Consider the following 41,543-nt stretch of genomic DNA (forward strand, 5'->3'; position numbering starts at 1 on the left):
TGCGGGGCACCATAGAATCTCCCACAGTGGCCTTGTGACGCGATTGGCGGAACCTGATCTGGCGTCAGCGCAGAATGATCAGACCCGGCAGCCGGTACTGATGGATCGACAGGCTGGCGGCGAGCGCGGTGAGCATGGCCTCCGGGTCTCCGGTGTCGAAGACACCGCTGACCCGCCGATGGCGGGCGTCGCCGAGTACCCAGATCGGGGTGTCCTGGTAGCGCTCCAGACGGCGGGCCACCTCCTCCAGGGGGAGATCGCGCACGATCAGACGCCCGCGTGTCCAGGCCTCGGCTCGCGCCGCGTCGACGCTGACCGGATCCTGCAGCCCGCCGTCTTTCCAGCGTACCGCCTGACCGGGGTTGAGGGTTTCCCGGTGCCGTCGATCGCTGGCCAGTACCTGTCCCTCGATGACGGTGAGCAGGACGTCACCACCCTCGCGGGCGACATTGAAGCGGGTCCCGGTGACGCGAATACGGGCATCCCCGGCCTGGACGGTGAATGGCCGCTGGCGATCCGCGGCCACCTGGAACAAGGCCTCGCCGCGCAGCAGCTCTATGCGGCGGTTGGCGTCATCCAGGTGCCAATTGGCGGCGCTGTTGCCATTAAGAACCAGGCGGCTGCCGTCGGCCAGTTCGCGGGAAAGCTGCTCGCCGGCGGCGGTGCGCAGGTCCGCCTGCCACAGCCGCCATGGGGACTGCCCGAGGAGCACCAGGGCCAGCACCACGGCGGCGGCCAGCGCCAGCGGCAGGAGCCGGCGCTGACGCCTTGGCGCGGCCATTTCCGCCCCGTTATCGAGGGACGCGCCGTCGGAGGAGAGGGCGCCCAGGTGCCTCCATAAGGTTTGCGCGCGCTGGTAGGCCGCCTCGTGGGCCGGGCTGCGCCGGCGCCAGCAGTCCAGGTCCTGGTGGTCCTGCTCCCGGGCACGACCGGAATGCAGGTGCGCGAGCCGGCGGTTGGCTTCCTGATCCAACGGTGGAGGGTGATGTTCCGGCATCGGGCTCATCCTTGCGCTTGCCAGGCCAGGCGCGCCTGACAATGGTTGAGGGCGCGCAGAATATACTTGCCGACCATCCGTTCGGATACCCCGAGCCGGCCGGCGATCTCCTTTTGCGTGAGCCCTTCCAGGCGGTTCCACAGCAGGGCCTGGCGCACATGATGGGGCAATTCGCCGAGCGCTTCACGCAGGCTGTCGAGCACCTGGGCGTCGCTGGCGGCGGTTTCCGGATTCGGGGCGGGGCTTTCCAGGTCCTCGGCGGCCTCCTGCAGGGTGATGGCGGTGGGTTGGCCGTTTTGCTGGCGCAGGTGATCGATGAGCAGGTTGCGGGCGATGCGAAACAGGAAGGCGCGAGGGTTGTCCAGCGCTTGATGGCGCGGCACCCGGCGCAGGCGCAGATACACTTCCTGGCATAACTCGGCGGCCAGCTCCGGTGACTGCAGACGCCGGTTCAGATAGCCGGTGAGTTCCGCCGCATGTTGCTGGAACAGATGGTCGCGGGGATCCGCTTGCATGAAGGTCCGCCCGGAGCGTATTAAATGATAATGATTCCGAATCAGGGCGCAATTATGCCGATATCCCAGCCCGGGCGCCAGCGGCACCCGAGCAGAGAAGAGCGCAGAGCGGAGAGCATCAACGAGGGGCGTGATAGGTGCGGGAGCGCTGGCCGGGCTTGCTGAACACCCATTGCCACAGCTGAATGTGACGGGCACGGAAACCGCCGGCGCAGACATTCAGGTAGTAGTGCCACATGCGGAAGAAGCGATCGTCGTAGCGGTCCTTGAGCTGCTCCCAGTTGGCCTGGAAGTTGGCGTCCCAGGCTTTCAGGGTCTTGGCGTAGTCGGGGCCGAAGTTCTGCATATCCTCCACTACATAGAAGGGCTCGGCGGCGCGGGCGATCTGTTTGATCGAGGGCAGTTCGCCATTGGGGAAAATATACTTGTCGATCCAGGCATCATGGGCGGCGCTGCTGAGGTTGTTGCCAATGGTGTGCAGTAGCATCAGGCCGCGCTCCTTGAGCAGGTTGGCGGCGGTTTTCATGAAGGTGTGATAGTTGCGGCGCCCGACGTGCTCGAACATACCCACCGACACTACCCGATCGTAGTGCCCGGTGACGGTGCGGTAATCCTTGAGCATGATCTCAACCGGCAGTGCCTTGCAGCGCTCGCGGGCCAGGTCCGCCTGTTCGCTGGAGACGGTAACGCCATGGGCGCGCACGCCGTAATGGCGGGTGGCATGCTCCACCAGTGAACCCCAGCCGCAACCGATGTCGAGCAGGGTCATGCCCGGTTCCAGTTCCAGTTTGCGGCAGATCAGATCAAGCTTGGCCTGCTGGGCTTCGTGCAGGGTGGCTGCGTCCTTCCAGTAGCCGCAACTGTAGGCCATGGTCGGATCCAGCATCAGCTGAAACAGGTGGTTGTCCAGGTCGTAGTGTTTCTCCGCCACCTGCCGGGAGCGGCGCAGGCTTTGCCGGTTGCGTAGCGCATAGCCCGCCAGCTGTACCGCCACCATCCAGCGCGGCTGGCTGATGCCGTCGGCGCCGGCGCGCAGGATGCGGGTAATGAATTCATCGATGGCGTCACAGTCCCACCAGCCGTCCATGTAGGACTCGCCGAGCCCGAGGGAACGTTGCGCGGCGAATCGGGACAAAGTATCGGGATGGTGAAGATGCAGATCCCAGGGACGCCGGCCATTGATCTGAATGTCGGCGTTGGCGAGGATCTCGGAAATGATCGCGTCGATGGAGCGGGAACCGGTGTGGGTGGTGTCGTCCCGGCTGCGTGAACCTAACATACAGTGCCTCCCTTCGGGTGATGAACTGCATGGGTCACGGGCTACAGCTTGGCTGCCCATTGCCCTGACTATTGTGCGACGATGAAGCGTGTTTCCCTGTCGGATGTCACCGTCATCCGGGAACGGCGGATGCAGTACTACACGGCTCCGGCCGCCCCGGGGTCGTGCCAATCGTCGATTGGCGGTGGCCTCTCCCTGTGCCATGGCGCAATAATCCGGTTCTTCGCACGGGCGGATTAAACGCGCGCTCCCCATTCTTTGACGGTCTGATCACGGGTGCAAGCCCTTCGTTACCGCTTCGCTGTTTGAGTGCCTGATTTTTATTATGGCCGCCGTCCATGGCGGCCACCCTTCGGGCCGTCGCAGGAGCAACGTTAAAAATCGTTCCTGACGATTTTTTCAAATTAATTCATGGGGTTATCGCCGTTATGTATCAAAACTATGGGATTCATAGGCGTGGCCGTCCGAGCCGGAAAAGGCAATGGCGGAGGGAAAAGCAATGGATTCTCTGACTCAGGCGGTCCTGGGGGGAGCCCTGGGTGGCACCGTTTTGGGACGCCGTTTTCCGCGTGGCGCGATCCTCGGCGGGGCGCTGCTGGCGACCTTGCCGGATCTGGATGTGTTGATCGATTACGGCAGCGCGGTGGCGAATTTTTCCGAGCATCGCGGCTTCAGTCATTCCTTGCTGGTGCTGACGCCTTTTTCGCTGCTGCTGGCGATCCTGTTGTCTCGCCGTTGGCGTGATGTGTCGCCGGCACGCTGGTGGGCGTTCACCGCTCTGGTGTTGCTTACCCACCCCTTACTGGATGCCTTCACCACCTACGGTACCCAATTGTGGTGGCCCCTTGGTGAACCGGTGGCGTTGAGCAGTGTGTTCATCATCGACCCGTTATACACCCTGCCATTGCTATTGGCGGTGCTGGTGGCGCTGTGGCGGCCGCCGTCGCGGCGGGCATTGGTATTGGGGTTGACCTTGTCCAGCGCCTATCTGATCTGGAGTCTGGCCGCCCAGCAGTGGATGACGCAGCGGGTGCGTGCCGAACTGGCCGGTATCGGCGTCACGCCGCAACGGTTGCTGGTGCAGCCCATGCCATTCTCGACACTGCTTTGGCGGGCCACCGCGCTGACCGATGATCAGCGCCTGGAAATGGTCACCGGTGTATTGGATCACCCAGGCAGCATGACGCTGGAACGGTTTCCGCGTCATCGGGAGCTTGAGGCGGTCGCCGCCGGGCTGCCGGAAGCGCGGCGGCTGGCCTGGTTTACCGGTGGTCTGCTGGATTATCAGCGCGAGCAGGAGCAACTGGTGGTGACGGACGTCCGCCTTGGGGTTCCGGGCGCGCATCCGTTCCGTTTTGTGCTGGCGGCATTCGACGGTCATGACTGGCAGCCTTTGCCAAGCACTCGTCTGAGCGATGTCAGAATCCGTGATGGAATGTGGTCGATGTTGTGGCGGCGCACATTCGCCATAAAACCGGTGCTTTGTCTGCGTACCCTGCAACTGGGGGAGGCGCCGACGGATTGCCTGGATACGGCACTATAGCGGTTTCAGCGTGGTCATGGCGCGGTCCACCAGCTGTTGACAGGCACGTGGGGTGAGGCCGGTCCAGCGTTTGAACGAGCGGCGGAAATTGGTGTTGTCGTTGAAGCGCAAATAGCGCGCAACCTGTTCACCGCTGTAGCCATAAAACTGCAAAAGATGCAGAGCGGTATGCTTGCGCGCCCGATCCAGCAGGTCCTGAAAGTGAGTGCCATGGTGTTTGAGTTTGCGTTTTAACGTGGCCGGACTCAGGCCCAGTTCCCGCGCGGCGGTATCCAGGGACGGCGGCTCGCGGATGCGCTCGATCAGCGCCAGATAGAGTTGGTGAACCAGACTGGTGTCGCATCCCAGGGCCAACTGTTGTTGGTGGCATTGTTGCTCGGAAACCGCCCGCGCGGTGTGCGAGCCCCTGGGCCAGGGCTGATTCAGATAGTGGGCGGGAATCAGCATGGCATCCATTTGCGCTTCGAAGTACAGCTGGGCGCCGAGGTAGACCTGATAGTGTTCCGGATAGTCCGGTTGCGGGTAGCTGAATTGGAAGGTCCACGGCAACGGGCCGCCGCTGAGCCAGCGGGTCACCGAGGCCAGGGCTGACATCATGCTCTCCACCAGAAACCGGTACTCATTCCCCGCGCCACAGCTGTCCAGCCACTGCACGCAACAATATTCGCCAGTACGGATGATGCGGGGCGCCAGTAGTGGTGTGATCAGAGGCTGATAATCCTCCAGGGTGATGAGCGCCTGATCCAGATGGGCGGCGTTGCCGAGCAGCGTGCTGATCGCGCCATAGTGGCCGGGAAGCAGTGTCTGCCCATAGCGGAAGCCGAGCTCGGGATCCGGGTGCAGGCGGCGAATGTTATGCACCAGTTGCAGGTAGTGGCGCGGCGACAAACGCGCGTTGGTATTCAGAAGATCTTCGGGAAACAGGCCGGTATGTCTGAGCGCCTTGTGATCGTCCAGCCCCGGTTCGCGCACCATCTCCAGCAACAGCGCCGGGTGATGGTGACAGGGGATGAAACGGTCGTCCCGCTGATAACCGATATGGTGGTGAGAGCCGCCGCGCATGATCAGGCCGCGACGTTCGTCGCCCGCCGCCGGCGGACTTCATCCAGATCCCGGTTGGCGCGCTCCAGCCAGGCCTCGGGGGTGTCCGCGCCGGCTTCGGTGATGGCCGTCACCAGCCGTGAATAGTGAGTGCCGCCCTGAGCGCTCTTGAAAGCGAAAGCCGCTACCGCTTGCTCCAGTTCCCGCGCCAGATCCAACGCCTGCCTGGCGTCGATATCGGTCAGTAACGCGGCGAAACGGTGGCCGGCGTAGCGGCACAGCAAGTCGTTGCGGCGCAGGTTCAGCAACAGCAATTCGGCTACTTCCTGCAATAGCCGTTGGCTGTCCCGCTCGCCGAGATGGCGGCGGTGGGCATCGAAGTCCGGCAATTCCATCATCAACAGAACCGGGGGGGCGGCACAGCGGGAAGCGAGGGCCAGATGTTCGCGCAGATAACCGGCCCGGGTGAGCGGGGTCAGACGATCAAAATCCCGGTGCTCCCGGAACAGCTTTTCCCGCTTACGCAGCTGATCGCAGATCGCCTGTTGCTCCTTGTGCCAGTGATACAGACCCAGTGTCAGCAGCAACATGCCCACCGGCATGGCTCCGGATTCCAGCCAGTGGTCCCAGACTATGGTGGCCGGCAGTTGAATGACCTCGTCCATGACGTCCTGCCAGTAGGCCACGAAAATACCGCTGAGCCCCAGTGCCAGAAGGTTGGTGACACGGCCGGCGGGCCGGCTGTTGAGCATCAGGGCCAGCCAGATCAGAACCAGCAGGGCGGCGCCGCCTTCGCCGGCGATATCCAGCCAGACCACCTCGGCCATCGGTTTCAGGGTGCCGGTCAATGTATTGAGCGCCAGAATCGCCGAGGCGATGGTCAGTAGACCGAACCACTTCCATCGATGTAGTGCGAATCCCCACATCCGTCATTACTCCTTTTTGAACTCCTACCCTTCCTACGCCGTGGGCATTGCATCGGCGTGACAGGATCGGTGCCGTCGACGCAGGGGGTCGGATCAGCTCACGGCATCGGTGTTTTCGCCGTGCTGGACCGAGCCTGAGACGGCGTCAATGCCGGTAAATCGTCCGGACGGGAGGGTGTGATCGGCTCAACGCGGGCCGGAAATGCCGCTCAAAGCCCTGATAACCAGGGGGCTGGCCACGGGGTGTAACGGAAGTGACATGGCCTCTGCCTAGGTTCCGTGCAACGCGGATGACGTTGCTGACTGCCTTGGGGGACACATGACCCGCTATCAACTGAATACACCTGTTTTGAAACGTACGTTACTGGCCTCGGTGATCGGTGCCCTGGCGCAAGGCGCCGGCGCTGAAGAGAGCGTGGAGAGCCACCGTCTGCAGGCGGTGGAAGTGGTCGGCCAAAGCGCCAGTGTGGAAGAGGCGCTGGCCAGCCAGCGGGCGGCCGACAACATCCAGACCACGGTGAGCGCCGATGCCATCGGTCAATTGCCGGACACCAATGTGTCCGAGTCACTGCAACGCCTGCCCGGTGTTTCCATCGAACGGGACCAGGGCGAGGGCCGCTTCGTGCGGGTGCGTGGCCTGGCGCCGGATTACAACGCGGTGGATGTGGATGGCGTACAGATTCCGGCGCCGGAGGCGGGGCGCCGGGCGGTGGCTCTGGATGTGGTGCCGGCGGATCTGCTGGAATCGCTCACCGTGGTGAAGACCCTGACGCCGGACATGGACGCCAATTCCCTCGGCGGGACGGTACAGGTGCGAAGCCTGTCCGCTTTCGACCGCCCCGGCCTTTACTATTCGGTGACCGGAAAGGGCAGTTACAACGAGCTGATGGATGAAACCAGCCCGGAACTATCCGCCGCTTTCAGTAATCGTTTCAGTATCGGTTCCGGAGAAGACAACTTTGGCGTCGCGGCGGCATTCAGCTGGTCCGAGCGTGACTTCGGCTCCGACAACGTGGAAACCGGTGGCGGCTGGGACTTTGATGACGGTGATGCGCGGCTGGAGGAATTCGAACAGCGGGATTACACCATCACCCGGGAGCGGCTCGGTCTGGCGTTGAACTTCGATTACCTGCCCAACGACAACAGCCGCTATTACTTGCGTACCCTGCACAGTCGTTTCCGGGATGAGGAAATCCGTCAGGCCAACGTGTTCGGCTTCGAAGAAGCCATGGCGCCCAACGAAACCGGCGCCGTGGAAGTACAGAAAGAGCTGAAGAACCGCGAGGAAACCCAGAAGATCACCTCGGTGGTGTTCGGCGGTGAGCAACGCTGGGATGACTGGGCCATGGAGTACCGTATCGGTCACAGTCGGGCCAGCGAGGACGAGCCCCGCCATACCGGTGGCGCCGTGTTTGCCGCCGAGTTCGACGATGGCGGCTATTACGGTAGTCATAAACCCCGCCCGGTTTTCCCGTCCGGTTTTTTCGACGATGCCTTGTATGAACTGGACGAAGTGGAGGTCGCCCAGAGTGACACCAAGGATCGCCAAACCGACCTGAAGCTGGATTTCACCCGTGATCTGATGTGGAACCAGCACTTTGCCACCCTCAAGTTCGGCGGCAAGGTGGCCCGCCGGGACAAGGAGTCCGACGCCGAAACCTGGATCTACGAGCCCGATGGCAATCTGTCGGATTTTGCCAAGGACGTGGACTATGGGCTGGGTGAGATGGGATCGGGCATCGATACCAGCGTGGACAATCTACTCAGTGGATCTGGCGAGCGGGACGACGAGGCGTCCGCCATCGAGGACTACGACATCTCCGAGGACAGCCGGGCGGCTTATGTGATGGGCACCGTGGACGTGGGGGATCTGCGCGTGCTGGGTGGGGTGCGGTACCAGAGCACCGACTTTTCCGCCCGAGGGTACGGCGTGGAAGATGGTGATATCGTCGCCAATCGCTTCAACGAGGATGAACAGCACTGGTTGCCGGCGCTGCATCTGCGTTACCGGGTGGGGCCGGATACGCAGATCCGGGCGGCGTTCACCCAGAGTGTAGTGCGACCCACCTTCGAGCAATTATCGCCGGGTTATGAAATCGACGGTGACGAGGCCAGTTTCGGTAATCCGGGGCTCAAGTCCCTGGAAGCGGACAACTACGATCTGGGCATCGAGCATTACATGGGGCGCGCCGGCGTGGTCTCCGCGTTCCTGTTCTATAAGGATCTGAAGAATTTCGTTTATCGCACCGATGTGGGCGGCGCCAGCGGTTACGAGATGTACGACGAGGCGGAGACGTTCGAAAATGGCAACAGCGCCTCTTTATACGGTCTGGAGTTGGCCTATTCGAAAACCTTCAGTGGTCTGCCGGCGCCGTTCAATGGCCTGCTGATCGGTGCCAACACCACTCTGGTCGATTCCGAGGCACGCATTCGTTCTTATGATGAGGATGCCGGGGGATACCGGGATCGCACCATCGCCTTGCCGAGCCAGTCGGACCTCACCGCCAATCTGATGGTGGGTTACGAGACCCGCAAGCTCAGCCTGCGGCTGGCCGCCAACTACACCGGAAACTATCTTCAGGAAGTGCAGGATCCTTTGGACAAGCGCTACGACATTCACGTGGACGATCACGTTCAACTGGATTTCACCGGCCATTATTTCCTGACGGAACAGCTGCAACTGACCTTCGAGGCGATCAACCTCACCGACGAACCCTTCTATGCCTACACCGGCAGGGAACGCTACAACGCGCAGTATGAAGAGTACGGTGCCACCTACAAACTGGGCCTGTCCCTGAAGCATTACTGAGGAGCCGTTGAATGAAACTGATGGGAATGAAACGACGGCTTGCGATATTGCTCTGCGGTGGTCTGGGATTAGCGGGCTGCGCCATGGATAGCGTGGCGGAATCCGCGTGGAGGAGCTGGGAACCGGAGCGGCGATTCCTGGATCTTTGGTACGCACCGGGCACCACGCAGTGGGCGGCGCTGGATCAACGGGGCGGGCTCTGGATCAATGGCGAACGGCAGTCAACCGTCTCCCAGGGCTATCAGCATCTGGATGGCCGTGTTGTCGCTTCGGGAGACTGGCGCCTGGCGTTGGTGGAGCAGAGCAGCAATGAAGTACGGGTCCTGACCATCCGCGATGGTCAGGTCATGGCAGGCAGTACCATTCCTGCTCCGGATTATGAAGTGGCTGGTCTCTGTCTGTATCAGGACCGGGATGGTCTGTTGTCGGTGTTTCTGCTGGATGAGCGGGGCGGTGCCGACCAGTGGTTGATCGGTGAGGGGGCGGCGTCGTCGCTGCGCCATTTGGTATTGCCGCCGGAGGTTCAGGCCTGCCGGGTGAACGACGACGATGGCGACCTCTACGTCAGTGAGGAGCGAGTTGGTGTCTGGCGTTATGCCGCCGATGCCGAGCGGGATGCCGAACGCCGGGTGGTGGATATGGTGGCGCCCCGAGGCGGGTTACAGCAGGGTGCCGCCGGTCTGGCGGTGATTCCGGATGGGCTGGCGGTGCTGGACAAGGATGCCGGGACCTTGCACCTGTATCGCGACGGCGAACCGGTGGGAGCGGCGGTAACGGTGCCGGCTCAGAAAGAACCGGAAAAACTGGCGGCGCTCTGGCGAGACGGAGAGCTGACTCTGGTGGTGCTGGACGACGAAGGAAGCGCCGCTCAGACCATGACGCTGCCCTGGCGGGCGGCGAACCCAACGTTCGGCGACACGGATATGGCGGTGGTGCACGCGGTGGCACAAACCGATCCGGTGGCCCGTTTCGGTGACGCCGCGGATGATCCGGCGATCTGGTTGCACCCGGAAAAGCCGGAGCGCGGCCGTGTGCTCGGTACCGACAAAAAAGCGGGTTTGTACGTTTACGATCTGCTCGGCCGAACCCGGCAGTTTCTGCCCGTGGGGCGGCTCAACAATGTGGACGTGCGCGGTGACTGGGCGGTGGCCAGCAACCGGGATCATGACAGCCTCCAGGTGTTTCGTATCGACACCGAAGGCAACGTCTCCAACGCCGGTGAAATCGAAACCACGCTCAAGGACATTTACGGTTTATGTCTTTATCAAGCCGGTGCCGATGAGTTGCATGCCATCGCCAACGGAAAAAATGGCGAGTTTGAGCAGTATCGCCTGAACCTCACCGGCGAGGCGCCCTCGGCGACTCTGGCGCGGCGTTTCCGGGTGGACAGCCAGCCGGAAGGGTGCGTGGCCGATGAGGTGACCGGCCAGTTGTTTGTCGGCGAGGAAGATCAGGCGGTGTGGACACTGCCGGCCGATCCCGAATCACCGGGCACGCTGGCCAAGGTCATGGCGGTGGGTGAGAAACTGGTGGCGGATATCGAAGGGCTGGCGATTTACGCCGGCGAGCGCCACCGTTATCTGGTGATTTCCAGTCAGGGTAACGACAGCTATGTGGTGTTGGATGCCCTGCCGCCTTATACCTACCGGGGACGATTCCGCATTGCTTTGGATTCGCGGCGCGGTGTGGACGGGGTGTCGGAAACCGATGGTCTGGAAGTGACTTCCGCCAACCTGGGTGGTGCTTACGGAGAAGGGCTGCTGGTGGTTCAGGATGGGCGCAACCGGTTGCCGCAGGCGCCGCAGAATTTCAAGTACGTGCCCTGGTCAGCGGTACGTGAGGCGTTGAACCTGACCAGGGAGGCGCGGCCGTGAGCGGGGAATGGCGAACCGATCCCGAGGACTGGGAAGCACAGGACGATCACCCGGTGCTCCGGAGTAGCGAGGGCCACTGGCTCAGCCTGACCCGGCGCGGTGTGCTCAAGGGTGGCCTGGGGTTGGCGGCGGTCTTTGTCGGAGGCTGCGCGGTGACCGGTGGCGCGCGGCCACGCATCGGATTCACGCCGCTGCCGGCGCAAACCGATCCCGGCTTTGACGCGGTGCGGGTGCCGGCGGGATATCGCGCGGTGCCTTTCTACAGCTGGGGGGATCCGATTGATGCCGAGGCGCCACGGTGGCGCGCGGACGCCGGTAACGACTGGCGTGATCAACTGCGGCAGGCCGGAGATAACCATGACGGGATGCACTATTTCCCGTTTGCGGATAATCCCAACGGGCACGGCTTGCTGGTGATCAATCATGAAAAAGTGGCGACGGATTTTCTGCATCCACGGGGTGCCACGGTGCTGCATGACGAACAGGGCAGGCCGCGCCGGCCCGGCGAGGAAGTGAATAAGGAGCTGGCCGCCCACGGTGTCAGCGTCATCGAGATCGCCAAGGACCGCGACGGCCAGTGGCGGCGAATCATGACGTCTTCCTATAACCGTCGCATCAGCGGTTTGACGCCGATGATACTGAGCGGTCCGGCGGCGGGGTCCGAAGCCATGCGCACCGCCTCGGATCCCACCGGGCGCCGGGTAATTGGCACGTTCGCCAATTGCGCGCTGGGCTACACCCCCTGGGGTACTTACCTGGCCTGTGAAGAAAACTGGCCGAATTACTTCGTCAATCGGGACGCGGAGGATTATCAGCGGCGTCCGCAACAGGCCCGCTACCGGCTCAGTCAGGGCGAGCGCAGTAACTATTATTTATGGGAAACCGCGCAATCCCGCTTCGATGCCACACCGGACCGTTCCCTGCCTCACCAGGGGGAGGTCAATGAACCGAACCGGTTCGGCTGGGTGGTGGAAATCGATCCCTTCGACCCGGACAGCACACCGGTGAAGCGTACCGCCATGGGACGGCTGGTGCGCGAATGCGCCACGCCTTCGCTGGCCGATGACGGGCGCATGGCGTTTTACTTCGGGGATGACACCCGCGGTGAGTACATCTACAAATTCGTGCCCCGTGATCGTTACCGCGCGGATGATCCCGGCGCCAACCGGGAGCTGCTGGATCACGGCACTTTGTACGTGGCGGTATTCCATGATGACGGCCGAGGTGAATGGCGGCCCTTACGGCACGGTCAGGGGCCGCTCAACGCCGCCAATGGCTTCCCGGATCAGGCGGCCGTGCTGATCAACGCGCGCGGCGCCGCGGATCTGCTCGGCGCTACCCGCATGGACCGGCCCGAATGGGTGGCGGTGCGGCCCGGCAGCCGAGAGGTTTACGTTACGCTGACCAATAACGATGAGCGTGGTGTCGATGACGGGCAACCGGTGAACGCCGCCAATCCCAGGCCCAGGAACCTGCACGGACAGATTCTGCGCTGGCGGGAACGGGACAATGATCCCGCCGCCACGGTTTTTGATTGGGCGCTGTTTTTATTGGCGGGTTACCCCGCCGGCGGCGAGGCGCCGGCCCATCAGTGGGGTACCATCCAGGGCGACGTGTTCTCTTCGCCGGATGGCCTCTGGTTCGATCCGGCGGGGCGCCTCTGGATCGAGACCGATTACGACGACGAAAGCCCGGACCACCGGGCCATGGGAACCAATCAGCTGTTGTGCGCGGACCCGGACAACGGCGAGGTGCGTCGTTTTCTGGTCGGGCCACGGGGGTGCGAAATCACCGGCATTACCGGTACGCCGGACGGGCGGACCTTGTGGGTCAACGTACAGCATCCGGGGATCAGCTATCCGGCCAGCGATGGCCGTACCCGTCCCCGTTCCACCACGGTGCTGATCACACGCGACGACGGCGGCGAGATCGGCACCTGACCAACAACTACTCGATGCCCATGTAACGAAACCACAGCGTGCGGCCGGTGCTGATGAAGTGCGGCAACAGGCGGATTACCTCGTCACGCGGCGACGGACCGGTCCATTCTTCCGGCAATAACGGGTCGGTGTTGAGGATCTTGGTGGCGGCCCGGCCCACGCGCAAAAAACGCGCGCACAGGACTTTGTCGGGGGCGGTGCCGGCGGGGGCCTGGTCGAGCAGCCGACACATTTCATCACGGACCTTCTCGAGCAGGGTGTGGCGGCGCCGAAAATCCCACAAACCGGGCCTGGGGGTGACCGACAACTGATCGGCCCGCAGCAGCACGGTTTGCGGGGCCATGCCCAAGGCCCGCAGTTCCTGCCGCAGGGCGGAAAAGGCCAGTGACAGGTTGGCGGGGCGGGCGAACAGATCCCGTTGCACCTCGGCGAACCCCCTTTGCCGAAGGGCCCTCTCATGTTCCCGCCAGCCGCTGCGGTTGGAACGCGATACCTGGTGGGTGACCGCCACCCACCAGTTCTCTCTCCAGGGACACAGCAACTCGCTCAGACCCTGCCAGCGGCCCTGTTCCCGGGCCCAGGGGGCGTTTTCCGCCAATTGCCAGCTGCCGCGTTGGGGGCTGATGATGGCGCCCTGCGTGGACAGGCGGCTCACCGCCACGCGAATGGCGCCGGCCTTGAACCCCATGATGTCGCCACCCTGGGCCAGCGCCACCGAGGTCAGCGCGGTGTCCGCGGCCACGGCGAGCATATCCAGGACCAGTGTTCTGGGGGTCAATTCCGCCAGTTTGGTGAGCGAGGGGATTGACGGTCGTCCCTGGGGAGTTACATCATCTTTCATCGATTCCACTTTTGGGTAACAAGTAATATGTGGCCGGGGAATATTATCCCATGAAATCCAATCGTCTTACTTACTCGCTTGAAGGCCGGGTTGCCACCTGGAATTGAAGGAAGACGCGGATGCTCGCGTTCCGGTTTGATGGGAATGCGGCATGCGCCAAGGGAGCGTGAAAATAACAGGATGTGATGATGGAACCAGCTATCGCGAACACCAGTAGTGCGGTTCGGGCCTGTCTGGAGCGGGCGCCAACGCCGCTGCGCTTGCTGCGTCAGGCCGCGGTGCGCTATCCGGATCATCCGGCCCTGGTGTATCTGTGCGATGCCGATAGCGGCCACCGGGTGACGGTCAGTTATGCTCAATTGCTGGCCGAGACCGAGGCGGTGGCCCGCGCGCTGCGCGCCAGCGGGGTTACCCCGGAAGATGGCGTGGCGATGTTTCTGCCCCTGGTGCCGGAGGCGGTATCGGCCTTGATCGCTGCTTGTGCGGTGGGGGTGGCGTTTCCGGTGAATCTGCTGATGTCGGAACAGGCGATCGCCTCCCAACTGGCGCTGGCCCGCTGCAAAGTGGTGATCACCGTGGGATCCCATGCGGAGTCGGATTTGAGCGAACGGATCAGCGCCGCCGCCGCGAGTCTGCCGCGACCGCCCCATGTGGTGGTCTTGCCGTTGGGAGATGCGGAGAAAGCGACGTTCGACGGGGAGCCCTGGCCGGCGTTCGTGGCGAAGGCGGGGGATGCCGCTCTGGCCGCGGACGATGATCCGGAGCGGGTGGCCGCTCTGCTGCACACCGGTGGGACCACCTACGCGCCGAAACTGGCGGAACTGACCCTGGGCAATCTGGCCGCCGGCGGCGTGATGACCTGTGCCGGGTGCGGTTACAGTCAGGGCGACCGCCTCCTGAACGGCCTGCCCCTGTTCCATGTGGGCAGTTCAGTTGACGCTGTGCTGGCGATCATCGCCGCCGGTGCCACGCTGGTGCTGCCCACTGCCCTGGGGTTAAAGAATCCGGCGGTGATCCGGCGTTTCTGGTCCATGCTGGACGCGTTGGAGGTGACGCTGGTGGGCGGCGTGCCGACCACGCTTTCGACCCTGGCCGACGCCCCCCGCCAACAGCAACGATGCGCTTCCCTGAGAGCCTTTCTCACCGGTGGTTCGGCGCTCAATCCGCAGTTGGCCCGGCGTCTGGAAACCATCAGCGGCGCCCCGGTGTATCAGCTTTACGGCATGACCGAGTCCGCCGGTATCGTTACTGCCCAGTTCATCGACGGGATGTTCCGGCCGCCGCTGGCCGGACACCCGGTGCCGTTGGTGGAAGTGGCTATTGAAGAGCCGGGCCGGCCGCTCCGGGCGGGCCAGCGAGGCGAGCTGTGGGTCCGGGGTCCCAATGTCTTCGTCGGCTATCGTACCGCCACGGGTACACAGGACCGGCCCCACAATGGCTGGATTCCGTCCGGGGATCTGGTGACGGTCACCGATGATGGGCAGTTGCGGATTGTCGGCCGCACCAAGGAAGTGATTATCCGCAGTGGCCATAACATTGATCCGCAAATGCTGGAGCAGGTGGCGGAAGAACACCCGGCGGTGCTGGAGGCGGCCGTGGTGGCGATGCCGGATCAGTATGCCGGAGAACTGCCGGTGCTGTACGTAACACTGCGAGCCGGGGCGGATGAGCGCAGTGTCGAAAGCATCGATGCCTTCGTGCGTGATCGTATCGCCGTGCCACAGGCCCGCCCTCGCCATGTGTTCGTATTGCCCTCGATGCCGGTGACACCGTTGGGCAAGGTGGCGCGTTATCAATTGCGGCAAAAGGCGGTGAGCTACCGGGCCGGGCAATTGATCGCCGAGCTGGATACCGGCGCCAGGGTGAGCTGCCCGCAGCCGGACGCCAAATCAATCGTTATCGACTGGTCCTCGTCGGCGGCCGCGGCCATGCATGATCGGGCGCGGGAGCGGCTGGCGGAATTCGGGCTGGTGCTGATGTCCGCTTAGTTCTCCCAGCCGGCCAGAACCAGTTTGCCGATGGTCCGGCCATCCTCGATACGGCGGTGCGCCTGCTTCAGGTTGGCGGCGTTGATCGGGCCCAGGGACTCGCCCAGGGTGGTTTGCAGTATGCCTTCATCCACCAGTTTGGCGGCCTGGGACAGAATCTCCCCCTGGCGCTCCATATCCACGCCGAACAGGGCCCGGGTAAACATGAATTCCCAGGCGAAGCGGGCGCTTTTAGGCTTCAGCGCGTTCAGGTCCAAGGGACCGCGGGCGTCGACAATGGTAACGATGCCGCCCAGCGGTTTGACCAGATCGCAGGCTTCGGCCCAGTACGGATCCGGTTCCTGGGCCAGCAGAACGGCGTCCACGCCGTCGATACCGAGGGCTTTTACCGGTTCCACCAGCCCCTGGCGGTAATCGATGGTGTGGGCGGCGCCCATGGACTGACACCAGCGGGCGGATTCGTCGCGGCCGGCGGTGGCGATCACCGTCATACCAAAATGGCGGGCGGCCAGTTGAATGCCGATGGAACCGACCCCTCCGGCGCCGCCCACCACCAGCAAGGTCTTGCCCTTGGCGGTGTCCGGGGTCAGACCGAGCTGGTCTTCCAGGGCTTCCCAGACCGTTAGCGTGGTCAGCGGCAAGGCGGCGGCTTCTTGCATGCCCAGACTGTCGGGTTTGTGCGCCACCAGCCTTTCATCAACGCATTGGAACTGGGCGTTGCTACCCTGGCGTTGCATGGCGCCGGCATACCAGACCCGGTCGCCGGGCTTGAAACCCTGAACCTGGTCACCCACCGCCTGCACCCGGCCGGCGGCGTCATAACCGAGCACCCGGAAGCCGGGTTCGGCCAGTGGCCGCTGGCGCACCTTGGTGTCCACGGGGTTTACCGATACCGCTTCCACCGCGATCAGCAGATCGCGGGGGCCGGGAGCCGGGGTGTCCAGCTCGATATCCTGTAACGCGTGCAAGTCTTCAATAGCTCGGGGGCGGTCGAAACCGACAGCTTTCATCCTCTCCTCCTGGTAACGCAGTTTGGCGCAAAGTGAGCCCGCGCGGACCGGTCGCCGCCGTGTAGGATGGCAAGCGGGCTTCGGGGCGGCACGGCAATGGGCCGCGGACTTCAGAGAACAAGGATACCATCATGAATTTCGACGAATACCGTAAGTTGGATGGCGTTGCGCTGGCCGGACTGGTGGCTTCGGGGGAAGTCAGCGCGGCGGAACTGCTGGAACTGGCCATCACCCGGGTGGAACAGGTGAATCCCAGACTCAACGGCCTGGTCGTTCCGCTTTACGAGGAAGGCCGGCGCACGGCGGCGGGACCGCTCTCCGGACCGTTGGCGGGGGTGCCCATGCTGGCCAAGGACCTGTTCCAGGAGATGGCTGGAGCGCCCTGTTACATGGGTAACAAGGCGCTCAAGAACATGGGCTTCCGGGCTCCCCATGATTCGGAGCTGGTGAAGCGCTGGCGCCAGGCCGGTCTGGTGCTGTTCGGGCGCACCAATACGCCGGAGTTTGGCGCCAAGGGGATTACCGAACCGGATTCGTTCGGCCCCTGCCGCAACCCCTGGAATCCCGATCACACCCCGGGTGGCTCTTCCGGCGGTTCGGCGTCCTTGGTGGCCGCCGGGGTGGTGCCCTTCGCCGGCGCCAACGATGGCGGCGGCAGTATCCGCATTCCGGCGGCCTGCTGTGGCCTGTTCGGGCTCAAGCCCGGCCGTGGGCGCACGCCCTGGGGACCGGATTTCGGTGAAGCGCTGCACGGACTGTCAGTGAATCATGCAGTGACCCGTTCGGTCCGCGATTGCGCGGTATTGCTGGATGCGGTGGCCGGAGACGAACTGGCCAGCCTGTATCCGCTGGCGCCCCCCGCGCGGCCTTACCGGGAGGAGACCGAACGTGATCCGGGGACTTTGCGTATCGCCTTCACCAACCGCTCGCCCATCGGTACAGAAGTGGACCCCGAGGCGGTGAAGGCGGTGGAGAAGGCGGCCCGTTTGCTGGAATCCCTCGGCCACCGGGTGGAAGAAGCGGAGCCGGAAATTGATGTCATGGCCATGAGCATGGACTGGCTGATGGTCTGGTTCGCCAAGTGCGCCGACAGCGTCAAGGAGATGCGCCGGCTTACCGGCGCCGGTGATGACGGCTTTGAATTGGATACCCTGGCGATGGCGGCGTTCGGGCGCAGCCTGAGCGCGCCGGATTATCTGCAGTGCTATCAGCGCTGGCAAACCTACACGCGTCAGTTGATGGCGTTCCTTCAGGGGTATGACTTTCTGATGACGCCGACCCTGGCCATGCCGCCGGCGCGCATCGGTGCCATGGCGACGCCGCCCTTGCAGCAGGCGGCGCTGAAGCTGGTGCTGAAAACCGGTGCGCAAAAGCTGCTGATGAAGACCGGGCTGGTGGAGCAGATGGCGCGGGAAAATCTGAAGTACACGCCGTTCACGCAGCTGGCCAATGTTACCGGCGTGCCGGCCATGTCGGTACCGCTGCACTGGTGTGACAACGGCCTGCCGCTGGGCGTGCAGTTTGTCGGCGGCCATGGCGACGAAGGCAAGTTGTTGTCCCTGGCGGCACAATTGGAACGGGCCGAACCGTGGTTTGACCGGATACCGCCGGAGTTATAAGTGCTCCTCGGGGTTTGGCGATCCCTCCATCGAGGGCAGCGAAGCCGCGTTAGGCCTTTGCGGGAACGCCGTGAAGCAGGGTCCCGCAAAGGCCTAACGCGGCTCCGCTTCGAGGTAGCCGGCAAGCGCAGGTGTTCTTCTGGCCGCTGGTATCCCACAATCGCTGTGACGTTAAGTCTCAAGCCTGTTTGGAGACATAAATCCGAAGGTCGCTACGAAGCCGCTGTAGGAGCTTGCCTGCAAGCGAATGGGCATCCGGGTCTCAAGATTCGCTTGCAGGCAAGCTCCTACAGCGGCTTCGTAGTCCCTTATGTGCCAGCGGTTGATGTCGCTGGCGCCCGGAAGGCCGCCGAGGAGCCCGTTTAAAAACCGTAAAGGCGGGCGGGATTGTCGACCAAAATCTTGCGGATGATGGTCTCGTCATGCCCGGTCCATTGGAAGAATTCTTCCAGCAGGGTGGTGTCGTCCGGCATTGGCACGGAAATACACACGTGGGGCCAGTCGCTGGCCCACAGGATCTGATCGGGATTGGCTTTGATCAGCGCCTTGGCATAGGGCGTGACGTCGGAGTAGGGCGTGTCCGGCTGGTTGGTGAAGCGGTAAGCGCCGGATAATTTCACCCACGCCTTGCCGTCCCGGGCCAGGCGCAGCAAGTCGCGGAATCCCGGATGCTTCACACCGATGCTGGCCGGCATGTGTCCCATGTGATCGATCACCACCTCCACCGGCAGGTTGGCCACGGTGTCGTAGAGATCGGCGAATTCCGAGATGTCGATCAGCAACTGCAGATGCCAGCCCAGTGGCGCCACCTTGCGTGCCAGACTGGTCACGTCCGAGACCTCGACACCGCTCTTGTAGATCAGATTGACGCGCACGCCACGCACCCCGAGGGCGTCCATTTCCCGCAATTCCTGTTCACTGGTCTGGTCACTGATCACCACCACGCCGCGATAGTTGTCGCCACCTTGACGCAGGGCTTCCAGAGCCACCCGGTTGTCGTAGCCGTAGACGCTGGGTTGCACGATAACCCCCCGGTTCAGCCCCAGCGTGCCCTGCATTTTCCGGTAGTCGTCCAGTGACGCGGGCGGCGGCGTATAGGAACGATGCGGTGTGAAAGGGCGGACCGCCGCGTCACCGATGATGTGGAAGTGGCAATCGCAGGCACCGTCGGGAAGCGGTAACGATGGGGCGCTGCAGCTCGTTACCGGCGGCGCGCAGGGTGGGGCGTAGGTTTCGCCGAGTGAGGTCATGCGGGTCACTTCCCAGCCCTGCAGACCACGAAGTCCGTTGCGCTCGGCGGAATTGATGATCTGGGTCCAGGCGGCGCGGCGGGCGAGGTCCGGGTCGCCCACGGTGATCGCCTCGAGGATCGACTCGTACTCGGTCAGCACGGTTTCGCGCAGCGCTCCGGAAGTGGCGATGCGCCGTTCGAAAGAAGCGGCCTCAAAGATATGGGCGGTCAGAAACAGCACGAAGTTCTTGAAGTACTCGTTGCCGGTGGCATCGGCGATGGCGCGTTTGAAAGCCAGGCTGCTCTCGACCATGCCCTGACCGTTGGCAAGGGCGTCGCGTAACGCGGACAGGGCGGCCTGGATCGCCGCAAGCTGGCTGCGGGAACGACGGCGGGCAGCCATGCCGGCGGCGGAAACTTCGAGATCAAGACGCAACTCATAGAGCTGGCGGAGTTTGGGCAGATGGCTCAGTTCATCGTGGTCGATGCGAAAGCTGTTGCGATGGGCTTTGTTGGATACGAAGGCGCCCAGGCCCTGATGACTCTCCACCAGACCTTCCGATTTGAGCCGCGCTATCGCCTCCCGGACCACGTTGCGGCCGACACCGAACCGTGCCGTCAGTTGGGACTCACTGGGAATGCGGTCACCGGGCTTGAGGCGGCCGGCGGAAATCTCCGCTTCCAGATGGCGGGAAATCTTGACGGAAAGCTGGCTGCGTCCCGCAGAAGCAGCTTGTTTCATAGGGCTCATCCTGTTCGATGCAAACGGCGTTGGCTAAGCGGCAGCGGTAATAGTACCTCTCCGGAGAGCTTGCCGCTCCATGTACGGGCCGGTTCCGGGCCTGGACCGGAGATTACTGGCCTTGATACGGAGTGTGATGACTGACTTTACAGCACTGGTAAAATTATGATCAACTTGTAGGACAAGTTTGGCGGGGCGCTTTTCGCCTCGCCTGCCCCCACGCCATCAACCCCATCAAAACAAACAGGAATGCCGTGATGACGTCCTTACTCCGATCCGTCAAAACGTTGATGCCCGCCGCCATTTTGGCGGCGACCCTGGCCGCGGTGAGCGTGGCTCAGGCTGCCACCGTGATCCGCTTGGGCTGGACCACCGCCGACAGCGAAGTGGACCCCTATGCCATCGCCGCCCACTACTTCCAGGAAGAACTGGAAGCCGCGGCGCCGGGACAATTCGAGATCAAGTTCTTCCCCAACAACCAGTTGGGTAACGACACGGACATGCTGCAAGGGATGCAATTCGGCACGCTGGATGCCGGCGTTATCACCGGTACTCAACTGGGCACCCTGGACAAGAGCTTCCAGCTCCTTGACTTGCCTTTCCTGTTCAAGGACCGGGCCCAGGCCCACGAGGTACTGGATGGCGAGGTGGGGCAGGAGCTGTTCGCCCGATTGGAGAAGCAGGGTCTGATCGGCCTGGGCTTCGGCGAAGCCGGTTTCCGCCATGTCATCAACAATAAGCGGCCGGTGCAGGCGCCGGGCGATTTGCAGGGCGTGAAGTTGCGCGTGCAGCCGAGCGATCTGTTTATCGCCAGCTTCCGTGCCCTGGGCGCCAATCCGGTCCCCATGGCCTGGAGCGACGCCTACATGGCGGTGCAGCAAGGCACGGTGGACGGTCTCGAGATTCCGCTGGCGGTGATTTACGCCAACAAGTACGCCGACGTGGTGAAGTACCTTTCGCTGACCAATCACACCTATAACGCCTTGCCGCTGCTGATGTCCAAGCAGGCGTTCTCCCGTCTGTCATCCGAACAGCAGGAGGCGGTGCGTACCGCCGCGCGGAAAGCCATCGAGCGGCAACGCGCCGAGGTGGCGAAGAACGAGCAGGTGCTGATCGAGAAGATCAAGGCGAAGGGCATGGCGGTTACCGGGATTGCCGATACCGGCGCCTTTCGCGACGAGGTGCGGCCGGTCTATGAAGAATATCGTCCACGCATCGGCGAAGACCTGGTTGATCGCGCCATGGAACTGGTCACGGAATAACGGTGTGGCATAGGGCTCCAACCCGCTCTCGGAGCCTCGTTCCTTAACGGATACCGGTATGTATAGATATCTCGAAGCAGGCAGCAAATACCTTGCCGCCGTGACGGCCGCGCTTGGCGCGGCCAGCGCGTTGATCATGACTCTGGCCCTGCTGGCCGGGGTGTTCTGCCGCTATGTGCTGAATTCTTCGCTGTCCTGGAGTGATGAGATCGCGCTGCTGGCGTTCAGTTGGACAGTGTTTTTGTTCGCCAGCGTACTGACGCGGGAGTTCGGACACGTGCGCGTCTCCATTGTGGTGGACGCCTTGCCCGGCTTGCTCAAGCAAGCGCTTGAGCGGGGCAGTGTGATACTGATTCTGCTGTTCGGCGGGTTGATGTTGTGGGCCGGCTGGCAGTTCACCGCCTTCACCGCGCACCAGGTCTCGCCGGCGCTGCGTTATCCCTTGTGGTTGCAAGGTGCGGCGGTGCCGGCGAGTGGCGCCTTGATCGTCTTCCATGCCTTGGTGTTGCTGTTCCGCCCCGGGTCGCTTGGTGAGCACGGAGGCGCCGTCGATGAGTGAGATTGGTGTTGTTCTGATCGTCGGGCTGTTCGTCCTGCTGCTGCTGGGGGTTCCCATCGCCTTCACCCTGGGCCTGCTCACCGCCGTGGGTATCTGGATGGCCGACTACAATCCGATGATCCTGGCCCAGCGCCTGATCGCGGGGAGCACCATCACCAGCCTGTTGGCGATTCCCGGTTTCATTCTGGTGGGGGATCTGATGAGCGCGGGTGGGCTGTCCAAACGCCTGGTCAGGGTGGCCTCGGTCTGTTTCGGCCATTTAACCGGTGGGCTTTCCATGTCCACTGTGGCGGCGGGTACGTTTTTTGGTGCCATTACCGGATCCGCGCCGGCCACCACCGCCGCGGTGGGATCGGTGATGATCGACGAACTGGAAAAGCGCGGTTACTCACGGGGCTACGGCGCGGCGTTGTCCACTTCCATCGGACCGCTGGGGCAGATGATCCCGCCCTCCATTCCCATGATTATCTGGGGGGTGCTGGCGGAAGAGTCGATCTCCAAGCTGTTTCTGGCGGGGGTGGTTCCCGGCTTGATCGCGGCGGCGGGGTTCTGCGTTGTCAGTTATCTCTATGCCCGGCGCCTGGGTATCGCCAGGGAGAAGCGCCCCGGTGTCCGGGAGATTCTGGCGGCGATACGTGAAGGGATATGGGCGTTGTTGGCGCCGGTGGTGATCCTCGGAGGTATTTATGGGAGTGTGTTTACCCCCACCGAGGCGGCCATGGTGGGTGCGTTGTACAGCCTTGTCATTGGCCTTTTCATCTATAAGGATCTGCAATGGAAATCGCTGATCCCGTTGTTCATAAAGTCGATGCGTACCACCACGGTGATCATGTTCATTATCGTGGTCGCTTACGGCTTTGCCTGGATCATCGCCAGTGAGCAGATTCCCTCGCAGGTCACGCAAGTACTGCTGAGTATTACATCGAACCCGTTCCTGATCCTGCTGTTGCTGAACATCATGTTACTGGTACTGGGCGCGGTCATGGACACCGTGTCCGCGATGGTCATCCTCAGCGGAGTTCTGACCGCGGTGGGTACCCAGGTGGGGCTGGATCCGGTTCAACTGGGCGCCATGGTGGTGATCAATTTCGCCGTGGGCATGATCACCCCGCCGCTGGGGTATTCCCTGTTCGTCGCCTCCACCATCAGCGGTTTGAGTATCGAGAAAGTGGCCCGCAATCTCTGGCCGTTCTTCCTGGTCCTCATTGGCGTGGTGGCACTGACCGCCTATGTTCCGGCGGTGACGCTTTGGCTTCCGGGCCTGTTGGGCTAGCAGGATAGAGATGGTATGACCGTGAATCAGAAACCGACGTCCGGGATCAGTGAGCCGACGATCCCGGGACCTCACCCGGCGCCGAGCAAGCCGGCAAGCGCCTTGCCCCGGGGGGCGTGTGATACCCACGCCCATCTGTTTGGCCCGCAAAGTCAGTACCCGTATCAGCCCAACCGCAGTTACACACCGCCGGATGCTTCCGAGGACGCCTATCGGGGTCTGTTGCACACCCTGGGTTTTCAGCGTGCGGTGCTGGTGCAGCCCAGCGTTTACGGCACCGATAACCGGCGCATGCTGGACGCCCTGGCCCGCAGGCGCGCTGACGATGATATCCAATGGCGTGGCATCGCCGTGGTGGATAACCGCATCAGCGACGCCGAGCTTGAGCGTATGCATGAGGCCGGGGTTCGCGGCGTGCGTGTCAATCTGGTATTTCCCGGCGGCCTGACGTTCGCGGACGTTGAACTGCTGTCCCGGCGAATCGCCGGGCTGGGATGGCATGTTCAGTTCCTGGTGGACGTGTCGCGGTTCGAACGGCTGGTCGAGCGCCTGGACCGTCTGCCCACCGACAGCGTGGTCGACCACATGGGCCATATTCCCACCCACCGGGGAATCGAACATCCCGGATTCCGGGCTCTTCTGGAGTTGCTGCAAGGTGGGCGCACCTGGGTCAAACTCACCGGACCGAACCGCATTACCGCCCTGGAGCGCGCGCCGTTTCACGATGTGGACCCGTTCTTCTCCACGCTGCTGGAGGCTCGGGCGGACCGTTGCCTGTTCGGGACGGATTGGCCTCACGTGCAACTTCCAGGGCCAATCCCGGACGATGGGGATCTGGTCAATGAGTTTCTGCGCCTGGTTCCGGACCTGTCGATCAGAAAACAGGTGCTGGCCGACAATCCCGCCCGTCTTTACCAGTTCGACGACTGAGCCGGGAAGCATGGGTCTTTCCGTGCTTCCCGTGCTTCCTGTCCGTGCCGTGGGCGATCAGTCTTCCAGGGCGAAGCGCAATCCGGCGTTCTGTTCCAGGCGCCGGATCAGTTTGTCTCCCATGGCCGGCGCCGTGGTCCAGATGCCACCGGGGGTGTCGGTGGCATCCCGCAGCAGACACAGGGCGCTCTCGGTGATCATGCGCGAGGTGGAACCGTAACCGGGATCCTTGTCACCGGAGACGCTAGCGGCGAGGGTCCGGTCGTCGGCGGTTTCACCCAGGAACAGTACATCGTAGAAACCGTTTTCCCGCTCCTCCTTGCCCGGTCCCTCGCCGGGCTTGGGCGCTTTGTCACCGGTCAGGGAACGATCGTTGGCGACGGCCTGGGCGGTGGCCTCGCCTTTGTCGCCGGGGCCGGTGAGGATCATCTCATCGTAGACGAAGTCCTCGCCGTAGGGATGACCGAGCAGGAAGTTGGAGCGGTGCACGTTGCGGGTATTGATGGCCGCCATGATGAAAGGCGCCGCCCAACTGCCGAGGGTTTGGTCATACTCGATCTCGGCGGCCGGAGGCTGCTTCGGGCCTTCGAAGCCCGGGGTCAGCGCGAACGGGTTCACCAGCAGCTTACGGACTTCCGCGTCCCGCGCCGCGGCCAGGGTGGCCTGCAGGCTGGCGGCGGTGCCGCCGGAGAACGTGCCCTTCATTCGCCGTACCCGTCCCTTGACGCGGGGCAGCGGAGCGCCCAGTTTGGCCCGCGCCTGTTCCTGCAGGAACCAGACGCCGAGGTCGAACGGGATGGAGTCGAAGCCGCAGGAGAAAACGATGCGGGCGCCGCTGCTTTGCGCCTGCTCCTGGTACTTATCGACCATCTGACGCATCCACGCCACTTCGCCGCACAGATCCACGTAGTCGGTACCGGCGCCGGCACAGGCGGCCACCAGGGGCTCGCCATAGAGCTGATAAGGCCCGACGGTGGTCAGCACCAGCCGGGTCCGCCGCGCCAGGGCGCGCAGGCTGTCGGCGTCGGTGACGTCGGCCTTGAGGATCGCCACGCCGGGATCAATGCCGAGTTCGTCGCGTATCTGTTCCAGCTTGCTTTCGTTGCGGCCGGCCAGGGCCCAGCGCAGCCCACCGTCTGTGCCATAGCGCTCCTGTACGTACTCCGCCACCAGGCGGCCAGTGAAACCACTGGCGCCGAATACAATCAGATCAAACTCCCGTGCCTCGCTCATGATTCTTCCCATTCTATTGTTTGCCAGCGGGCTCTCGGCCCTCGCGAGCCTCAACCGTAAGCCGTCAGCGGCGTTCAGGGCAACCGGTAGCGATGTCGGTGGTATGATGGGCGCGATCCAGAGAAGGGGGTGCCCGGTGACGGAACACATTTTGATTGTCGATGATGAGCCTCGGGTGGCGGAGCCGCTGATCTTCGCTTTGCAGCGGGAGCATTTTCAGGTCACCCATGTGGAACGTGGTGAACAGGCCTTGGCGCGGTTGGACGGCGACAGCCCGGCGCTGGTGGTGCTGGACGTGGGGCTGCCGGATCTCAATGGCTTCGAGGTTCTCAAACAATTACGCCGTTCCAGCGAAGTGCCGGTGTTGTTCCTCACTGCCCGCCAGGATGAGGTGGATCGCATTCTCGGTCTGGAACTGGGTGGTGACGACTACGTCACCAAGCCTTTCAGTCCGCGCGAAGTGGTGGCGCGCATCCGTGCCATTCTCAAGCGTCTGGATAAAGGCACGCCGGCGCCCGTGGCGGAAGGAAGGGAATGGCGGGTGGACGAGCAGGCCGCAAAGGCCTGGTTTCGGGATCAGGCGCTGTCGTTGACGCGCTCTGAATTCCTTATTCTCGAAGCGCTGGTGAAACATCCGGGCCAGGTGTTCAGCCGCGCCCGGCTGCTGGATATCTGTGGCAGTGACGAGGACAGCTTCGAGCGGGCCGTGGATACCCATATCAAGACTCTGCGCGGCAAGCTGCGACCGCTGGGCGGGGACGCCTGGATCGTCACCCGGCGCGGTCTCGGCTACGTGCTGGAGCGGCCATGAAACTCAGCGGTCAGTTCCTGCTGATCTTCTTCCTGATCATGGGGCTGGTGAGCTGGTTCACCATGGATCTGGTGCTGGATGAGGCCCAGCCGCTGGTGCGCCAGTCCGCGGAGGAAACCCTGGTGGACGCCGCCAATCTGCTGGCGGAGGTGATCGCCATGGATACCCGGGGGGACGAACTGGCGGTTACCCCGGCGCTGCGCTCGGCGCTGAGGCGGTACGCTCAGCGGCTGCCGGGTGCCAAGATCTGGGGATTGAGCAAAAATCGCATCGATACCCACATCTATATCACCAGCGCCGATGGCATCGTTCTGTTTGACTCGCGCGGCGAGAACGAAGGTAAGGATTTTTCCCGCTGGAACGATGTGCACCTGACCTTGCAGGGCAAATATGGCGCTCGCACCACTCGCACCGACCCTAATGACCCGGCGTCCTCGGTGTTGTATGTGGCGGCGCCGGTGCGCCATGACGGGACGCTGATCGGTGTGGTGACCCTGGGCAAGCCGGGGGCGGCCATCGAGCCGTTCATCGAGCAGGCGGAGCAGCGTCTGATTGGTTACGGCTGGCAGGCGCTGGTTGCCTGTCTGTTGCTGGGTATCGGTCTGGCCTGGTGGATCAGCCACCGGGTCGGGCGGCTGCGCGGCTATGCCCTGGCGGTGGCCGATGGGCGCAGGCCATCGCCGCCCCGTTTCCGTGTGCATGATGAGATTCGCGAACTGGCCGATGCCGTCACCGCCATGCGCCGCCGCCTGGAGGAACGGGCGCGACTGGAGAATCACATCACCATGCTGACCCACGAAATGAAGAGTCCGCTGGCGGCCATTCGGGGGGCCGGGGAGATTCTGGCCGAGGAGGTGAGCGAACCCGCTCTGAGCCGGCTGACCGGAAATGTGGTGCACGAGAGTCAGCGGCTCAGCGATTTGCTGGATCGCATGCTGGCGCTGGCGCGGCTGGAAAAACTGGAAAGTCTGCCGCCCCGGGAACAGCAGCGGTTGGCGTCGTTGCTGGAGGAATGGCAGCTCAGCCGCCAGGTGCTGTTGGATGAGAAACGGCTGAGTGTGGCGTTGAGCGGCGAGCCGGTATTGCGGGTGGAACCGGATACTACCCGTCTGGCCCTGTTCAATCTGCTCGACAATGCCCTGCGGTTCGCCGAACCGGGTTCCACCATCGACGTCGGCGGCTGGCGGGAGGAGGGCCTGCAGGGTATCGACGTCAGCAATCGGGGGCCGTGTATTCCGGACTACGCGCTGGCCCGGGTCACCGAGCGATTTTACTCGCTGCCGGCGCCGGGGGAGGAAAAAAGCTCCGGGCTCGGACTGGCCATGGTGGAAGAAATCGGTGAGCTGCACGGCGGCTGGTTGCAGGTGGAAAACCTGGAGCAGGGCGTGCGGGTGCGGTTGTGCCTGGGGTAGCAAGCATGAGATCGGGGGTCACTTAAGCGCCGCTTCCTCACAAAACCCCCACACTCCTCTCAAACGGCGCGGGCAAGCTGGGCACTCCAAAGAGGGGAGTGACCCATGGCTTCTTACAGTCCACTACGGAAAATCCTGATGATCTGCGGCCTGATGCTGGTGCTGGTCGGTCCGCTGTTGATGATTCAGGTGAAAATCGATGAGCGCCAGAACCGCGCGCGGCTGGTGAGCTACGAAATCAGCAACCAATTCGCCAAGGAACAGACGTTGGTCGGGCCGCTGTTGATGGTGCCGCGCGTGCGCGAGTACTGGGCGACGGAGAGCACCCGCGATGCCACCGAGGAAGAAGCGGTGAGCCCGCGCCGCAAGCTGCGCCGTGACCTGGATCGTTATCTGCCGGATACCCTGGATATCGAGGGCAATCTGCAAAGCCGCATGCTGTACCGTGGCATTTACGGTACACCGGTGTATCAGAGCGTGATTGAACTGGAGGCGCGTTTCCCGGCGGAATGGCTGCAGGCCGCCAAAGCGGATTCCTCTATCGTGTCGTCCGGCACGCCGCTGCTGGTGTTTCGGGTTGGCGACCTGCGCGGCCTGGTGGAGCGGCCGGTGTTGCGTATCGGCGAGCGCACGTTGCCGTTGGTGGAGCCGGCGTCGATGCCTTCCGTGCTGCAAGGCGGCGGTGTGGTGGCGGCGCCTTTGCCGGAGGATTTGTCCGGCCCCTTCACGGTCCGTCTGCGTTTGAACCTGAACGGCAGCACCAGCCTGGCGGCGTTGCCGATGGCCAAGGAAACCCGCATGACCCTGCGTGGCGACTGGCCACATCCGAGCTTCTCCGGATTGATGCTGCCGGCGGAACGGGAGGTCAGCGAGGACGGTTTCATCGGTCGCTGGCAGACCAACAGCCTGGCGGCTTCCAGCGCCATCGACTGCCTGCAAAGCGATGGTCATTGCAGGGATGACAGCCAGCTTTTGCGCGTTGACCTGGTGCAGCCGGTCACCGGTCTGCTTTCCAGTGAACGGGCCTTGAAGTACAGCTTTCTGATTGTTGGACTGACGTTCGCCGCCTTCTTCCTGTTCGAAGTGATGCGCCGGGTGGCCATGCACCCGATGCAGTATTTGCTGGTGGGGCTGGCGCTGGCGATGTTTTACCTGCTGCTGGTGGCGCTGGGCGAGCACGTGGACTTTGTCTGGGCCTATGTATCGGGCGCGGTGGCCTGCGTGGGGTTGATCGGGGTGTACCTGAGCGCGGTGCTGAAGTCGAAACTGGCGGGCTGGGGATTCGCTCTGGCGCAGTTGGTCGTGCTGGGGTTGTTGTTCGGCATCCTGATGGCTGAGGACTACGCGCTGTTGATGGGGTCGTTGTTGCTGTTCGCTGCGCTGGCGGCAGTGATGATTCTGACTCGCCGGGTCGATTGGCACGGGCTGGCCCAACGCGGAGGAGCGTCCTCATGAGTGTGCGATGCGAACACGCGCTGCGCCTGCGCGGCCTGATCGATGGCGGGGTCTGGCAACAGGCCGAAGAAGAGTTGCAATGGTTGCGGCAGAGTTACCCGGAGAGCGCGGCTCTGTGCAGCATAGAGGGCATCTATTGGGCACAGTGCGGGGACTGGCCCCGCGCTCTGTGCCGTTTTCAGCGCGCGTTGGTATGGAACCGGGATGACGCCAACACCGTGTTCAATCTGGGTGTGACCTGGTGCCAGTTGGGCGCGCCGCTCAGAGGGCGGTTGCTGATGGATTATGCGGACCAGATGAAGGCCGATCAGCCGCTGCCCGCTGTGCTTACGTGGCGTCTGCCGCGCCCGTCCTTGCCGCAACCGGAGCGGTTTCCGGCTGTTGCGGGAAGGGCGGCCACCAGGCGTGTACCCGGCCTTGTTCGATAACCGCCAGGTCACCGAATTGCAGCAATACGAACTCGCTCTGGGTGGGACGGAAAAAGATCTGGTCGTCCTCGCGCAGGGCGGTGGCGGGAGCGCCGTTGAACATCATCTGATTGGTGCTGATGCCATACACCGGATTGGCGCGGATGCCTTGCGGGGAGGCGGGCTCGGCTTTCCAGGCGCCGCCGTAGATGAAATAGGTTTGGCGCCGGTTCGGATCCCACCAGGACCAGATTTCGCCGAGGGGCAGCGGCCCCGGCAATTGCAGCCCCGGTAGTCTTTTCAGAACCGGAGCGGCGATGAAGGTGGCGGGCTGGAAGTCCTCCAGGGTATCCAGGTCGAAGTCGGTGGGCTTGAGCAGACAGGAACCGGCGGCCAGTTCGTTCAACGGCGTGTCGTCACCGTGCAGGCGCAGCGTCGGACTGCCGGCGCCGTTGAAGGTCAGCGATTGTTTTCGGTAGGCCGGTTCCAACCGATACAGACGCTCGATGAAAGCACGATAACGATCCTGGGACTTGCGCAGACTGGTGTCGCGGTCCTCGATCCAGCCGGGCAGTTTACCCACCTGAGCGTCGTAACCCATGAAGCCGCTGAAGGCCAGGTGTTCGGGATGGGCGTGGATCAACGCCAGCAGCTCGTCCAGTTGTTCGGCTTCGGTGAGGCCGCCACGATGCAGCCCCACGTCGATTTCCACATTGATCAGCAGCCGTCGGTTCAGGCGCCGGGCCAGGGCGAGGTACTGTTGGAGGCGCTCGCTACTGTCGATCAGCCATTGCAGTTGCCGGTCCGGATCAAAGCCGTTTTCGGGCAACATCTGGTAAAACAGAGCGGCGGCGCTTACGGGCATCGGCTTGCCCAGCAGCAGATCGCAGTCCGGCTCCGCCGCCGCCATGGCGGTGATGAACGGTTGGTGAAACACCATCACCCGACGTGTTCCGGTCAGCGCCATGACTTCGCGTACCAGCGGGACACTGGGCAGAGACTTGGCAACGATGCGGTAGTGGCGGCCCGCCGGCAGTCCGGCCACCAGTTGCGCGCAGTTGGCGGCCAGCCGTTTCCGGTCAATCAATAGCAGCGGCCGCCCCGGGCCTTCGCGCAGGGTATCGTTGAGCGTCTGAAAGTAGGGCGCATGGGGGTGGCCTTGATCATCGGGCTTGAGCCACCAGGCCAGCGCCGCGCCGCCGGCCAGGGCAAGCAGGAAATGACGTCGTTTCATGGGCGGCCTCCGGTTTCGATTCCCAATACCCGGCGCAGATAGGGATTGAGCATTCTGCCTTCGGGGTCGAACTCACGACGCAACGCCAGGAAATCGTCGAAGCGCGGGTAAAGGGGGCGCAGACGGGTCGCGTCGAGGCTGTGCAACTTGCCCCAGTGGGGCCGCCCGGCGAAGCGCTGAAAGATCGGTTCCACCGCGTCGAACAGCGGCCGGTAGTCCTGTTTGTAGTATTGGTGCACGGAAATGCTGGCGCCGGCACGTTCGCTGAACATGGACAGCAGGGTGTCGTCGGCGGCGGTGTAGCGGTATTCGATCGGAAAGAACACGTTGATGTCCTGATCACGGATCCGCTCACAGACCTCGCGCAGGCAGTCCAGGCCATCATCGGCGGGCACTGTGTATTCCATCTCATTGAAGCGGACCGTGCGGCGATTGGCGTAAATGCGGTGGGCCGGTCCGTTTCGCACCTGGTCACTGACGAACAGGGTCACCAGCTTTTGCAGGGTGGCGGTGAGCCAGGGCGCGCGCAGGCTCAGTTCACAGACCATTTCCAACAAATCATTGCTGTCGTCCTGGATCAGCGGCTGGTCTTCCTGATCGGTGAGCTCCATGGTTTTGACGATGGCGGTGCGACCGAGCGGAAAGGCGAAAAACTCAATATTGCGATAGCGGTCCCGGTTGGCGCCGACAAAGTCGATGGCTTCGTCCAGCGGCAGGGTCCAGGTGTGTTCTCGCAGACGGTAGGCCGGGTCGCCGCGCAACGTCACCTGGGTCGCCACCCCGAGGGCGCCGAGACCGCAGCAGGCGGCTTGAAAAGCGTCGCCGTCACCGGCGGTCAGGGACACCGCTTCGCCATCCGGGCGCACGACCCGCAGTGCTCCTACCTGGGCGCTGAGGCAGGGCAGGGTGATGCCGGTGCCGTGGGTGCCGGTGGCGATGGCGCCGGCCAGGGACTGCAGGTTGATATCCGGCTCGTTGCGGAAGCTGCGGCCGACCTGCCAGGCCTGGGCGGACGCCGCGCCCAGCCGGGTGCCGGCGCCGAAGGTCAGATGGCCATTGTCGTCCTGACCGCGCAGGCCGTTAAGGGCTTCCAGGGACAGCAGGGTGTCATCGGTGGGAACAATGGGGCTGAAAGAGTGGCTGCCGCCGAACGCTCGTACGGTGCCGCTGCTTTGGCGCAACAGATCGGCCAGCTGATTTTCGGCGGCGGGATAGAGAAGTTGCTTCGGCGTGGCGCTCTGGTTGCCGGACCAGTTATTCCAGGATGGGGGCTGTTCGGCGCGGCCGCGGGCGGACAACGGCAGAATGGCGGCGCCGGCGGTGACGAGCAAGGCCTTCAGCAGGGCGCGCCGCGGCAGTGTTGGCAGCATGTTGGATCCTTGATTTTCTTTTTATGGCACCAACGTACCACAAAAAGAAAAAAAGAAGCCAGCACCAGAAAATCGCGGCGGGATGATCAGGGATAGCGGACGCCGGTAAGCGCTTCGGATTGCTCCCACAGGCGCGCCGCGTCGTCGGCGTCACGGGCGCGGCGGCTGGGGTGCACCAGCGTCGGCGGGCCCACCGCCTCCTTAAGGTAAGCGGGGCCGTAATAACCGCCGCCCTGCACCTGCGGACTAGTGGCGGCATAGAGGGTGGGCGCGGCGCCGCGAGCGGTGTTCTGGGTGAAGAAGGGCCACAGCCAGCGGGCGATATAGCCGACCCCGAACGGGCTTTCCCGGGCAACACCAGATTCCGCCAGATTGGTATTGGCGAAGCCTGGGTGGCAGGCCAGGGAGAGCGTCGAGGCCTCCGCCGCGCGCAGTCGCCTTTCCAGTTCCAGGGAGAACAACAGATTGGCCAGCTTGGCTTGAGCATAAGCTCGCTGCCGGCCATAGCGGCCGTCCAGTTGCAGGTTATCCAGATGCAGCCGGCCCGCTTTGTGAGCCAGGCTGCTGACAGTGACTATGCGGGAATCCGGCACGTCGCGCAGCGCCGGCAACAGCAGACCGGTCAAGGCGAAGTGGCCGAGGTGATTGACGCCGAACTGGCGCTCGAAGCCATCCTCGGTACGGCCTTGGCGCAGCCACATGACGCCGGCATTGTTGATCAGCAAATCCAGCCGGGGATAGCGTTCGCGCAGCGTATCGGCGGCGCGTCGCACGCTTTCCAGGCTGGCCAGATCCAGTTCCACGATCTGTATTTCGCCGCGTCCGCCGGTCTTCTCATGGATGCGTTCCCGGGCGGCCTCCGCCTTGGCCAGGTCGCGGCACGCCAGAACCACCCGGGCGCCCTTGTCGGCCAGTGCCAGGGCGGTCTCGAAGCCGATACCGCTGTTGGCGCCGGTCACCACGGCGGTGCGGGATTGTTGGTCCGGAATGTCTTGCGGGCTCCAGCTCATCATCGCGTCCTCGTCGGTACCGGGCGGTTTGCGGCACAGCCCGTCGGCTAGTCGATGCCGAGGCTGTCCCAGATCTCATCCACCCGCATCTTCACGGTTTCGCTCATGGTAATGGCACGGCCCCATTCCCTGTCGGTCTCGCCGGGCCATTTGCTGGTGGCGTCCAACCCCATCTTCGAGCCCAGCCCCGCCACTGGGGAGGCGAAATCCAGATAATCGATGGGGGTATTGTCCACCAGCACGGTGTCGCGTCGCGGGTCCATGCGGGTGGTGATCGCCCAGATCACGTCCTTCCAGTCGCGGGCGTTGACGTCGTCGTCGCAGACAATGACGAATTTGGTGTACATGAACTGCCGCAGGAACGACCACACCCCCATCATTACCCGCTTGGCATGGCCGGGATACTGCTTCTTCATGGTCACTACCGCCATGCGATAGGAGCAGCCCTCCGGCGGCAGGTAGAAATCCTCGATTTCCGGGAACTGCTTTTTCAGGATCGGCACGAAGATCTCGTTCATCGCCAGACCCAGTACCGCCGGCTCATCCGGGGGACGGCCGGTGTAGGTGCTGTGGTAGATCGGGTCGCGGCGGTGAGTGATGCGCTCCACCGTGAAGACCGGGAAGCGCTCCACTTCATTGTAATAGCCGGTATGGTCGCCGAAGGGGCCCTCGTCGGCGTACTCGTTGGGATAAATATGCCCTTCCAGCACGAACTCGGCGCTGGCGGGAACCTGCAGGTCAGAGCCGATGGCCTTGATCAGTTCGGTTTTGCCACCACGCAGCAGCCCGGCGAAAGCGTATTCGCTGAGGGTATCCGGTACCGGCGTCACCGCGCCGAGAATGGTGGCCGGATCGGCGCCCAGCGCCACTGCCACCGGGAACGGCTCTCCGGGATGGGCCTGACGCCATTCCTGGAAATCCAGGGCGCCGCCCCGGTGGCTCAGCCAGCGCATGATCAGTTTGTTGCGGCCGATCAGTTGCTGGCGGTAAATCCCCAGATTCTGACGCTCCTTGTTGGGGCCACGGGTAATCACCAGCGGCCAGGTCACCAGGGGGCCGGCGTCTTCCGGCCAGCAGGTCTGGATCGGCAGTTGGAACAGGTCCACGTCGCCGCCTTCGAGTACCTGTTCCTGGCAGGGCGCGCTGCTCAGCAACTTCGGTCCCATGCTCAGGACCTTGCGGAAAATCGGCAGTTTGCTCCAGGCGTCACGGAATCCCTTGGGCGGCTCCGGTTCCTTGAGGAACGCCAGTAACTCTCCCAATTCTCTCAGTTCATCGATGGAATCCCGGCCCATACCCAGTGCCACCCGGCGCTCGGTGCCAAACAGATTGCCCAAAACCGGAATGGAAAAGCCTTTGGGGTTTTCGAACAACAACGCCGGGCCGCCGGCCTTGAGGGTGCGGTCGCAGATTTCCGTCATTTCCAGGCGTGGGTCCACGGCGGCTTTGATCCGTTTCAATTCGCCTTGCTGTTCCAGTTGCTGAATGAAGTCGCGCAGATCGCGGTATTTCATGGGCGATTTACTTTTCCGGTCAAGGTGATAGAAAAATGTGAACACTATGTTGCCACAGTCCGGGGGTACAATACCGCTCTGTGCGCCGCCATCAACCCAGGGGAGGATGACTCGTGGCATGGTTATGGTCAGGGAAGATGCTGGTGCTGTACACCTTCATCGTGTGCGGGACCTATGTGCACTTCCGCGGTCGGATCCGGCATTCATTCAGCCGCCAGTTATTGGATCATTCCACCATCATGGGGCCCTATAACTGCTTCGTATACGCCACCAGCGATGTGGAAAACACGCCGCTGCTGGATCGTTCCGCCTTTCCCTATCTGGATTTACTGCGCGACAACTGGGAAGTATTCCGCGACGAGGCCATGAGGCTGTTCGACGAGGGCTATATTCGCCAGGCCGCCAGCGATAATGACCTGGCGTTCCATTCGTTTTTCCGTACCGGCTGGAAGCGCTTCTATCTGAAATGGTACGACGATTCCCAGCCTTCCGCCGAAGCGCTCTGCCCCCGTTCGGTGGCGCTGGTCAACCAGGTGCCCAGCGTCAACGCCGCCATGTTCGCCATGTTGCCCGCCGGCGCCAAGCTGGGCAGGCACCGTGATCCGTTCGCGGGTTCCCTGCGTTATCACCTGGGCCTGGTGACCCCCAACGACGACCGCTGCGCGATTTACGTCGACGGTGAACGGCATGTCTGGCACGACGGTGAAGATGTGGTGTTCGATGAAACTTTCATCCATTGGGCGGAAAACAACACCGACCAGGATCGACTGATCCTGTTCTGCGACGTGGAACGGCCATTGCGTTACCGTTTTGCCACGGCCATCAACCGGGTTTTCAAGACCGTGGTGGTGCGCGCCACCAGTACGGAGAATGTGGAAGGCGATCGCGTCGGCCTGCTGAATAAGGTGTTCGATGTGGTCTACAAGGTGCGGGCCAAAGCCAAGGATCTGAAGAAGCGCAACCGCCGCCTCTACTACATTCTCAAATGGGTGATGATCGGCGCGCTGTTCTACTGGCTGTTTATCCGCTGATCCCGCCCGCGAGTTGTGGTGCGGCAAAAGCGGGCAGGCTGTCCGTTCAGCGTTCCTCGAAGGACTGGTAAAACAAAGCCAGTTCGTCGATCAGGGTCCGTACCGCCGGTAGCAGTCCTCGTCGTGATGGAAACACCGCGTGGATGATATCCCGGCGCGGTGCCCAGTCCGGCAGCAGATGAATCAGGCTGCCGTCATCCAACTGCCGGCGCACGGCCAGTAACGGCAACTGCACCACGCCCACTCCCGCCACCGCGGCCCGGCGCAGGGCAATCATGTCGGTGGTGACGAAGCGGGGATGGTGGGGCACGGTGGCCTGGTGCTCATTGGGACCGTACAGAACCCAGACATAGCTGGATTGCGGATTGCTCAGTGCCAGGCTCGGCCATTCACTCAGCGCCTCCGGCGTTGCCGGTAGCCCGTGACGCGCCACCATTGCCGGGCTGGCCACCATTGCCGGGTGGCGGTCCGAGAGCACCTTCAGCACCAGATCACTGTCTTCCAGCGGCGGGGGCCGCACCCGAATCGCCACATCAATACCCTCGTTGATCACATCCACGCGCCGATTGGTGGCTTCCAGATGCACGGTGACTTCCGGGTAGCGGGTCATGAAGCCCGCCAGGAAGGCGCCGATATGCACATGCAGCAGGGTCACCGGGCAGGTCAGCCGGATGACGCCTTTGGGACTGGCGCGTACGCTGTCTATGGCGTCCTGGGCGGCTTCGGCTTCCACCAGCATTGCCTTGCAGTGATCGTAGTAGGTGCGTCCGATCTCCGTGACGGAGAAATGCCGGGTGGAGCGGTGTAACAGGCGCACGCCCAGGCGTTCCTCCAGCGCCGCCACACGCCGGCTGAGTTTGGACTTGGGCAGGCCAAGGGCGCGACCGGCGGGGGCGAAACCGCCGTGCTCCACGGTTTTCACGTAGTAATAGAGGTCGTTGAGGTTTTCCAAAATCAGGCCTGTTATCGTTCCATTAATAGAACACTGAGTGGCAAATTTGCTATCTACACGACTCAGAGTCCTATTAATAACATGATCATCAAGATGTTCGCATCCGCGACATCTTGATCCTTCGACGAGGTTGTCGGCAGCGATAACCCAACGGGCAAGGCAAACCAATTGAGGAGATTGATCATGGGTAAGCAATACAACCGTTTGAATAAAGACGATGCCGCCGTGTTATTGGTTGATCATCAGGCGGGCTTGTTGTCGCTGGTTCGGGACATCGAGCCGGACAAGTTCAACAACAACGTGCTGGCACTGGCGGACCTGGCCAAGTACTTCAATCTGCCCACCATTCTGACCACCAGCTTCGAGGATGGTCCCAACGGCCCGCTGATCCCGGAGCTGAAAGCATTGTTCCCCGATGCGCCGTATATCGCCCGGCCGGGTCAGATCAACGCCTGGGATAACGAGGATTTCGTCAAGGCGGTGAAAGCCACCGGCAAGAAGCAACTGATCATCGCGGGTGTGGTAACGGAAGTGTGCGTGGCCTTTCCGGCGCTGTCGGCACTGGAGGAGGACTTCGAAGTGTTCGTGGTTACCGATGCCTCCGGTACCTTCGATCCGCTTACCCGGGATGCCGCCTGGGATCGGATGTCCGCCGCCGGTGCGCAACTGATGACCTGGTTCGGTACCGCCTGCGAATTGCACCGTGACTGGCGTAATGACGTTGAAGGGCTGGGATCGTTGTTCTCGAAACATATTCCGGATTACCGGAATCTGATGACCAGCTACAACACGCTCACCGCCGGCAAATAAGCCGGTGTGAAAACGCGAAAGGCCCGTCTCCGGCATCCGGGACGGGCCTTTCGCCGTCTTTTTCGAGGTCAGCGCGGGTTATTTGCGCTTCATTGACTCGAAGAATTCCAGATTGGTCTTGGTCTGTTTCATCCGATCCAACAGGAATTCCATGGCGCCGATCTCATCCATCGGATGCAGCACTTTGCGCAGGATCCACATCTTCTGCAGTTCGTCTTCGCTGACCAGCCGCTCTTCGCGACGGGTGCCGGACTTCCTGATGTTGATGGCCGGGAACACACGTTTTTCGGATACCTTGCGATCCAGGTGCAGTTCCATGTTGCCGGTGCCCTTGAACTCCTCGTAGATCACTTCGTCCATCTTCGAGCCGGTTTCCACCAGCGCGGTGGCGAGAATGGTCAGGCTGCCCCCTTCCTCGATGTTCCGGGCGGCGCCGAAGAAACGTTTCGGTTTCTCCAGGGCGTGGGCATCCACACCGCCGGTCAGAACCTTGCCGGAGCTGGGCTGCACGGTGTTGTAGGCACGCGCCAGACGAGTAATGGAATCCAGCAGGATGATCACGTCCTGCTTGTGCTCGACCAGGCGTTTGGCCTTTTCGATCACCATTTCCGCCACCTGGACGTGACGGGCCGGCGGCTCGTCAAAGGTGGAGGCAACTACTTCACCACGGACCGTGCGCGACATCTCCGTCACCTCTTCGGGGCGTTCGTCGATCAGCAGCACGATCATGTGGGATTCGGGGTTGTTGCGGGCGATGGAGTGGGCGATGTTCTGCAGGAGCATGGTTTTACCGGCTTTCGGCGGGGCCACGATCAGGCCGCGTTGGCCTTTGCCGATCGGTGCCACCAGATCGATCACCCGGGCGGTGATGTCCTCGGTGGAGCCGTTGCCCACTTCCATGACCAACCGCTCGGTGGGAAACAGCGGCGTCAGGTTTTCAAACAGAATCTTGTTCTTGGCGTTTTCCGGCTTGTCGAAGTTGATCTCGTTGACCTTGAGCATGGCGAAATAACGTTCGCCATCCTTGGGAGGCCGGATCTTCCCGGAAATGGTATCGCCGGTACGCAGGTTGAAGCGGCGAATCTGGCTCGGAGACACATAGATGTCATCCGGTCCCGCCAGATAGGAGCCTTCGGCGGAACGTAGAAAGCCAAAGCCATCCTGAAGAATCTCCAAGACGCCGTCGCCGTAAATGTCCGAGCCGTTTTTGGCGGCTCTCTTCAGAATCGAGAAGATGACGTCTTGTTTGCGGGTACGGGCCAGGTTTTCCAGGCCCAGTTCCTTGGCGATGTCCAGGAGTTCGCCAATAGGCTTCTGCTTCAGTTCGGTCAGATTCATTGGTGTGTTGGGTGTCTAGAGAATGAATGATTGGAAAACACCTGGGGACGGTGTTGTTTTATGAAAGTCCGGTTATCGGATTCGTTGTCCCTACGATGAGGGCACGTCGTTCTGGAGCGCTTAGCCGGCAAAGCCGTGGAAATCTCTAATTGATTGGTTCGTGAGGTTTCGGTGGGAAATATCAGGACAGCCGGCCGGTGTGCTCAGGCCCGTTGTCGAATCATGGGTAATGAAGGGATGTCCCCCTGCCGAAAATCACCCACCGATGCCGCCCCTGACGCGAGGCCATGGGTGAATCTTAACTCAAGAACAAATGAATTAGAGATCCCCTGCTTGAGGGTGCGAAAACGCTGGTTTTGGAATGTACCACCGTGAGTCGGCGCCTGTCCAGCCCATAATCAAACTGATCGGAGACGAATTGATTACGGGCTGGCCGGGAACTGACAGCGTACTACAGGGTGCTGTCCAGGAAAGCGGAGAGCTGGGACTTGGACAGCGCGCCCACTTTGGTCGCTTCGACGTCGCCGTTTTTGAACACGGTGAGGGTCGGAATGCCCCGTACGCCGTATTTGCGCGGGGTATCCGGGTTCTCGTCGATGTTCAACTTGGCGATGGTCAGCTTGTCGGCGTATTCCTTGGACAGGTCTTCCAGGATCGGCGCCACCATCTTGCACGGGCCGCACCACGGTGCCCAGTAGTCCACCAGAACCGGACCATCCGCCTTGAGGACCTTGTCCTCGAAGTCGGCGTCGGTGACGTTGATAATCTCGCCGCTCATGAATATCTCCTGCTTAAGGGTTTCGCGGGATTGATACTATCGGGCCGGCAACGCGGGATTTCAAGCGTGCGGGTCGATTACGCTGACAGTCGGACCCTATGGCGGAGTCGATTGCTGGTTGCGGCGCGCCGTTGCGGCGCCGAAAATCAACTCACAGGGCGCGCCGGTGACGGTGGCCACTTCCGCAGCTTGGCAGAGAGGGAACAATTTGCGACAAGGCGAGCAACTGGCGGCCATTGATCTGGGCTCCAATAGTTTTCATATGGTAGTGGCGCGTCAGGATCAGGGAGAAGTACGCCTGCTGGAAGGTCTTTCGGAAAAAGTGCAGTTGGGCAGCGGTCTGGACAGGGATAACCGGCTGGATGAAGAAACCCAGCAGCGGGCACTGGAGTGCCTGGCCCGGTTTGCTCAGCGGATCACCGGGGTGCGTCGGGGTAATGTCCGGGTGGTGGGTACCAACACTCTGCGCATGGCGCGTAATGCCAAGGCGTTTATCGCTCGCGCCGAGCAGGTTCTTGGCCATGACATCGAGGTGGTGGCCGGCCGTGAGGAAGCGCGCCTGATTTACCTCGGTGTGGCTCACAGTCTCGCCGCCAACGGCGGCAGCCGGCTGGTGGTGGATATTGGCGGTGGTTCCAGTGAGCTGATCATCGGCGAGGGCTTCGAGGCGGTGGAAACCGAGTCCCTGCATATGGGCTGTGTAAGTTTTCGCCAGCGCTTCTTCGCCGATGGCCGTATCACCGAGTCGGGCATGGCCAGAGCGGTCACCGCCGCCCGCCAGGAAGTGCTGTCGATCGAGGCCAATTACCGGCGGATGGGGTGGACCCAGGCGGTGGGGGCTTCCGGCACTATCAAGGCCATTGCCCAGGTGTGCGAGGAAAGCGGCCTGACCGATCAGGGCATTACTTTGGAGGCGCTGGAGAAAATCGCCCGCAAGGCGGTGAAAGCCGGTTCCGTGGACGCCTTGTCCCTGAAAGGCCTGCGCGAGGACCGCAAGCCGATTTTTGCCTCCGGGCTGGCCATCTTGCTGGGGATCTTCCGGCAGCTGGGCATTACCCATATGACGGTATCCGCCGGTGCCCTGCGCGAAGGGTTGCTCTATGACCTGTTGGGGCGTTTTACCCACGAGGATGTGCGCGAGCGTAGCGTGCAGGCGGTAATGGACCGTTATCGGGTGGAGCCGGCCCAGGCGCGCCGGGTACACGACACCGTGACGGCGTTGCATCGGTCGGTGGCGGAGGCGTGGTCGCTGAATGATGAGGCCCTGCTGGATACCCTGCGCTGGGCGGCGTTATTGCATGAAGTGGGCCTGACCGTCTCTCACAGCCAGTTCCACAAGCACGGCGCCTACATGCTTGCCAACGCCGACCTGCCCGGTTTCTCGCGTCAGGAACAGGCGGCGGTGGCGCTACTGGTGCGCGGGCACCGTCGCAAACTGCCGCTGTCGGCGCTATCGGAATGGGACGATGAAGAACGGGAGCCACTGCTGCGATTGTGCCTGCTGCTGCGTCTGGCCTGTCGCCTGCACCATGCGCGCAGCGACGAGCCACTGCCGCCGCTAAGCCTGGCCGCCGACGGCAAGGTGGTGACCCTGAGCTTCCCGCAAGGCTGGCTGGCCGAGCACCCGCTGACCCAGGCGGATCTGGAACAGGAGCAGGAGTTCTTCCAGAGCAGTGACTATCGGCTGGTGGTGACCTGAATCGCGATCCGTGGACCCTCCGCTACCCCAAATTCTGGCGGGTTTCGGGGACCCGGATTCAGCGATTACTACAAGGCCACTGTAATCGGATGGACTCGCCCTCGCCGAGG

At 62.6% G+C, this 41,543-nt stretch carries 33 protein-coding genes; 17 read left to right on the top strand and 16 right to left on the bottom strand.

Features of this window, described 5'->3' with window-relative positions:
- Positions 1 to 64 precede the first annotated feature (64 nt).
- The 3 genes from MA04_RS19955 to cfa form a co-directional block, all read right to left on the bottom strand.
- Entirely contained in the window at positions 65 to 997 is a 933-nt protein-coding gene (locus MA04_RS19955; RefSeq protein ID WP_262462431.1) for a FecR family protein, read from the bottom strand.
- Between the two features lie 5 nt (positions 998 to 1,002).
- A complete protein-coding gene (locus MA04_RS19960; protein ID WP_233917386.1) occupies positions 1,003 to 1,512 on the bottom strand; it encodes an RNA polymerase sigma factor in 510 nt (169 codons plus the stop codon).
- Positions 1,513 to 1,630: 118 nt separating this feature from the next.
- Complete coding sequence (gene cfa / locus MA04_RS19965) at positions 1,631 to 2,791, bottom strand: cyclopropane fatty acyl phospholipid synthase (RefSeq protein WP_262462433.1); 1,161 nt, start codon at positions 2,789 to 2,791, stop codon at positions 1,631 to 1,633.
- Positions 2,792 to 3,290: 499 nt separating this feature from the next.
- On the opposite strand from cfa, the gene MA04_RS19970 reads away from it, so the two are divergent.
- Positions 3,291 to 4,334, top strand: a complete 1,044-nt coding sequence (locus MA04_RS19970; RefSeq protein ID WP_055100483.1) for a metal-dependent hydrolase — start codon at positions 3,291 to 3,293, stop codon at positions 4,332 to 4,334.
- Here MA04_RS19970 and MA04_RS19975 read toward each other — a convergent pair.
- Both MA04_RS19975 and MA04_RS19980 read right to left on the bottom strand, forming a co-directional pair.
- A complete protein-coding gene (locus tag MA04_RS19975; protein ID WP_262462435.1) occupies positions 4,329 to 5,396 on the bottom strand; it encodes an AraC family transcriptional regulator in 1,068 nt (355 codons plus the stop codon). The two genes, MA04_RS19970 and MA04_RS19975, sit on opposite strands and share 6 nt — an antisense overlap.
- A 2-nt stretch (positions 5,397 to 5,398) precedes the next feature.
- Positions 5,399 to 6,301, bottom strand: a complete 903-nt coding sequence (locus MA04_RS19980) for a GGDEF domain-containing protein (protein WP_163121985.1) — start codon at positions 6,299 to 6,301, stop codon at positions 5,399 to 5,401.
- 319 nt (positions 6,302 to 6,620) lie between these two features.
- On the opposite strand from MA04_RS19980, the gene MA04_RS19985 reads away from it, so the two are divergent.
- From MA04_RS19985 to MA04_RS19995, 3 genes are read left to right on the top strand one after another with little or no spacing between them, the layout of a single operon-like run.
- Positions 6,621 to 9,110, top strand: a complete 2,490-nt coding sequence (locus MA04_RS19985; RefSeq protein ID WP_163121983.1) for a TonB-dependent receptor — start codon at positions 6,621 to 6,623, stop codon at positions 9,108 to 9,110.
- Between the two features lie 11 nt (positions 9,111 to 9,121).
- Complete coding sequence (locus MA04_RS19990) at positions 9,122 to 10,984, top strand: phytase (protein ID WP_262462438.1); 1,863 nt, start codon at positions 9,122 to 9,124, stop codon at positions 10,982 to 10,984.
- Complete coding sequence (locus tag MA04_RS19995; protein WP_262462440.1) at positions 10,981 to 12,924, top strand: PhoX family protein; 1,944 nt, start codon at positions 10,981 to 10,983, stop codon at positions 12,922 to 12,924. The genes MA04_RS19990 and MA04_RS19995 overlap by 4 nt, the downstream gene beginning before the upstream one ends.
- 7 nt (positions 12,925 to 12,931) lie before the next feature.
- On the opposite strand, the gene MA04_RS20000 is transcribed toward MA04_RS19995, so the two are convergent.
- Positions 12,932 to 13,765 (bottom strand): hypothetical protein, encoded by an 834-nt coding sequence (locus MA04_RS20000; protein ID WP_262462442.1) that lies wholly within the window; start codon positions 13,763 to 13,765, stop codon positions 12,932 to 12,934.
- 185 nt (positions 13,766 to 13,950) lie between these two features.
- Between MA04_RS20000 and MA04_RS20005 the strand changes: the two genes are divergently transcribed.
- Complete coding sequence (locus tag MA04_RS20005; protein WP_262462444.1) at positions 13,951 to 15,753, top strand: AMP-binding protein; 1,803 nt, start codon at positions 13,951 to 13,953, stop codon at positions 15,751 to 15,753.
- Here MA04_RS20005 and MA04_RS20010 read toward each other — a convergent pair.
- Positions 15,750 to 16,763 (bottom strand): zinc-binding alcohol dehydrogenase family protein, encoded by a 1,014-nt coding sequence (locus MA04_RS20010; RefSeq protein ID WP_262462446.1) that lies wholly within the window; start codon positions 16,761 to 16,763, stop codon positions 15,750 to 15,752. The two genes, MA04_RS20005 and MA04_RS20010, sit on opposite strands and share 4 nt — an antisense overlap.
- Before the next feature lie 131 nt (positions 16,764 to 16,894).
- Between MA04_RS20010 and MA04_RS20015 the strand changes: the two genes are divergently transcribed.
- Complete coding sequence (locus MA04_RS20015) at positions 16,895 to 18,382, top strand: amidase (protein WP_262462448.1); 1,488 nt, start codon at positions 16,895 to 16,897, stop codon at positions 18,380 to 18,382.
- A 362-nt stretch (positions 18,383 to 18,744) separates the two neighbouring features.
- Here the strand turns inward: MA04_RS20015 and MA04_RS20020 are convergent, their stop codons facing one another.
- Positions 18,745 to 20,355: an amidohydrolase family protein gene (locus MA04_RS20020; RefSeq protein ID WP_262462450.1), complete on the bottom strand. Its 1,611-nt coding sequence runs from the start codon at positions 20,353 to 20,355 to the stop codon at positions 18,745 to 18,747.
- 257 nt (positions 20,356 to 20,612) lie between these two features.
- Here MA04_RS20020 and MA04_RS20025 point away from each other — a divergent pair, with 257 nt between their 5' ends.
- The 4 genes from MA04_RS20025 to MA04_RS20040 are packed head-to-tail and all read left to right on the top strand — an operon-like array spanning position 20,613 to position 24,379.
- On the top strand, positions 20,613 to 21,617 hold the full coding sequence (locus tag MA04_RS20025; protein WP_262462452.1) for a TRAP transporter substrate-binding protein: 1,005 nt from the start codon (positions 20,613 to 20,615) through the stop codon (positions 21,615 to 21,617).
- Positions 21,618 to 21,675: 58 nt separating this feature from the next.
- Positions 21,676 to 22,176: a TRAP transporter small permease gene (locus MA04_RS20030; protein WP_262462455.1), complete on the top strand. Its 501-nt coding sequence runs from the start codon at positions 21,676 to 21,678 to the stop codon at positions 22,174 to 22,176.
- Positions 22,169 to 23,449, top strand: a complete 1,281-nt coding sequence (locus MA04_RS20035; RefSeq protein WP_163121963.1) for a TRAP transporter large permease — start codon at positions 22,169 to 22,171, stop codon at positions 23,447 to 23,449. Before MA04_RS20030 ends, MA04_RS20035 begins: the two co-directional genes overlap by 8 nt.
- 15 nt (positions 23,450 to 23,464) lie before the next feature.
- A complete protein-coding gene (locus MA04_RS20040) occupies positions 23,465 to 24,379 on the top strand; it encodes an amidohydrolase family protein (protein ID WP_240342657.1) in 915 nt (304 codons plus the stop codon).
- A 57-nt stretch (positions 24,380 to 24,436) separates the two neighbouring features.
- Here the strand turns inward: MA04_RS20040 and MA04_RS20045 are convergent, their stop codons facing one another.
- Positions 24,437 to 25,612, bottom strand: a complete 1,176-nt coding sequence (locus MA04_RS20045; RefSeq protein WP_163121961.1) for a saccharopine dehydrogenase family protein — start codon at positions 25,610 to 25,612, stop codon at positions 24,437 to 24,439.
- A gap of 136 nt (positions 25,613 to 25,748) precedes the next feature.
- Between MA04_RS20045 and creB the strand changes: the two genes are divergently transcribed.
- The 4 genes from creB (at position 25,749) to MA04_RS20065 (ending at position 29,718) form a co-directional block, all read left to right on the top strand.
- Entirely contained in the window at positions 25,749 to 26,423 is a 675-nt protein-coding gene (gene creB, locus MA04_RS20050) for a two-component system response regulator CreB (RefSeq protein WP_240342656.1), read from the top strand.
- Positions 26,420 to 27,835: a two-component system sensor histidine kinase CreC gene (gene creC / locus MA04_RS20055; protein ID WP_055100495.1), complete on the top strand. Its 1,416-nt coding sequence runs from the start codon at positions 26,420 to 26,422 to the stop codon at positions 27,833 to 27,835. The genes creB and creC overlap by 4 nt, the downstream gene beginning before the upstream one ends.
- A gap of 105 nt (positions 27,836 to 27,940) precedes the next feature.
- Positions 27,941 to 29,290 carry a cell envelope integrity protein CreD gene (gene creD, locus MA04_RS20060; RefSeq protein ID WP_262462459.1) on the top strand — a complete coding sequence of 450 codons (1,350 nt, stop codon included), beginning with the start codon at positions 27,941 to 27,943 and terminating at the stop codon, positions 29,288 to 29,290.
- On the top strand, positions 29,287 to 29,718 hold the full coding sequence (locus MA04_RS20065) for a hypothetical protein (protein ID WP_262462462.1): 432 nt from the start codon (positions 29,287 to 29,289) through the stop codon (positions 29,716 to 29,718). Before creD ends, MA04_RS20065 begins: the two co-directional genes overlap by 4 nt.
- Here MA04_RS20065 and MA04_RS20070 read toward each other — a convergent pair.
- From MA04_RS20070 to ubiD, 4 genes are all read right to left on the bottom strand, one after another.
- Positions 29,618 to 30,931 carry an alanine racemase gene (locus MA04_RS20070; protein WP_262462464.1) on the bottom strand — a complete coding sequence of 438 codons (1,314 nt, stop codon included), beginning with the start codon at positions 30,929 to 30,931 and terminating at the stop codon, positions 29,618 to 29,620. The two genes, MA04_RS20065 and MA04_RS20070, sit on opposite strands and share 101 nt — an antisense overlap.
- Positions 30,928 to 32,301, bottom strand: a complete 1,374-nt coding sequence (locus MA04_RS20075; RefSeq protein WP_262462466.1) for a D-arabinono-1,4-lactone oxidase — start codon at positions 32,299 to 32,301, stop codon at positions 30,928 to 30,930. The genes MA04_RS20070 and MA04_RS20075 overlap by 4 nt, the downstream gene beginning before the upstream one ends.
- Positions 32,302 to 32,387: 86 nt before the next feature.
- Positions 32,388 to 33,314: an oxidoreductase gene (locus tag MA04_RS20080; protein WP_262462467.1), complete on the bottom strand. Its 927-nt coding sequence runs from the start codon at positions 33,312 to 33,314 to the stop codon at positions 32,388 to 32,390.
- Between the two features lie 44 nt (positions 33,315 to 33,358).
- Positions 33,359 to 34,825: a 4-hydroxy-3-polyprenylbenzoate decarboxylase gene (gene ubiD, locus MA04_RS20085; RefSeq protein ID WP_262462468.1), complete on the bottom strand. Its 1,467-nt coding sequence runs from the start codon at positions 34,823 to 34,825 to the stop codon at positions 33,359 to 33,361.
- A 113-nt stretch (positions 34,826 to 34,938) separates the two neighbouring features.
- On the opposite strand from ubiD, the gene MA04_RS20090 reads away from it, so the two are divergent.
- Positions 34,939 to 35,856, top strand: a complete 918-nt coding sequence (locus MA04_RS20090) for an aspartyl/asparaginyl beta-hydroxylase domain-containing protein (protein WP_262462469.1) — start codon at positions 34,939 to 34,941, stop codon at positions 35,854 to 35,856.
- Positions 35,857 to 35,902: 46 nt separating this feature from the next.
- Here the strand turns inward: MA04_RS20090 and MA04_RS20095 are convergent, their stop codons facing one another.
- Positions 35,903 to 36,808, bottom strand: a complete 906-nt coding sequence (locus MA04_RS20095) for a LysR family transcriptional regulator (protein ID WP_262462471.1) — start codon at positions 36,806 to 36,808, stop codon at positions 35,903 to 35,905.
- Positions 36,809 to 36,991: 183 nt separating this feature from the next.
- On the opposite strand from MA04_RS20095, the gene ycaC reads away from it, so the two are divergent.
- Positions 36,992 to 37,618, top strand: a complete 627-nt coding sequence (ycaC, locus tag MA04_RS20100; RefSeq protein ID WP_262462473.1) for an isochorismate family cysteine hydrolase YcaC — start codon at positions 36,992 to 36,994, stop codon at positions 37,616 to 37,618.
- Positions 37,619 to 37,696: 78 nt separating this feature from the next.
- Here ycaC and rho read toward each other — a convergent pair whose 3' ends face one another.
- Positions 37,697 to 38,956 (bottom strand): transcription termination factor Rho, encoded by a 1,260-nt coding sequence (gene rho, locus MA04_RS20105; protein ID WP_014996355.1) that lies wholly within the window; start codon positions 38,954 to 38,956, stop codon positions 37,697 to 37,699.
- A gap of 451 nt (positions 38,957 to 39,407) precedes the next feature.
- Positions 39,408 to 39,734 (bottom strand): thioredoxin TrxA, encoded by a 327-nt coding sequence (gene trxA / locus MA04_RS20110; protein ID WP_014996354.1) that lies wholly within the window; start codon positions 39,732 to 39,734, stop codon positions 39,408 to 39,410.
- Positions 39,735 to 39,942: 208 nt separating this feature from the next.
- On the opposite strand from trxA, the gene ppx reads away from it, so the two are divergent.
- Positions 39,943 to 41,433, top strand: coding sequence for an exopolyphosphatase (gene ppx, locus MA04_RS20115; protein ID WP_262462475.1), 1,491 nt, complete (start codon positions 39,943 to 39,945; stop codon positions 41,431 to 41,433).
- Positions 41,434 to 41,543 lie beyond the last annotated feature (110 nt).

Origin of the sequence: Alloalcanivorax balearicus MACL04, assembly GCF_025532145.1 — a bacterium.
Taxonomy (GTDB): Bacteria; Pseudomonadota; Gammaproteobacteria; order Pseudomonadales; family Alcanivoracaceae; genus Alloalcanivorax; species Alloalcanivorax balearicus.

Excerpts from the sequence above, each read along its gene's own strand:
- MA04_RS19990 (WP_262462438.1), top strand. The coding sequence starts at position 9,122 with ATGAAACTGATGGGAATGAAACGACGGCTTGCGATATTGCTCTGCGGT.
- MA04_RS20005 (WP_262462444.1), top strand. The coding sequence starts at position 13,951 with ATGATGGAACCAGCTATCGCGAACACCAGTAGTGCGGTTCGGGCCTGT.
- MA04_RS20020 (WP_262462450.1), bottom strand. The coding sequence starts at position 20,355 with ATGAAACAAGCTGCTTCTGCGGGACGCAGCCAGCTTTCCGTCAAGATT.
- ycaC (WP_262462473.1), top strand. The coding sequence starts at position 36,992 with ATGGGTAAGCAATACAACCGTTTGAATAAAGACGATGCCGCCGTGTTA.
- MA04_RS20035 (WP_163121963.1), top strand. The coding sequence starts at position 22,169 with ATGAGTGAGATTGGTGTTGTTCTGATCGTCGGGCTGTTCGTCCTGCTG.
- creD (WP_262462459.1), top strand. The coding sequence starts at position 27,941 with ATGGCTTCTTACAGTCCACTACGGAAAATCCTGATGATCTGCGGCCTG.
- rho (WP_014996355.1), bottom strand. The coding sequence starts at position 38,956 with ATGAATCTGACCGAACTGAAGCAGAAGCCTATTGGCGAACTCCTGGAC.
- MA04_RS20065 (WP_262462462.1), top strand. The coding sequence starts at position 29,287 with ATGAGTGTGCGATGCGAACACGCGCTGCGCCTGCGCGGCCTGATCGAT.
- MA04_RS20080 (WP_262462467.1), bottom strand. The coding sequence starts at position 33,314 with ATGATGAGCTGGAGCCCGCAAGACATTCCGGACCAACAATCCCGCACC.
- MA04_RS20010 (WP_262462446.1), bottom strand. The coding sequence starts at position 16,763 with ATGAAAGCTGTCGGTTTCGACCGCCCCCGAGCTATTGAAGACTTGCAC.
- MA04_RS20045 (WP_163121961.1), bottom strand. The coding sequence starts at position 25,612 with ATGAGCGAGGCACGGGAGTTTGATCTGATTGTATTCGGCGCCAGTGGT.
- cfa (WP_262462433.1), bottom strand. The coding sequence starts at position 2,791 with ATGTTAGGTTCACGCAGCCGGGACGACACCACCCACACCGGTTCCCGC.
- MA04_RS20015 (WP_262462448.1), top strand. The coding sequence starts at position 16,895 with ATGAATTTCGACGAATACCGTAAGTTGGATGGCGTTGCGCTGGCCGGA.
- MA04_RS19975 (WP_262462435.1), bottom strand. The coding sequence starts at position 5,396 with ATGCGCGGCGGCTCTCACCACCATATCGGTTATCAGCGGGACGACCGT.
- MA04_RS19960 (WP_233917386.1), bottom strand. The coding sequence starts at position 1,512 with ATGCAAGCGGATCCCCGCGACCATCTGTTCCAGCAACATGCGGCGGAA.
- MA04_RS20000 (WP_262462442.1), bottom strand. The coding sequence starts at position 13,765 with ATGAAAGATGATGTAACTCCCCAGGGACGACCGTCAATCCCCTCGCTC.
- ubiD (WP_262462468.1), bottom strand. The coding sequence starts at position 34,825 with ATGAAATACCGCGATCTGCGCGACTTCATTCAGCAACTGGAACAGCAA.
- MA04_RS20075 (WP_262462466.1), bottom strand. The coding sequence starts at position 32,301 with ATGCTGCCAACACTGCCGCGGCGCGCCCTGCTGAAGGCCTTGCTCGTC.
- MA04_RS20070 (WP_262462464.1), bottom strand. The coding sequence starts at position 30,931 with ATGAAACGACGTCATTTCCTGCTTGCCCTGGCCGGCGGCGCGGCGCTG.
- creC (WP_055100495.1), top strand. The coding sequence starts at position 26,420 with ATGAAACTCAGCGGTCAGTTCCTGCTGATCTTCTTCCTGATCATGGGG.
- MA04_RS19970 (WP_055100483.1), top strand. The coding sequence starts at position 3,291 with ATGGATTCTCTGACTCAGGCGGTCCTGGGGGGAGCCCTGGGTGGCACC.
- MA04_RS19980 (WP_163121985.1), bottom strand. The coding sequence starts at position 6,301 with ATGTGGGGATTCGCACTACATCGATGGAAGTGGTTCGGTCTACTGACC.
- MA04_RS20030 (WP_262462455.1), top strand. The coding sequence starts at position 21,676 with ATGTATAGATATCTCGAAGCAGGCAGCAAATACCTTGCCGCCGTGACG.
- MA04_RS19985 (WP_163121983.1), top strand. The coding sequence starts at position 6,621 with ATGACCCGCTATCAACTGAATACACCTGTTTTGAAACGTACGTTACTG.
- MA04_RS20025 (WP_262462452.1), top strand. The coding sequence starts at position 20,613 with ATGACGTCCTTACTCCGATCCGTCAAAACGTTGATGCCCGCCGCCATT.
- MA04_RS20040 (WP_240342657.1), top strand. The coding sequence starts at position 23,465 with ATGACCGTGAATCAGAAACCGACGTCCGGGATCAGTGAGCCGACGATC.
- MA04_RS19955 (WP_262462431.1), bottom strand. The coding sequence starts at position 997 with ATGCCGGAACATCACCCTCCACCGTTGGATCAGGAAGCCAACCGCCGG.
- trxA (WP_014996354.1), bottom strand. The coding sequence starts at position 39,734 with ATGAGCGGCGAGATTATCAACGTCACCGACGCCGACTTCGAGGACAAG.